This window comes from Streptomyces sp. NPDC048639 (genome assembly GCF_043199075.1).
Lineage (GTDB): Bacteria > Actinomycetota > Actinomycetes > Streptomycetales > Streptomycetaceae > Streptomyces.
Map to the genome: position 1 here is coordinate 247,652 of NZ_JBICVP010000003.1, position 57,671 is coordinate 305,322.

Annotated in this window: 43 protein-coding genes, 2 pseudogenes and 1 riboswitch (2 of these 46 running past the window's edge); of the genes and pseudogenes, 23 read left to right on the plus strand and 22 right to left on the minus strand. The window is 70.9% G+C overall.

The genetic code is table 11. The features are described 5' to 3' along the window. On the plus strand, nt 1–54 hold the end of the coding sequence (locus ACGFNH_RS09405; RefSeq protein ID WP_393652452.1) for an N-acetylmuramoyl-L-alanine amidase. It extends 648 nt beyond the left edge of the window; 54 of the gene's 702 nt are visible here — the last part of the coding sequence; its start codon lies beyond the left edge, outside the window; the stop codon is at nt 52–54. A 94-nt stretch (nt 55–148) separates the two neighbouring features. Here the strand turns inward: ACGFNH_RS09405 and ACGFNH_RS09410 are convergent, their stop codons facing one another. Both ACGFNH_RS09410 and ACGFNH_RS09415 read right to left on the minus strand, forming a co-directional pair. After that, the gene (locus ACGFNH_RS09410) at nt 149–1,318 is read right to left on the minus strand and encodes a cysteine desulfurase family protein (RefSeq protein WP_393652453.1); all 1,170 of its coding nucleotides are present in this window, start codon (nt 1,316–1,318) and stop codon (nt 149–151) included. Nucleotides 1,319–1,639: 321 nt separating this feature from the next. Next, nucleotides 1,640–2,509, minus strand: a complete 870-nt coding sequence (locus ACGFNH_RS09415; RefSeq protein WP_393652454.1) for a thioesterase family protein — start codon at nt 2,507–2,509, stop codon at nt 1,640–1,642. A gap of 107 nt (nt 2,510–2,616) precedes the next feature. Here ACGFNH_RS09415 and ACGFNH_RS09420 point away from each other — a divergent pair, with 107 nt between their 5' ends. After that, nucleotides 2,617–3,240 (plus strand): trimeric intracellular cation channel family protein, encoded by a 624-nt coding sequence (locus ACGFNH_RS09420; RefSeq protein ID WP_393652455.1) that lies wholly within the window; start codon nt 2,617–2,619, stop codon nt 3,238–3,240. Nucleotides 3,241–3,336: 96 nt separating this feature from the next. On the opposite strand, the gene ACGFNH_RS09425 is transcribed toward ACGFNH_RS09420, so the two are convergent. The 7 genes from ACGFNH_RS09425 to ACGFNH_RS09455 form a co-directional block, all read right to left on the minus strand. Beyond that, a complete protein-coding gene (locus ACGFNH_RS09425) occupies nt 3,337–4,464 on the minus strand; it encodes an ABC transporter ATP-binding protein (protein ID WP_393652910.1) in 1,128 nt (375 codons plus the stop codon). A gap of 226 nt (nt 4,465–4,690) precedes the next feature. Beyond that, the gene (locus ACGFNH_RS09430) at nt 4,691–5,824 is read right to left on the minus strand and encodes an ABC transporter ATP-binding protein (protein ID WP_393652456.1); all 1,134 of its coding nucleotides are present in this window, start codon (nt 5,822–5,824) and stop codon (nt 4,691–4,693) included. Then, entirely contained in the window at nt 5,821–6,819 is a 999-nt protein-coding gene (locus ACGFNH_RS09435; protein ID WP_393652457.1) for an ABC transporter permease, read from the minus strand. The genes ACGFNH_RS09430 and ACGFNH_RS09435 overlap by 4 nt, the downstream gene beginning before the upstream one ends. 119 nt (nt 6,820–6,938) lie before the next feature. Then, complete coding sequence (locus tag ACGFNH_RS09440) at nt 6,939–8,705, minus strand: ABC transporter substrate-binding protein (RefSeq protein WP_393652458.1); 1,767 nt, start codon at nt 8,703–8,705, stop codon at nt 6,939–6,941. Between the two features lie 75 nt (nt 8,706–8,780). Continuing rightward, on the minus strand, nt 8,781–9,779 hold the full coding sequence (locus ACGFNH_RS09445) for an ABC transporter permease (protein WP_393652459.1): 999 nt from the start codon (nt 9,777–9,779) through the stop codon (nt 8,781–8,783). Nucleotides 9,780–10,179: 400 nt separating this feature from the next. Beyond that, the gene (locus ACGFNH_RS09450) at nt 10,180–10,983 is read right to left on the minus strand and encodes an enhanced serine sensitivity protein SseB C-terminal domain-containing protein (protein ID WP_393652911.1); all 804 of its coding nucleotides are present in this window, start codon (nt 10,981–10,983) and stop codon (nt 10,180–10,182) included. 133 nt (nt 10,984–11,116) lie between these two features. Further along, nucleotides 11,117–11,947, minus strand: a complete 831-nt coding sequence (locus ACGFNH_RS09455; RefSeq protein ID WP_393652912.1) for an enhanced serine sensitivity protein SseB — start codon at nt 11,945–11,947, stop codon at nt 11,117–11,119. 237 nt (nt 11,948–12,184) lie between these two features. On the opposite strand from ACGFNH_RS09455, the gene ACGFNH_RS09460 reads away from it, so the two are divergent. After that, a complete protein-coding gene (locus ACGFNH_RS09460) occupies nt 12,185–12,961 on the plus strand; it encodes a hypothetical protein (protein ID WP_393652460.1) in 777 nt (258 codons plus the stop codon). 88 nt (nt 12,962–13,049) lie between these two features. On the opposite strand, the gene ACGFNH_RS09465 is transcribed toward ACGFNH_RS09460, so the two are convergent. Next, nucleotides 13,050–13,853, minus strand: a complete 804-nt coding sequence (locus ACGFNH_RS09465; protein WP_393652461.1) for an AAA family ATPase — start codon at nt 13,851–13,853, stop codon at nt 13,050–13,052. A 156-nt stretch (nt 13,854–14,009) separates the two neighbouring features. Beyond that, nucleotides 14,010–14,116: riboswitch (glycine riboswitch) on the plus strand. Nucleotides 14,117–14,281: 165 nt separating this feature from the next. Between ACGFNH_RS09465 and gcvT the strand changes: the two genes are divergently transcribed. The 5 genes and pseudogenes from gcvT to ACGFNH_RS09490 form a co-directional block, all read left to right on the plus strand. Next, complete coding sequence (gene gcvT, locus ACGFNH_RS09470; protein WP_393652462.1) at nt 14,282–15,403, plus strand: glycine cleavage system aminomethyltransferase GcvT; 1,122 nt, start codon at nt 14,282–14,284, stop codon at nt 15,401–15,403. Nucleotides 15,404–15,506: 103 nt separating this feature from the next. Beyond that, complete coding sequence (gcvH, locus tag ACGFNH_RS09475; RefSeq protein ID WP_393652463.1) at nt 15,507–15,887, plus strand: glycine cleavage system protein GcvH; 381 nt, start codon at nt 15,507–15,509, stop codon at nt 15,885–15,887. A 33-nt stretch (nt 15,888–15,920) separates the two neighbouring features. Further along, nucleotides 15,921–17,186: a serine hydroxymethyltransferase gene (gene glyA, locus ACGFNH_RS09480; protein ID WP_393652913.1), complete on the plus strand. Its 1,266-nt coding sequence runs from the start codon at nt 15,921–15,923 to the stop codon at nt 17,184–17,186. A 128-nt stretch (nt 17,187–17,314) separates the two neighbouring features. After that, on the plus strand, nt 17,315–18,712 hold the full coding sequence (locus ACGFNH_RS09485) for an L-serine ammonia-lyase (RefSeq protein ID WP_393652464.1): 1,398 nt from the start codon (nt 17,315–17,317) through the stop codon (nt 18,710–18,712). A 25-nt stretch (nt 18,713–18,737) separates the two neighbouring features. After that, nucleotides 18,738–18,966, plus strand: a pseudogene (locus tag ACGFNH_RS09490) (hypothetical protein); the annotation flags it as partial. 192 nt (nt 18,967–19,158) lie between these two features. Here the strand turns inward: ACGFNH_RS09490 and ACGFNH_RS09495 are convergent. Together ACGFNH_RS09495 and ACGFNH_RS09500 are read right to left on the minus strand one after the other, a co-directional pair. Continuing rightward, entirely contained in the window at nt 19,159–19,725 is a 567-nt protein-coding gene (locus ACGFNH_RS09495; protein ID WP_393652465.1) for a hypothetical protein, read from the minus strand. Nucleotides 19,726–20,229: 504 nt separating this feature from the next. Further along, nucleotides 20,230–21,006: a GNAT family N-acetyltransferase gene (locus tag ACGFNH_RS09500; protein ID WP_393652466.1), complete on the minus strand. Its 777-nt coding sequence runs from the start codon at nt 21,004–21,006 to the stop codon at nt 20,230–20,232. Nucleotides 21,007–21,184: 178 nt separating this feature from the next. Here ACGFNH_RS09500 and ACGFNH_RS09505 point away from each other — a divergent pair, with 178 nt between their 5' ends. Next, nucleotides 21,185–21,499: a TetR-like C-terminal domain-containing protein gene (locus ACGFNH_RS09505; protein WP_393652467.1), complete on the plus strand. Its 315-nt coding sequence runs from the start codon at nt 21,185–21,187 to the stop codon at nt 21,497–21,499. A 73-nt stretch (nt 21,500–21,572) separates the two neighbouring features. On the opposite strand, the gene ACGFNH_RS09510 is transcribed toward ACGFNH_RS09505, so the two are convergent. Together ACGFNH_RS09510 and ACGFNH_RS09515 are read right to left on the minus strand one after the other, a co-directional pair. Then, nucleotides 21,573–22,862, minus strand: a complete 1,290-nt coding sequence (locus ACGFNH_RS09510) for an RNA polymerase sigma factor (RefSeq protein WP_393652468.1) — start codon at nt 22,860–22,862, stop codon at nt 21,573–21,575. Nucleotides 22,863–22,962: 100 nt separating this feature from the next. Then, nucleotides 22,963–23,331 (minus strand): YciI family protein, encoded by a 369-nt coding sequence (locus ACGFNH_RS09515; protein ID WP_393652469.1) that lies wholly within the window; start codon nt 23,329–23,331, stop codon nt 22,963–22,965. 197 nt (nt 23,332–23,528) lie between these two features. On the opposite strand from ACGFNH_RS09515, the gene ACGFNH_RS09520 reads away from it, so the two are divergent. From ACGFNH_RS09520 to ACGFNH_RS09530, 3 genes are all read left to right on the plus strand, one after another. Then, complete coding sequence (locus ACGFNH_RS09520; protein WP_393652470.1) at nt 23,529–24,311, plus strand: class I SAM-dependent methyltransferase; 783 nt, start codon at nt 23,529–23,531, stop codon at nt 24,309–24,311. Between the two features lie 203 nt (nt 24,312–24,514). After that, on the plus strand, nt 24,515–25,012 hold the full coding sequence (locus ACGFNH_RS09525; protein ID WP_393652471.1) for an SRPBCC family protein: 498 nt from the start codon (nt 24,515–24,517) through the stop codon (nt 25,010–25,012). 157 nt (nt 25,013–25,169) lie between these two features. Then, nucleotides 25,170–25,478 carry a hypothetical protein gene (locus tag ACGFNH_RS09530; protein WP_393652472.1) on the plus strand — a complete coding sequence of 103 codons (309 nt, stop codon included), beginning with the start codon at nt 25,170–25,172 and terminating at the stop codon, nt 25,476–25,478. Between the two features lie 40 nt (nt 25,479–25,518). On the opposite strand, the gene ACGFNH_RS09535 is transcribed toward ACGFNH_RS09530, so the two are convergent. Beyond that, a complete protein-coding gene (locus ACGFNH_RS09535) occupies nt 25,519–25,731 on the minus strand; it encodes an EF-hand domain-containing protein (protein WP_393652473.1) in 213 nt (70 codons plus the stop codon). Between the two features lie 105 nt (nt 25,732–25,836). Between ACGFNH_RS09535 and ACGFNH_RS09540 the strand changes: the two genes are divergently transcribed. Beyond that, on the plus strand, nt 25,837–26,478 hold the full coding sequence (locus ACGFNH_RS09540) for a GNAT family N-acetyltransferase (protein ID WP_393652474.1): 642 nt from the start codon (nt 25,837–25,839) through the stop codon (nt 26,476–26,478). Between the two features lie 456 nt (nt 26,479–26,934). Here ACGFNH_RS09540 and ACGFNH_RS09545 read toward each other — a convergent pair whose 3' ends face one another. From ACGFNH_RS09545 to ACGFNH_RS09565, 5 genes are all read right to left on the minus strand, one after another. Further along, on the minus strand, nt 26,935–28,125 hold the full coding sequence (locus tag ACGFNH_RS09545) for a YncE family protein (protein ID WP_393652475.1): 1,191 nt from the start codon (nt 28,123–28,125) through the stop codon (nt 26,935–26,937). A gap of 90 nt (nt 28,126–28,215) precedes the next feature. Further along, the gene (locus ACGFNH_RS09550; protein WP_393652476.1) at nt 28,216–28,719 is read right to left on the minus strand and encodes an ATP-binding protein; all 504 of its coding nucleotides are present in this window, start codon (nt 28,717–28,719) and stop codon (nt 28,216–28,218) included. A 263-nt stretch (nt 28,720–28,982) separates the two neighbouring features. Continuing rightward, nucleotides 28,983–29,750, minus strand: coding sequence for an enoyl-CoA hydratase/isomerase family protein (locus ACGFNH_RS09555; RefSeq protein WP_393652477.1), 768 nt, complete (start codon nt 29,748–29,750; stop codon nt 28,983–28,985). Nucleotides 29,751–29,860: 110 nt separating this feature from the next. Then, nucleotides 29,861–31,096, minus strand: a complete 1,236-nt coding sequence (locus ACGFNH_RS09560; RefSeq protein ID WP_393652478.1) for an Ig-like domain-containing protein — start codon at nt 31,094–31,096, stop codon at nt 29,861–29,863. 342 nt (nt 31,097–31,438) lie between these two features. Then, a complete protein-coding gene (locus tag ACGFNH_RS09565; RefSeq protein WP_393652479.1) occupies nt 31,439–32,647 on the minus strand; it encodes an Ig-like domain-containing protein in 1,209 nt (402 codons plus the stop codon). A gap of 147 nt (nt 32,648–32,794) precedes the next feature. On the opposite strand from ACGFNH_RS09565, the gene glgX reads away from it, so the two are divergent. The 5 genes from glgX (at nt 32,795) to ACGFNH_RS09590 (ending at nt 43,700) form a co-directional block, all read left to right on the plus strand. Further along, nucleotides 32,795–35,119, plus strand: a complete 2,325-nt coding sequence (glgX, locus tag ACGFNH_RS09570) for a glycogen debranching protein GlgX (protein WP_393652480.1) — start codon at nt 32,795–32,797, stop codon at nt 35,117–35,119. Nucleotides 35,120–35,239: 120 nt separating this feature from the next. Further along, nucleotides 35,240–37,321: an ABC transporter ATP-binding protein gene (locus tag ACGFNH_RS09575; protein WP_393652481.1), complete on the plus strand. Its 2,082-nt coding sequence runs from the start codon at nt 35,240–35,242 to the stop codon at nt 37,319–37,321. After that, on the plus strand, nt 37,318–39,222 hold the full coding sequence (locus tag ACGFNH_RS09580; protein ID WP_393652482.1) for an ABC transporter ATP-binding protein: 1,905 nt from the start codon (nt 37,318–37,320) through the stop codon (nt 39,220–39,222). The genes ACGFNH_RS09575 and ACGFNH_RS09580 overlap by 4 nt, the downstream gene beginning before the upstream one ends. A gap of 400 nt (nt 39,223–39,622) precedes the next feature. After that, entirely contained in the window at nt 39,623–41,845 is a 2,223-nt protein-coding gene (locus ACGFNH_RS09585; RefSeq protein ID WP_393652914.1) for a M4 family metallopeptidase, read from the plus strand. 217 nt (nt 41,846–42,062) lie between these two features. Next, a complete protein-coding gene (locus ACGFNH_RS09590) occupies nt 42,063–43,700 on the plus strand; it encodes a M4 family metallopeptidase (protein ID WP_393652483.1) in 1,638 nt (545 codons plus the stop codon). Nucleotides 43,701–44,011: 311 nt separating this feature from the next. Here ACGFNH_RS09590 and glgP read toward each other — a convergent pair whose 3' ends face one another. Continuing rightward, nucleotides 44,012–46,657, minus strand: a complete 2,646-nt coding sequence (glgP, locus tag ACGFNH_RS09595) for an alpha-glucan family phosphorylase (RefSeq protein WP_393652484.1) — start codon at nt 46,655–46,657, stop codon at nt 44,012–44,014. A gap of 184 nt (nt 46,658–46,841) precedes the next feature. Between glgP and ACGFNH_RS09600 the strand changes: the two genes are divergently transcribed. The 5 genes and pseudogenes from ACGFNH_RS09600 (at nt 46,842) to glgB (ending at nt 56,629) form a co-directional block, all read left to right on the plus strand. Beyond that, a complete protein-coding gene (locus ACGFNH_RS09600; protein ID WP_393652485.1) occupies nt 46,842–48,053 on the plus strand; it encodes a S8 family peptidase in 1,212 nt (403 codons plus the stop codon). 309 nt (nt 48,054–48,362) lie between these two features. Beyond that, nucleotides 48,363–50,351: an alpha-1,4-glucan--maltose-1-phosphate maltosyltransferase gene (locus ACGFNH_RS09605; protein ID WP_393652486.1), complete on the plus strand. Its 1,989-nt coding sequence runs from the start codon at nt 48,363–48,365 to the stop codon at nt 50,349–50,351. Beyond that, nucleotides 50,348–52,045: pseudogene (gene treS, locus ACGFNH_RS09610) on the plus strand (maltose alpha-D-glucosyltransferase); the annotation flags it as partial. The gene ACGFNH_RS09605 and the pseudogene treS, both read left to right, overlap by 4 nt. A gap of 345 nt (nt 52,046–52,390) precedes the next feature. After that, a complete protein-coding gene (locus tag ACGFNH_RS09615) occupies nt 52,391–54,034 on the plus strand; it encodes a phosphotransferase (protein WP_393652487.1) in 1,644 nt (547 codons plus the stop codon). Nucleotides 54,035–54,295: 261 nt separating this feature from the next. Then, the gene (gene glgB / locus ACGFNH_RS09620) at nt 54,296–56,629 is read left to right on the plus strand and encodes a 1,4-alpha-glucan branching enzyme (RefSeq protein WP_393652488.1); all 2,334 of its coding nucleotides are present in this window, start codon (nt 54,296–54,298) and stop codon (nt 56,627–56,629) included. 134 nt (nt 56,630–56,763) lie between these two features. Here glgB and ACGFNH_RS09625 read toward each other — a convergent pair whose 3' ends face one another. Then, on the minus strand, nt 56,764–57,671 hold the 3' portion of the coding sequence (locus tag ACGFNH_RS09625) for a HelD family protein (protein WP_393652489.1). 1,495 nt of this gene lie beyond the right edge of the window; 908 of the gene's 2,403 nt are visible here — the last part of the coding sequence; the start codon falls outside the window, past its right edge; it ends in the stop codon at nt 56,764–56,766.

The following is a 57,671-nucleotide window of genomic DNA, read 5'->3' on the forward strand; positions in this document are numbered from 1 at the left end:
GACTGGGACCGCTACATCAAGCTCGTCCGGGAAGCGAGTCGCCGGGCGGCGTAGCCCCCGCGACACCTCGACATCTCGGCGCAGGCACCCCCCGACGCCGCTACGAGAGCCCCGCCGTGCGCCGCTACGAGAGCCCCGCCGTGCGCCGCTAAGAGAGCCCTGCGGTGCGCGCCCGCTCGACCGCAGGACCGATCGCCGCCGCCACCGCGTCCACGTCCTCGGCCGTGGAGGTGTGCCCGAAGGAGAAGCGGAGGGTTCCGCGGGCCAGCTCCGGGTCCGTCCCCGTGGCGAGCAGGACGTGGCTGGGCTGGGCTACACCGGCGGTGCAGGCCGAGCCAGTGGAGCACTCGATGCCCTGGGCGTCCAGAAGCAGCAGCAGCGAGTCGCCCTCGCAGCCGGGGAAGGAGAAGTGCGCGTTGGCGGGCAGCCTTCCCGCAGGGTCCGGGTCCCCTCCGAGGACGGCGTCCGGGACCGCCGTGCGCACCGCGGTGATCAGCTTGTCGCGCAGCGCGCCGATCTCCCGCGCGAAGGCGGCGTGATGTCCGGCGGCGTGCTCGGCGGCGGCCGCGAAGGCGGCGACGGCCGGTACGTCGAGCGTCCCGGACCGTACGTGCCGCTCCTGCCCTCCGCCGTGGAGCAGGGGTACGGGCGTCTCCTCGCGGCGCAGCAACAGCGCCCCGATGCCGTACGGGCCGCCGATCTTGTGGCCGCTGACCGTCATCGCGGCGAGGCCCGATCCGGCGAAGTCGACGTCGAGCTGTCCGAAGGCCTGGACGGCGTCCGCGTGCAGCGGGATCCCGAACTCGGCGGCCACAGCGGCGAGTTCGCGGACCGGCATGACGGTGCCGATCTCGTTGTTCGCCCACATCACGGTCGCGAGCGCGACGTCCGAGGGGTCGCGGGCGATGGCCTCGCGCAGGTCGCCGGGGTGGACGCGGCCGTAGGAGTCGACGGGCAGGTACTCCACGCGCGCGCCCTCGTGCTCGGAGAGCCAGTCGACGGCGTCGAGCACGGCATGGTGTTCGACCGGGCTCGCCAGGACGCGCGTACGCCGCGGATCGGTGGCTCTGCGGGCCCAGTAGAGCCCCTTGACCGCGAGGTTGTCGGACTCCGTGCCGCCCGCGGTGAACACCACCTCGCTGGGCCGGGCGCCGAGCGCGGCGGCGAGGGTTTCCCGCGACTCCTCGACCGTACGGCGTGCCCGCCGGCCGGCGGCGTGCAGCGAGGAGGCGTTCCCGGTGACGGCGAGCTGGGCGGTCATCGCCCGCACCGCCTCGGGGAGCATCGGGGTGGTGGCGGCGTGGTCGAGGTAGGCCATGATGCCCACGATTCTACGAGCGGGGCCGGGGCCCTTCCCCCGCGCGTCCTCGAAGGCGCGGGGACGGGCGTGCGGCTGCCCCCGAGGCGTCCGGCCGCGGAAGCGGCGGGACCTGCCCGGGCACGGGGCATGGAGGAGCCGGCCGCCGCCGGTCGCGACGGCCCGGCCGAAGATCCAGCGGACCGGGGTGCGGGGAGGCCGGAGACCTCAGGGCCTCCGTACCGGAGTGCGGAGCACCGGGGCTTTCAGGCCCCCGGTCGGCGCGAGACAGGCCGGAGAGCCCGGTGACCCCGGGAACCCGGGTCAGGGAGCTCCGCGGCCTCAGATGAGCAACGCCCGTGCGAGCTGGCGGGATTGGGCCACCAGCCGGTCCTCGCTGTCCCAGACCTCGGCGTCCTCCTCCAGGAACCCGCCTGCCATGTTCCGGGTGGTGATGGAGACCCGCAGCGGACCGGGCGCGGGCCGGTGGCGTACGTGGGTGGTCAGTTCGACGGTGGGCACCCAGCCGACATGGCCGAGTTCGAATGCCGTGGGCGGCAGGGCGTCGACGGCGAGCAGCAGGGACAGCGGGTCGGCGTCGCGGCCGTCGGCGAGACCGAACCAGGCACGCATCTCGCCCCGCCCCGACGGCTGCCCGACGGCCCAGCCCGCGGTGGCCGGGTCGAGCCGGATGTCGAGGCGGTCGGTGATGGCCGAACTGCCGGGGAAGGGGGAGGCTGCCGGAGCGGCCGCGTTCTGCCCGTTCCGCGGCCCGAGGCAGTGCTCGTACGGGGGGATGGCCGGGGGCTTGGCCGAGGTGCGGATGTCGTCGGGGAGGGCGGCGAGGTCGCCGTAGTGCGCGGTGACGCGGATGCGCTCGACCTCGGCGCCGGTCTCGTCCCGCTGGACCAGGGACGCCTGGCCGGTGGACATGGTCCGGCCCGTCCGCACGGTCTCGGTACGGATCTCGGCGGGTCCGGGCCGGGACGCGGTGAGGTAGTGCGCGGTGATCGTGAAGGGGTCGGGGTGCGGGAGGGTCTCACCCAGGGCACGGCCGAGCATCGCCAGCAGGTAGCCGCCGTTGACGGCCCGGATGATGGTCCAGCCTTCGGACAGCTCGGCGTCGTAGATGCCGGATGCGCGCCGCGTGACGGCGGTGTCGCGATCGAACTCGCTGTCGCCGATGGTTGCCTGTGTCGTGCACTGTGCCATGGGCTGCACGCTACACCGTTTTGTTACTGACGGGTAGCTCGGGCCTCGGCTGAGATGATGCGCCGGTGCTCCGGCGGCCGGCGCACGGATCCGACCTGGGAACGATCATGCTGCACATGCTGTACCTGGTGGGCGTCTCCGCCTTCGCGGCGAGCGGGGTGCTGGCCGCCCACCGCGCCAATATGGATCCCTTCGGCGGCCTGGCCCTGGCCTTCGCCGCCTCCATCTCCGGTGGCACGCTGCGGGATCTGATGCTCGACCGGCATCCGCTGTACTGGACGCACGACTGGGTCCTGCTCACCGTCATCGCCGCCGTCGGCGGCGCCACGATCGTCTACCTCCGCTTCTGGTCGCTGCCCGAGCGCTCACTGCTGCTCGTCGACGCGCTCGGCCTCTCCGTCGTCACGGTGATCGGCGCCCAGGCGGCCATCGACTCGGGCGTCACACCGCTCGCCGTGATCATCTTCGGGGTCATCACCGGGGTCACGGGCGAAGTGGTGCGCGACGTGCTGTGCGGGGAGTTCCCGCCGCTGCTGCTCCGCGAGGACGTGTACGCGACGGCCGCGGCCGCCGGAGCCGGCGCGTATCTCGCCCTCGACGCGGCCGGTGTGGACGCGACGACGGCCACCGCACTGTCGGCCGCCCTGGTCTTCGCGCTGCGCCTGGCGGCCGTGTACTTCGGGGTGCACCTGCCCCGGCCGCAGGACAACCGGCCCGGGGCGGACGCGTAATGCCGCAGGCCCACACACCCCAGGGGCGCATGGGCCTGTGAACTCCGGCCGACGGACGGCCGGTTGGCGAGCGGCCCTGGTGGCGGGCCGACCGCCCTAGCCGTTCTTCGTGATGACTTCGGCCACCTCGGCCGCACCCGGAAGCGGCGCGTCCCCGGGCGCCTGGTCCGGCGCGTTCTCCGGGTGGTGGCAGGCCACCTGATGCCCCGCCCGCATGGCCACGAGCGGCGGCTCCTTCTTCGTGCACACCTCTGTCGCCTTCCAGCAACGGGTGTGGAAACGACAGCCGGACGGCGGCTGTATCGGCGACGGGACGTCACCCTGCAGCAGGATCCGGTCGCGCTTGGCACGCCGCCTGGGGTCGGGCACCGGCACCGCGGAGAGCAGCGCGCGGGTGTACGGGTGCATCGGAGTCTCGTACAGCGACTTGCGGTCGGTGAGTTCCACGAGCTTGCCGAGGTACATGACCGCGATCCGGTCCGAGACGTGCCGGATCACCGAGAGGTCGTGGGCGATGATCACGTACGTCAGGCCCATCTCGTCCTGGAGGTCGTCCAGCAGGTTGACCACCTGCGCCTGGATCGACACGTCCAGCGCGGACACCGGCTCGTCCGCCACGACCAGCTTCGGCTTGAGCGCCAGCGCCCGCGCGATGCCGATGCGCTGCCGCTGGCCGCCGGAGAACTCGTGCGGATAGCGGTTGTAGTGCTCGGGGTTGAGGCCGACGACCTCCAGCAGACGCTGGACCTCGCGCTTGACGCCGCCCTCCGGCCGCACGCCCTGCAGCTTGAACGGGGCACTGACGATCGCGCCGACCGTGTGCCGCGGATTCAGCGACGAGTACGGGTCCTGGAAGATCATCTGGACGTCGCGGCGCAGCGGCCGCATCCGGCCCGTGCCCAGGTGGGTGATGTCCTGGCCCTCGAACTCGATCGTCCCGGCGCTCGGTTCGAGCAGGCGCGTGATGAGACGGCCCATGGTGGACTTGCCGCAGCCGGACTCGCCGACGACGCCGAGGGTCTCGCCCGCCCGCACGTCGAAGTCGATGCCGTCGACCGCCTTCACCGCGCCCACCTGGCGCTTGAGGATGCCCTTGGTGATCGGGAAGTGCTTCGTCAGCCCCGTCACCCTGAGCAGCGTCTCACCGGGCCGTGGGTCCGGTGAGGTCGCCGTCGTGGCCACGGCTTCCGAGTCGGCCGCGCCGGCCTGTCCGGGGATCGTCATCGGCTCGTCCTCGCTCACAGCACCCTCCTCATCGCTTCTCCGCCCACTCGGCGCAGAGGTGCTGCCATCGTCGTCTCCCCCACAGCCTTCGGCGTGGGCAGTACCCCCGGCCGGCCGGCGGCCTCGCGTGCGTCGCTCACAGCACCCTCCTGATCACTTCTCCGCCCACTCGGCGCAGAGGTGCTGCCATCGTCGATCTGCCGGCCGGCGGCCTCGCGTGCGTCGCTCACAATTTCGGCGCAATCTCTTCGGTCCAGATCCGCTCCCGGTCCTCCTGCGCCATATGACAGGCGGAGAAGTGCCCGACGGCCACCTCGCGCAGCTCGGGCCGTTCGGTGCGGGTGACGCCGCCCTTGGGCACGTCCGCGTACGGGCAGCGGGGGTTGAACGCGCAGCCACTCGGGACGTTGATCAGGCTGGGCGGGGAGCCCTTGACCGGGATCAGGCGCTCGGTACGGTCGCGGTCGATGCGCGGCATGGAGCCGAGCAGGCCCCAGGTGTACGGGTGCTGGGGCTCGTAGAAGACCTTCTCCGCCGTGCCGCGCTCGACGCAGCGGCCGCCGTACATCACCAGGATCTGGTCGGCCAGCTCGGCGACCACGCCCAGGTCGTGGGTGATGATGATGACCGCGGAGCCGAACTCCTTCTGGAGATCCCGGATGAGGTCGAGGATCTGCGCCTGGACGGTGACGTCCAGGGCCGTGGTCGGCTCGTCGGCGATGAGCAGCTCGGGGTTGTTGACCAGCGACATGGCGATCATCGCGCGCTGCCGCATACCGCCGGAGAACTCGTGCGGGTAGCTGTCCACCCGCTGGTCCGGCTGCGGGATGCCGACGCGGTCGAGCATCTCGACCGCGCGCTTGCGGGCCGTCTTCTTGTCGACGTCGTGGTGGATCCGGTAGGCCTCCACGATCTGCTTCCCGATGGTGAAGTACGGGTGCAGGGCGGACAGCGGGTCCTGGAAGATCATGGACATCTCGCGGCCGCGCAGCTTGCGCACCTCGTCCGCGGGCGCGGTCAGCAGTTCCTGCCCGTCGAGCCAGATCTCGCCGGATATCTGCGTCTTCCGGCGGCCGTACTGGCCGACCCGGTGCAGGCCCATGATGCCCAGTGAGGTGACGGACTTGCCGGACCCGGACTCCCCGACGATGCCGAGCGTCTTGCCCTTCTCCAGCGAGAAGGAGAGCCCGTCGACGGCCTTCACCAGGCCGTCCTCGGTCGGGAAGTGCACCTTGAGATCGCGGACTTCGAGGAAGGCCGAGGACGGCGGAGCCGCCCCCGCGGCCACCGGCTCGCCCACGGCACCCGGCTTCGTCACCTGGGTTCCGGGGGTGTCCTCCGGGACGGATGCAGCGGTCATGCGAGCCTCACTCGGGGGTCGATCACGCCGTAGAGCACGTCCACAACGAGGTTGGCGACGACGACGGCACTGGCGGTGATCAGCGTGACACCGAGGACCAGCGGCAGGTCGCGCTCGCCGATCGCCTTGAGCACGGCCTGGCCGAGGCCCGGCAGGCTGAAGGTCGTCTCGGTCAGGATCGCGCCACCGATCAGGGCACCCAGGTCGACGCCGAGCAGCGTGATGATGGGGGTCATGGCGGAGCGCATGGCGTGCCTGCGGATGACGACCGGTTCCCGCAGGCCCTTGGCTCGGGCGGTGCGGATGTAGTCCTCCCCCATCACTTCCAGCATGGTGGCCCGGGTGAGACGGGCGTACATCGCTCCGAAGAGGAACGCGAGCGTCACCCAGGGGAGGATCATGCCGCTGATCCAGTCGCCGAAGTTCTCCTCGATCGGGGTGTACTCGTTGCTGACCCAGCCGAGGCCGTAGGAGAAGACCGCCAGCGAGACCAGGCCGGTGAAGTAGATCGGCAGCGAGACGCCGCCGAGCGCGACGACCATGGCGCCCCGGTCCCAGATGGAACCGCGCTTGAGCGCCGAGACGATGCCCGCGCACAGGCCGATCAGCAGCCAGATGACGGCGGCACCGGCGGCCAGTTGCATGGTCACCGGGAGACGGTCGGCGAGGACCGGCCAGATGGCCTGCTCGGTCTTGAAGGAGTATCCGAAACAGGGCGCCGAGCAGTGGATGGTGTCGCCGCCACCGGCGTAGTCGCGGCCGACGAGGATGCCTTTGAAGAACTCGAAGAGCTGGACCAGGATCGGGTCGCCCAGGCCGAGCTTCTCCCGGATGCCCTCCAGGGCCGCCGCGTCGGACTGCTTGCCGACGTACATGGTGGCCGGGTCGACACCCGTCCACTTCGGAATCAGGAAGAAGATGCTGAAGACCGCCAGCATGATGACGATCAGCATCACGGCGGCGGCGAACAGCCGCCTGATGATGTAAGTGAGCACTGCTCTCGGGCCCCTGGCGGGCCCGGTGAACTCCCGGAGGTCGTCCGGGAGTTCACCGGGCCGCCATCGCGGCCTTCACCTGCCCTTCGTGCCTAGCGGCGGGTGCGCCGGCGATCGGTTTACTTGACGCCCAGCGACGTGAAGTCGTACTGACCGCTGAACGCGAAGGTCGAGTAGACGTTGGTCAGCCGCGGGGAGCGCCAGTTGATGATCTTCTCGAAGACGAACGGCAGGTAGTAGCCGCCCTCCATGACCTGCTTGTTGATGTCGGAGGCGAGCTGCTCCCGCTTGGTGTCGTCCAGCTCCGCGACGAACGAGTCGAACTTCTGGTCGATCGACTTGTCCTCGATCATGGCGAAGTTGTTGTTGCCGTTCGGCAGGATGTAGCTGCTGTCCCACAGCGGCATGCCGAAGCCCTGGACGGTCGGGAAGTCGGGACCCCAGCCCATGATGATGATGCCGTAGTTCTTCTTCTTCACGACCTCGGGGTTACCGATGATGCCGCTGGTCTGGGCGCCGTCGTACTGGTCGACCTCGACGTCCACGCCGATCTTCTTCAGCGACGCCTGGAGCGACTCGGCGGTGGCCACCTCGACGTCCTTGTTGTTGCGGACGGCGATGGTGGTCTTGAAGCCGTTCGGCTTGCCGCAGGCCTTCAGCTCTTCCTTGGCCTTGGCGATGTCGGCCTTGCCGCCGTTCTTCGCCGTGCCGTACGGGTCGTAGCTCGGGTCGGAACCGGGCACCACCGGCGGGAGCATGTTGGTGCCGATGTCACCACCGGCCAGCGGGCCACCGCGGGCGTTCTGCAGCGACTTGTGGTCGGCACCGTAGATCACGGCCTTGCGGCAGTGGATGTTGTCGAACGGCTTGACCGTCTGCGGGAACGCCGCGTAGCGGACGTAGCCCATGACCGGGTTGTCCAGGCTCTCCTTGTGCTGCTTGAGCGCCTTGGTGCGGCCGGCGGGCGACATACCCGTCTGGTTGAGGTCGAGGTCGTAGTCACCGGAGATCAGACGGTTGTCCATCTCGTCGGCGTTGGTGAGCAGCGTGACCGTGACCTTGTCCGGCAGTGCCTTGCGGACGTCGTCCGAGGACTGCTTCCACTCGGGGTTGCGGACCAGGGTGAGGTTCTTGTTCGGCGTGTACGACTCGAACTTGTACGGGCCGGACGAGAACGGCTTCAGGCCGTACTTGGACTTGGTGTCCTTGTCCTGGCGGACGGGCGAGGCGAAGGGCAGCGCCAGGATCTCCTCGAAGTCGCTGTTGGCCTTCGGGAGCTTGAAGACGACGGTCTTCGCGTCCGGCGTCTCGATGGCCTTCAGGCCCAGCTTGTCCTTGGACTTGTCCTTGTACGGGCCCTTGTACTTGCCGTCCGGGTCCAGGATGTCCTTGAGGTAGACCGGCCCGCCGGACAGCACGTCCTGCGCCCACTGGCGCTCGATGCCGTACTTGATGTCCTGGGCGGTGATCGGCTTGCCGTCCTCCCAGGTGACGTCGTCCTTGAGCTGGTACGTGTAGGTCTTGCCGCCGTCGGTGATCTTCGCCTTGCTCTTGGCGAGGTCCGGCTTCAGCTCCAGGCCCTTCTCGCCCGGAGCCGTGTCGGAGGTGACCAGCTGACGGCTGTAGTAGCGCATGAAGTTCCATGCGAAGCCGTAGTAGCCGCGGGTGGTGTCCCAGGAGTCGGCGTCCTGCACGCCGATGAACTTCAGCGTGCCGCCCTTCTTCTCGGACGCGCTGGCGACCTTCTCGACGCCCGCGTTGAAGCCGGCCCCCTTGCTGTCGCTGTCGCTGCCGCCACCGCCACAGGCCGTGGTGGAGACCAGGGCCGCGACCGCCACGGCCGACATGGCGGCCAGTCTGCGCCTCGATGTGCGTTGGGTTGTCACGATCTCGGATCCTCCGTGTGTGTCACGGCCCGCACGGCTGCGCAGGGCCCAGGGGGTCTGGCTAAGTGGGGGGAGTCAGCGGGTTCCCTTGGGATCGAGGGCGTCGCGCACGCCGTCGCCGAAGAGATTGAACGAAAGGACGGTGACGAAGATGGCCACGCCCGGGATCACCATGAACATCGGGTCGGAGTCGTAGTAGCGCACCGCGGTGGAGAGCATGTTTCCCCAGGACGCGGTCGGTGGCTTGACGCCCACACCGAGGAAGCCGAGCGCGGCCTCGGTGAGGATGTTGGTCGGGATCATCAGCGTCGTGTAGACGGTGATGGGCGCGATGAGGTTGGGGAGCAGTTCCTTGAAGAGGATGTAGCGCTGCCCGGCGCCGAGGCTGCGGGCCGCCTCCACGTACTCGCGTTCGCGCAGGGACAGGGTCTGGCCGCGGACGATGCGGCCGATGTACGGCCAGCCGAAGAACCCGATGACCAGGATCATCACCAGCAGGCGCACGCCGGTGCCCTCCAGGCCCAGCAGCTGGACGGGCATCACGGAGATGAGCGAGATGATGAACAGGAGCTGGGGGAAGGCCAGCAGCATGTCCATCACGCGGCTGATCACCGCGTCGACCCAGCCGCCGAAGTAGCCCGCCAGAATGCCGAGGACCGTGCCGAAGACCACCGCGACCATGGCCGAGAGGAAGCCGACCAGCAGCGAGATGCGGGCGCCGAAGACGACCCGGCTGAAGACGTCGCGGCCGTTGACCGGCTCGATGCCGAGCAGGTGCTCGGAGCTGATGCCGCCCCAGGACCCCGTGGGGGTGCCGAACAGCGGGTCGATCAGGTCCTCGTGATGCTCATTCGGATCATGGCCGAGAACGCTCGTGATAAGCGGTGCGAAGACCGCGACCAGGATCAGGAGAAGCACCATCGCACCACCGGCGAGCGCCAGTTTGTCCCGCTTCAGCCGGTTCCAGGCGATACGGCCCAGCGAACGGCCCTCGACGGCCTTCTTGGTGACGTCAGCGGCAACACCGGCCTCGTCGCCCTTGACCGGGACCGTGTCGTGCATAGGTGCCGTCATCGTGGTGGGGACCCCTCTCGACCGGCGGTGGCCGGCCAGCGCCTGCCGCTGTAGCGGCCTTGATCTTCACATCGCACAAAGGGCCGATGGCCCGGCGAACGTGAGTCTTCATCGCGTTTGCGATCAGGGGCCAGTCCTCCTTGGGAAAGGATGCGCAACTGTGATGTGGCCTGGAAGCCTCCGGATTCCGGACGATCAGGGCTGCTCAGCGGATCATCGAGCCGCACACAACAGGCGCGAAACGGGCGGGCAAAACGGCCCGGACGCCCATCATTTGGCAAAGGCGAACGCGCTTGGACCCTTCACGGGGCAAGACCGGGCGTCCAGTTGTCCGGATGACGGACAGCGATGTCGAGGACTGAGCAGCCGTTCAGTAGGCGCGCTCAAACTGAGTGGCGGTTCAGTAGGCGTGCGGAGCGGGTCCCCACCCCTGGGGCGCCGCGTTCCCGCGCGCCGGACCCGGCGGCGGGTAGCCGTAGCCGGAGGCAGGGGAAACGGGAGCAGCGGGACCCTGCGCACCGTGCGCGTCCCGGTCGTAGAACGGGCGGGCGAAGCTCCGGAGCCACATCGCCACCGGGTCGTACTCGTCCGTCATCGCCACCGTCGACACCGGCAGCCCCTCGGGGACCGCACCCACCGACTGCTGCATCATCGCCCGCGCGGACTCCACGGCCTGCGGGCTCGCGTCGTAAAGATCCAGGCCGATCGCCAGATACGGCGCACCGAGCGCGGGCTGCACCCAGGCACGGCGCAGGGAACGCACCGCGGGCGCGTGATGGGCGTTCTGCGTCAAAAGCGCATAGAACTGGGCAATTTCAATGGTCGGTTCCGACAGCCGCAGCGGTCCGGCCGGAAGCTGGTCGAGTCCGACCGAGATCCGGCGCAGATCGGCCCACGGGATCCCGACGCCGCCGCCCGGAGCGTGCGGGTTGAGCCAGAGACCCCAGTGCTCGGGGTAGAGGGACGCGGCGACGTCGTAGCCCGAGACCACCTCATGAGCGCGGTTCCAGCCGCTGACCGCCAGTTCGTGGGAGGAGGTGACGCAGGGCGCGTAGCCCAGTCCGTCCACCTCCATGTTTCCGTACTGGGCGTCCGGCGATCCCGGCGAGCCCTTCCAGAGGAGCATCCACACCTGGCCGTCGGCGAGGGCGCGCAGCAGCGCCTCGTAGGCGTCGTACCGCCCGGGCGTCACCTGCCCCAGCATCTGCTCCACGGCCCCCGCCGCAGCCGTGCCGCCTCCCGCACTCACCGACTATCCGCCCTTTCTCCTCGGCACAGCGCGGCCCGCACCGGCCTGTCGCGTGCACCCCTCGTTCATCCAACCAGCTTACGGAGGTCTACGCGGTGTGGAACGGGCGTACCCGCTCCAGCATCCAGTCGACGACCGGATCCTGGGCGACGTCCAGCAGCACGAGTTGCACGGGCCAGGGCACCGGAACGGATCCCAGCGCCCGGCCGAGGGCGCTGAGCACCACGTCCCGGTCCTGCGGTTCCCAGCGCAGGAGTTCGACGCCGATGAAGAGCGCGGGGGCGTCGCCCTCGACACTGGCCAGCGCCCGGCGGGCGGTACGGACGAGACCGGTGACGGCGAACTCCCCCGCGGCGGCGCCGAGGAAGTCGCCCGGCTCCTCCTGCCAGTCCGGCTCGAACAGCCGCACCCGGCCTCCGGACGGCCCCCCGGCCCCGTACTCGGTCACCGGCATGTCCAGCGCGGAACGGCCGGTGCGACAGAGCTCGGCCACGGCGGGAGGAGGCAGCGGGACACCCACCGCGCCGCCGGGGTTGACCGCGATGCCGAGCTGCGGCGGAAGGCCGCGCGCGAACTCGCGGGCCGGGGCGACGGTGAAGGACATATGGGCGCCGGCGACCTGGAGGAACTGCTGCTCCGAGCTGAACACCGGGACGTACGCGGCGCCCCCGATCTCGACGGTGGGCAGGTCGAGGTTCCGGCTCTCGCGGCTGCCGCCTTCCGGCAGCGGCACCCAGACGTGACTGCGGCCCAGCATCTCGACGATGCGCGCGCCCGCGCCCGGCACCCCGACGGAGGCGGCGAGCGTCTCCTCCAGCGCGTTGCACGGAAAGCCCGCGACATGCCCGGGCGCGGCGGGGTGCGTGCCGTCGGCCGGCACTCCGTCGGAAGGAAGGGAGTAGCCGTGCTGCTCCGTCATGTTCACCGGGCCCATCCACTGTCTCGTACGAATCGCCCACGCACCCTAACGGCTGCACTTGCGCTTCTTCCCGGGGGCTGCTCGAAACCATGGGATAAGCCCAGGTCATCGGTGACGACTGGCACGCGCAGGTGTTGCGCCGGTTGCGTCGCTCTGCGTAACAGCCGAGTTGCACACCGTGCCACGGCTCCTGACGGTGGGATCAAGGCCGACCAACACCCGAAGGGAGCACTCCCCATGCATATGTCCCGGAAGAGCGGCGTCCTCGTCGCGTCCGCTGTGTGCGGCGTACTAGTGATCGGAACCGGTGCCGCCGTCGCCGTCACCGACACCGACACGCGGGCCACGTCCCGCACCGCGCCCGAGCGGAAGGCATCCGACGCCCCTCTGCCCGGCGCCGACAACCTGCTCGGACAGGCGAAGCTGCTCGGCGACATGGGCAGCATCACCCGTCCCGTCAACGATCTCGTACAGGCGGTGCTTCAGGCCCCCGAAGGCAAGCTGCCGGTCGCCGAGGCCACCAGCCGCGTGGAGGAGATCAAGCAGGCGCTCGCCTCGGTGACGCAGACCCCCGCACAGCCCTCCACCCAGCCCGCCCCCGGCCAGGACCCGGCCGTCCTCCCGGCCTACGACCTGCCCGGTCCCGCCGCACGGGCAAAGCGCGCCGGGGACCCGGGCCAGGACCTCAAGGCCAAGGCCGTCGCCGATCTGCAGAGCCGCCTCGACACCCTGCTCCAGGCCCTGTCGGCCGGCGACCCCAACACCATCGCCCCCGCCGTGCAGAACCTCCTCACCGGAACGGTCAACGTGGTGACCAGCGTCATGGTCGGCGGCGGTCTGCCCGCGGCGAACCTCGACGGCCTGCCCCGGCTGCCCCAACTCCCGGGCGTCCCGCAGCTCCCGGCCTCCCCCGACGCCTCCGAGGTGCCGGCGTCACCCGAGGTGCCGGGCGCCTCGCAGCCCTCGTCCTCCTCGGACGGCATCAACCTTCCCGCCGTCTGGCCCGCGCGCTGACGCGGACGACGCGACGCACGACGGGAAGGTCCCCGCGGAAGCCGCGGAGGGCGGTCCCGGCAACCGGACTGCGCGCAAAGGCGCCCGGCTACTCGAAGCCGACGCGCCGCACCGCGCTCGCCGACCTACGGTCCAGCAGCACGGCCGAGGCGCAGCCGTCCGGCAGCCGCCCGCCCTCCGCGTCCGCGACCAGACGCCCCACGGCGCGGCGGTGGCGGGCGAAGGCGTAGTGCGAGACCCCGCGTCCGCGCGTGGCCTGCCCCTCCAGAGCGACCCCCGGCGGGACGTCCATCAACGCGATGTGGAGCGACCGGCCGCGGCGCCGCGCATCGTGCGCCAGCCAGCGGCGCACCCAGGCGAGCGTCCCGCAGTCGTGGACGACGACGCTGTCGCCCGAGCGGAGGGCGCTGTGCAGACCGGCGTAGTGGGCCATCCGCACCAGCGGGCGGTACAGCGCATACGGGAGGAGGCCGCGCACCACGCGCTGCCACCGGTCGCGTACGTCCTGGGAGTCCACCCGCCGCACCCTCCGGCCGCGCTGGTCCAGGCCCGCGGCGGTGCGCTTGATCAAGGTGCTCTTGCCGCTGCCCGGCAGCCCGGAGACGACGAGCACGTCACCTGCCGGGTAACGGAGTTCACCGGTGGGCTCGGGCACGGGCCGTGTTCCGGCCCCGACTCCGAGCAGCTCGGCCGCGCTCCCGCGCAGATCGGTCACTGCCCCCCTGCGGGCGGGGCGGACCGGCGCGGGGACCGCGCGAGGCGGGACCGTCTCCTCCCGGCCCGGCCGTGCCGCCCCGGGCACGACCCGGGTACGGGCCTCGCCGGATGCGCCGGGCGGGGCACTCCCCGGTGCCGCCCCGGCCGAAGTCGCGTACGCACTGTCCCTGTGCACCGTGATCGTCCTCCCCGTTCGGTCCGGTCACTGCGCCCCTCCGGAGCAGAGTGTCAAGAAACGGTAATGCGGTACAAGCTCGATACCTCGCCACCGGCCCGCCCGAACATCGGACAGTCGTGCAATGATGGCCGCGCCAATTCCATACCGGCCGTTCGATCCCGCGCGGGAGAGTCCCCGGACCGGCAGTCGTGCCGGGCGCCGGGGCGCCGAAGGAGCAAGTCCTCCCTTGAATCTCTCAGGCCCCGTACCGCGCGGATTAGGCACATCTGAAAAGCGGACCGCCGTCGGCGGTCCCACCCAAGGTGCAAGCCGTAGCCCTGATGCGTGACCGGGGTCGTGGCGAACCTCTCAGGTTCCGATGACAGATGGGGAGGCTGTGTTCCCTACGACGTCAGCCTCGCCACCCCTGCCCGGGAGCCTGAAACATGACCGATTCCTCACGCCGTACCGCCCTCGACGCGCTGCACCGCGCGCTCGGCGCCACGATGACCGACTTCGCCGGCTGGGACATGCCGCTGCGCTACGGCAGTGAGCGCGACGAGCACCTCGCCGTCCGCACCCGCGCCGGCCTCTTCGACCTCTCCCACATGGGCGAGATCACCCTGACCGGTCCGCAGGCCGCCGACGCGCTGGACCACGCGCTGGTCGGCAACATCGGCAAGCTGGCCGTCGGCCGCGCCCGCTACACCATGATCTGCAACGCCGAGGGCGGCATCCTGGACGACCTGATCGTCTACCGCCTTCAGGACGAGCGGTTCATGGTCGTCGCCAACGCCTCCAACGCCCAGGTCGTCCTGGACGCGCTGACCGAGCGCGCTTCAGGGTTCGACACCGAGGTGCGCGACGACCGCGAGGCGTACGCCCTCATCGCCGTCCAGGGCCCGGAGTCCCCCGGCATCCTGAAGTCGCTCACCGACGCCGACCTCGACGGGCTCAAGTACTACGCGGGCCTGCCCGGCACCGTCGCCGGCGTGCAGGCGCTGATCGCCCGCACCGGCTACACCGGCGAGGACGGCTTCGAGCTCTTCGTCGCACCCGAGGACGCCGAGACCGTCTGGCAGGCCCTGACGGAGGCGGGCGAGCCGGCCGGCCTGGTGCCGTGCGGCCTCTCCTGCCGGGACACCCTCCGCCTGGAGGCGGGCATGCCGCTGTACGGGCACGAGCTGACCACCTCCACCACGCCCTTCGACGCGGGTCTGGGCCGGGTCGTGAAGTTCGAGAAGGCCGGCGACTTCGTCGGGCGTACGGCGCTGGAGGCCGCGGCGAAGCGCGCCGAGTCCAGCCCGCCGCGCAAGCTCGTGGGCCTGATCGCCGAGGGCCGCCGCGTGCCGCGGGCGGGCTATGCCGTGGTGACGGCCGGCGACGGCACCGTGATCGGCGAGGTCACCTCGGGGGCGCCCTCCCCCACCCTCGGGAAGCCGGTCGCCATCGCGTACGTGGACGCCGGGCACGCCGAGCCGGGCACGGCGGGCGTCGCGGTGGACATCCGCGGCAGCCAGGAGGAGTACGAGGTCGTCGCCCTCCCCTTCTACAAGCGGCAGCGCTGACCCCGTAACGCCCCGTCCATTCGGGCGTCGGATTGCGTCACGCCCGTCCCACCTGTCAAGACCGCGAACCGAGCACGCCCCCCGATCCAGGAGAATTCAGATCATGAGCAACCCCCAGCAGCTTCGTTACAGCAAGGAGCACGAGTGGCTCACCGCGGCCGACGAGGACGGGGTGTCCACCGTGGGCATCACCTCGCACGCCGCCGACGCGCTCGGTGACGTGGTCTTCGTCCAGCTCCCGGAGGTCGGCGACACCGTCACCGCGGGCGAATCCTGCGGCGAGCTGGAGTCGACCAAGTCCGTGAGCGACCTCTACGCACCGGTCACCGGGGAGATCTCGGCGATCAACCAGGACGTCGTGGACGACCCGGCGCTGGTGAACTCCGCCCCCTTCGAGGGCGGCTGGCTGTTCAAGGTGAAGGTGAGCGACGAGCCCGCCGACCTGCTCTCCGCCGACGAATACACCGCCTTCACCGGCAACTGAACCCACGCCCGCACCATCCTGATGGGGATCACGATGTCGCTTCTCAACCAGTCCCTGCACGAGCTCGACCCGGACGTCGCCGCCGCCGTCGACGCGGAGCTCCACCGTCAGCAGTCCACCCTCGAGATGATCGCCTCGGAGAACTTCGCCCCGGTCGCCGTCCTCGAGGCCCAGGGCTCGGTTCTCACCAACAAGTACGCCGAGGGCTATCCCGGCCGCCGCTACTACGGCGGCTGCGAGCACGTCGATGTGATCGAGCGGCTCGCCATCGAGCGGATCAAGGCGCTGTTCGGCGCCGAGCACGCGAACGTCCAGCCGCACTCGGGTGCGCAGGCGAACGCGGCCGCGATGTTCGCGCTGCTCTCCCCCGGTGACACGATCCTGGGCCTGAACCTCGCCCACGGCGGGCATCTGACCCACGGAATGAAGATCAACTTCTCCGGCAAGCTCTACACCGTGGCGGCCTACCACGTCGACGAGCAGACCGGACAGGTCGACATGGACCAGGTCGAGCGCCTCGCCAAGGAGCACCGGCCGAAGCTGATCATCGCGGGCTGGTCCGCCTATCCGCGGCAGCTCGACTTCGCGGCCTTCCGGCGGATCGCGGACGAGGTCGGCGCCTACCTCATGGTGGACATGGCGCACTTCGCGGGCCTGGTCGCCGCGGGGCTGCACCCGAACCCCGTACCGCACGCCCACATCGTCACGACCACCACCCACAAGACACTGGGCGGTCCGCGCGGTGGTGTGATCCTCTCCACGGCCGAGCTGGCCAAGAAGATCAACTCGGCGGTCTTCCCCGGTCAGCAGGGCGGCCCGCTGGAGCATGTGATCGCGGCGAAGGCGGTGTCCTTCAAGGTCGCGGCGACCGAGGAGTTCAAGGAGCGCCAGGAGCGCACACTGGAGGGCGCGAGGCTCCTCGCGGAGCGGCTCTCGCACACGGACGTCGCGGAGGTGGGCGTATCGGTCCTGTCCGGCGGCACGGATGTGCACCTGGTCCTGGTGGATCTGCGTAATTCCGAGCTGGACGGGCAGCAGGCCGAAGACCGGCTCCACGAGGTCGGCATCACCGTCAACCGCAACGCCATCCCGAACGACCCGCGGCCGCCGATGGTGACCTCGGGCCTGCGGATCGGCACTCCGGCACTCGCCACGCGCGGGTTCCGGACCGAGGACTTCACCGAGGTCGCGGACATCATCGCCGAGGCGCTGAAGCCGTCGTACGACGCGGAGGGGCTCAAGGCGCGGGTGACCGCGCTGGCGGAGAAGCACCCGCTGTACCCGAACCTCGCGAAGTAACAGACAACAGCACAGACAGCACCACCGGCCGGTCCGCACGGTTGACCGGCCGGCAGACAGCGGGGGCGCCGGTCCCGGCGCCCCCGCCACCACCAGCACGCCCCACGAGCACGCAAGGGAGCCCGCCCGTGGCCATCTCGGTCTTCGACCTCTTCTCCATCGGAATAGGGCCTTCCAGTTCTCACACGGTGGGTCCGATGCGCGCGGCCCGCATGTTCGTGGGCCGCCTGAAGAAGGACGGCCTGCTGACGCAGACGGCCGCCGTACGGGCCGAGCTCTTCGGCTCGCTGGGCGCGACCGGCCATGGGCACGGCACGCCGAAGGCCGTCCTGCTCGGCCTGGAGGGACACTCCCCGCGCACGGTCGACGTGGCGAGCGCCGACGACGAGGTGGAACGCATCCGCACCACCAAGCGGCTCCGCCTGCTCGGTGACGAGATCGGCTCCGCCCACGAGATCGACTTCGACGAGGGATCGCAGCTCGTCCTGCACCGCCGCCGCTCCCTGCCGTACCACGCCAACGGCATGACCCTCTTCGCGTACGACTCCGAGGGCCTGCCGCTGCTGGAGAAGACCTACTACTCGGTGGGCGGCGGCTTCGTCGTCGACGAGGACGCGGTCGGCGAGGACCGGATCAAGCTCGACGACACCGTGCTCAAGTACCCCTTCCGCACGGGCGACGAGCTGATGCGCCTCTCCCAGGAGACCGGCCTGTCCATCTCCGCGCTGATGCTGGAGAACGAGAAGGCGTGGCGCACGGAGGAGGAGATCCGCGAGGGCCTGCTGGAGATCTGGTCCGTGATGCAGTCCTGCGTGGCGCGCGGCCTCTCGCAGGAGGGCATCCTCCCCGGCGGCCTGAAAGTCCGCCGCCGCGCGGCCAACTCGGCCCGCCAGCTCCGCGCCGAGGGCGACCCGGCGGCACGGGCCATGGAGTGGGTGACGCTCTACGCGATGGCGGTCAACGAGGAGAACGCGGCGGGCGGCCGCGTCGTGACCGCCCCGACGAACGGCGCGGCCGGCATCATCCCGGCGGTGCTGCACTACTACGTCAACTTCGTGCCGGGCGCCGGGACGGCGAAGGACGAGCAGGACGGCGTGATCCGCTTCCTCCTCGCCGCGGGAGCGATCGGCATGCTCTTCAAGGAGAACGCCTCCATTTCCGGCGCAGAGGTCGGCTGCCAGGGCGAGGTCGGCTCGGCCTGCTCGATGGCGGCCGGCGGCCTGGCGGAGGTCCTCGGCGGCTCGGTCGAACAGGTCGAGAACGCCGCCGAGATCGGCATGGAGCACAACCTGGGCCTGACCTGCGACCCGGTCGGCGGCCTGGTCCAGATCCCGTGCATCGAGCGCAACGGCATGGCCGCGGTCAAGGCGATCACCGCGGCCCGTATGGCCCTGCGCGGCGACGGCCGCCACCATGTGTCGCTCGACAAGGTCATCAAGACGATGAAGGAGACGGGCGCGGACATGAAGGTCAAGTACAAGGAAACCGCCCGCGGAGGGCTCGCGGTGAACGTCATCGAGTGCTGAGAAGCAGCACCTGATCAGGGGTGTTGCCGGTGACGCGCTCAACCGGTACTGGAGCGAGCACGGCGACGCCGATACCCCTGGCGGGGGCCGTCTACCGTGACCTGCAGGAGGCCGCCGGACCGTCTGCGGCGCCGCACGAGGCGTACGTCGCTCTCGCCGTCGACATGAAGGCCGCCCGACGGTTGGTCAACCAGGGCGGTGGCGGGCTCACCGGGGCGTTCTCCGTGCTGGCCCGGCTCACCTCCACCTTCGACCTACGTGTGGGGCCGGACCGGATTCTCCGGTCCGGCCCCACACATGCTTGCGCTCTTGCCCACAGACGAAACACCGGGAAACACGAGGGTCTACTGGGTTGTGAATCCGGGCAGCTCGTATCAGCAGGGCCAGGGTGGGGACGCCACGCAGGGGACCTGCGCCTGGAGCGCTATCCGCTCAGGCGGCCTGGTCTACCGGTACACCGAACCGAGGTTCGTGGAGCGGTCCGCGGCGGCACACTGGTTTGTGTTCCGTGACCCGGATCCGGTCAGTTCCAGGTTGTTGAGGTTGCCGCAGCTGTTGTTCTGCCGGCCGTCCTGCGCGGTGTTCTGTTCAAGAACGTTGACCATGCTGGTGGCGGACTGGCCACTTCCGGAACCGCCGCCTGCACGCGCTCCACGACCCTTCTCGACGGCCAGTTCGCTCAAGGAGACATCGCGATCCGTGCAGTGCCCCTCCACACGGCCACCGGTGAGGGTGAGATCCGACTCGTCGAGATTCATGCAGTTGTTGTTCTGCTGCCCGCGCTGCGCCGTGTTCTGCTGAATGAGAGAGGTGACTGCGCTACCTCCCGCAGCATCGGCCTCCCCGCGATACACGCGGGAGAACTTGCGCACGGACCCGTCGGCGGTCACATATCGGCCGCGGAGCCGCCCCCCGGTGACCGTTACCGCCTCATCGTCATTGTTCGCGTGCGAGCAGTTGTTGTTTTGCCGCCCCGACTGCGCTGTGTTCTGTTGGAATGCCTCGGCTCCCAAAGCGGAGCCCCCCCGTCGCGGTCGCCTGGGGGCCATCCGCGAACGCGGCGCCCGCGCCGAGCGTCGCGAACCCGCTGACCGCCAGAACCACCAACGTGGCTGTCGCGACTCTTTGCACCTTCACCAATTCCTCCCGGGGCGGACACCGACTCCTTGAGATCTGCCCAACGTCGCTCCATCTGGCCGGATACGGCGGGTCCCATGCCCCCCAAAATGGCCGCCCAGGGCCTTGATGGCGGGTGTGGGCAGCTCCTCGCGACTTCCCCCGCCTCCATTTCCTGCACCCTGCGCTGGCGCGACTCGGAGGCGCCGACGAGCGAACTCGAAACACGACAGCGGAAGCCGGTCACGGTGCAGCTGGTACTCCGAGCAGCGACCAACGGTCTACGGTCGCCCCTCGGCCCCCCTGGTTTGTCGACGGCGCCCCGTCCGATCGCAAGCGGGCGCCCACATCTCCCGAACGCGCGATGTGGACACCGCGGTGAAGGGCCGGGCTGTTGCCGCTCAGGCGCCGTGCACGTACGGCGTCGTGGTGGTCAGTGGGACGAAGCCGAGGCGCTGGAGGATGGGGCGGCTGTCGTCCGAGGCGTCGACCTGGAGGTAGCGGTATCCGCGCGCCGCGGCGATACGGACCCGGTGGGCGACGAGTGCGCGGTAGATGCCCCGGCCCCGCCAGGCGGGCAGCGTGCCGCCGCCCCAGAGGCCGGCGAAGTCCGTACCCGCGTACAGCTCCATGCGCGCCGAGCACACCGGCACCTCGCCCGCCATCGCGACCACGATGCTCACCGCGTCCGGGGCGTGGGCGAGTTGATCCAGGAGCTGCCGGCGGAGAAAGGCATGGCTCATGCCGAACACCGCCTCGTGCACCCCGACGACGAGGTCCACGCCCGCCGCGTCCGTCACCGTGGACAGCCGGATTCCCGGCGGCGGTTCGGCGTCGGTGCGCAGACCGGCGGTCTCGGCGACCATCAACGTCTCCTCGGGCTCGGGCACGAAGCCCGCCGCCCGCAGGCGGGCGCCGAGGTCGCGCGGGCCGTCGTGGCCGTACAGCTTCCACTCGAACTCGCGCCCCAGCGAGGTGAAGTACCGCACCTGCGCGGCGATTTCGGCGTCCGCCGTCGCCTCGTCCAGGCCGGACCAGAGGACCGCGCTCCAATCGCCGTCGGCGCCCACCCGCCGTACGACCGCCCCCGAGCGCTCCACGCGGGCGTCCGGCCCGTCGGGGCGTGCGTCCCGGCGCATCTGTCGGTCGAAGCGGGCCAGTACCTGATCGCGATCCATGCGGTCATTCCAGCGCCGGACGGAATGCCGCGGCAACCGAATTCCGTACCGGTCCGCCGCAGGTCACGACCGCACCGGTCGCCACCGGCTCACGACCGCACCGGTCGCCACCGGCTCACGGTCGGATCGGTCGCCACCGGCTCATCGGCCCACGGGCCCACGGGCCCACGCCCAGGGCGTGCGGTACGTATGGTTCGCCGAGCGGCACCCCGCGCACTTCCGGGTCATGTACCAACCCGAGCTGTGGCGCCGTGACGACCCCGAACTCGCCGCCGCCCGGGACCGGACCGCCGAACTCCTGCGCGCGGGCCTCCCGGACGACCTCGACGCCGACGAGGCGGTGCGCACCGGCCTGGGCGCGTGGTCGATCGCGCACGGGTTCGCCACCCTGTGGCTGAGCGGCAACCTGGAGCGGGCCGTGGGCGACCGCGATCCGGCGGAGGCGTTCCGCGACCTCGCGGGCCTCCTGCACCCCGGCCGCCACGTCGCCTGATCGTCGCCCGACCGTCGCCCGGCCGTCGCCCGACCCGTTCAACGTCCGTACCGCGAGGATCGGTTGACGGCGGTCACCACGGCCCGGAGTCCCCTCCCAGCGCTGCCGAACGGTCGAGCAGCAGGGCCCGTTCGGGGGCGTTACGGGTGAGGGCTGCCGCGCGCTCCAGCTCCGCCCTGGCCTCCTTCGCGCGGCCGAGCCGGGCGAGCAGATCGCCACGGACGCTCGGCAGCAGGTGGTAGTCGCGCAGGGAGCCGTCCGCGGCCAGGGCATCGACCAGTTCGAGCCCCTTGGCCGGGCCGTACGCCTTGGCGACCGCCACCGCCCGGTTCAGCTCGACCACGGGGGACGGCATGCGCTCGGCCAGTGCTTCGTAGAGCGCGGCGATCTGCGCCCAGTCCGTGTCGCCGGCGGTCAGGGCACGGGCGTGGCAGGCGGCGATGGCCGCCTGGAGCACATACGGACCGGCCGGGCCGCCGAGTTCGCCGGCTCGGGCGAGGGCGGCGAAGCCGCGGCGGATGAGCAGGTGGTCCCAGCGCGAGCGGTCCTGGTCGAGCAGCAGGACGGGCGCGCCCGACGGGCCGGTCCGTGCGGCCGAACGCGATGCCTGGATCTCCATCAGTGCGACGAGACCGTGCACTTCGGGCTCGCGCGGCATCAGGCCGGCGAGGATGCGGCCGAGTCGCAGCGCGTCCTCGCACAGGGCAGGTCGCATCCAGTCGTCACCGGCGGTGGCGGCGTACCCCTCGTTGAAGACGAGGTACACGACCTCGAGGACCGAGGAGAGCCGCTCGCCGAGTTCGGGCCCCTGCGGGACCTCGAAGGGGACGCGCTTGCGGGAGAGCGTCCGTTTGGCGCGCACGATGCGCTGGGCGACGGTCGCCTCCGAGGCGAGGAACGCGCGCGCGATCTCCTCCGTCGTCAGCCCGCCCAGCAGCCGCAGCGTGAGCGCGACGCGCGCGTCCCGGGACAGTACGGGGTGGCAGGCGGTGAAGACCAGACGCAGCAGGTCGTCCTCGATCTCCTCGCCGTCGAGGGCCGCCTCGGCGGTGGGTTCGGACAGCCGCTGCTCGATCTCCAGCTCGTGACCGAGGAGTTGGAGCTTGCGCGCGAACCGCTCGTTGCGACGCATCCGGTCGATGGCGCGGTGCTTGGCGGTGGCCATGAGCCAGGCGCCCGGATTGCGCGGGACACCGGCCTCCGGCCACTGTTCCAGCGCCGCCACCAGTGCGTCCTGCGCCAGCTCTTCCGCGATGCCGACATCGCGCACGATGCGGGTGAGCCCGGCGACAAGGCGCGCCGACTCGATCCTCCAGACGGCGTCGATCGCACGCCGGGCATCGTCCGCACCCGTCTCGGCCACGCCCCGAGCCTACGGCCGGTACTGCCCCGGCCGCAGGCTCACCCCACTCCGTACCGGCGGTCGTACGGGTCGTGGACGCCGGCAGCGGGCCCAGGGCCCGTCAGGCCGCCTCGCCCGGCGGCTCCTCGACCTGCCGGACCTCCAGGGTCAGCTCCCAGTCCTCCCCGTGGATCCGCGCGAAGCGCCGGGCCCACTCGACGGCCTCCTCATTCGACTTCACCTGAAGGAGCGCATAGCCCCCGATCACCTCTTTGGTCTCGGTGAACGGCCCGTCGGTCACGCTCTCCTTGCCGTGGGACCAGTGCACCCGGGAGCCCTCGGCGGTGGGGCGCAGTCCGGCGGTGTCGAGCAGCACACCGGCCTTGGTCATCTCGTCGAGGAGCCGGCCCATCTCCTCCATCAGCTCCGGACCCGGGCCGCCCTCGGGGCCCGCGTTCTCGTCGATCCTGATCATCGTCATGAAGCGCATGGCTGTCTCTCCTCGTCGCTGTGATCGCCGTGCAGCTCGGGGTCCGGGGGCCGGACCGAGCGCCGGTCCAGGGCGCCCGAACCCTCCACTAGCAACACATCGAACGGGCCCTTCGCCGATCGACACGACGAGGGCAGATATTTCGCCACTCGGTTACGCTCCCCAGGGGGCCAGCCACTCCGACCCACGGAGGCCGCATGCCCGAGATATCCGCGCCGAGGCGGAGCCGGAACCGCTCCCGCCTCGCCCACAAGGTGAGCTACGCGGTGCGCCATCCGCAGCGCATACCCGCGCATGTGCGCCGGGCCGCGCGCGATGCCTGGCTCCGGGCACGACACCGCGACCACATCGCGTACTACCGGGCCGTCATGGCCTCGGACACGGCGCGGAGCCCCGAGGGAGCGGTGGGCAGCGCGACGCAGGAACGCTGGCTGGCGCTCGGGCAGATGCAGTTCGACTACCTGACGGAGCACGGGCTGAAGCCGCAGGACCGGATGCTGGAGATCGGCTGCGGGAACCTGCGGGCCGGGTGGCGCTTCATCGACCACCTCGAACCGGGGAACTACTACGGCATCGACATCTCGCCCGACATCCTCCTCGAGGCCCAGAGGACCCTGGTCAGGCGGAATCTGCAGGACAAGCTGCCGCATCTGATGCTGGCCACCGATCTGACCCTGGACTTCCTTCCCAGTGGCCGGTTCTCGGTGGTGCACGCGCACAGCGTCTTCTCGCACTCGCCGCCCGAGGTCATCGACCAGTGCCTGGCCCATGTCGGCCGGGTCATGGCGCCGGACGGCTTCTTCGACTTCACCTTCGACCGCACCGCCGGCGCCGAGCACCACGTCCTCCGCGAGGACTTCTACTACCGCACCGAGACGCTGGTCGCCCTCGCCGAGCGGCACGGCTTGGCGGCGCGGCTCATGGAGGACTGGGAGCGGCGGCCGCACGGGCAGTCGAAGATCCGGGTCACGCACTCGTAATCGATCCGCTGTCCGCCGGCGGGCCACTCGCGCCGGGCGGTTCGCTCCCCCCGGCGGGTCACCCGTTCGGCGGGCCGCGGAGCTCTTCCCCGGTGCGCGGTTCCGGGGCCGCTCCCGCCGACTAGCGGGGTGTTGCGGTCGGTGCCAGGGTGATGGGAGGACTGGCCGGGTACCGTGATCACGGTCCGTCACCGGGAGAGATCATGACTGAGACGCAGGTAGTCGTCGAGCGGCGGATCGGGGCCCCGGTCGACAGGGTGTGGGACGCACTGACGGACCTGGAGTCGGCGCCGCGTGTGCTCAGCGGTGTGCAGAGCATCGAGGTGCTCACCCCCGGCCCGTTCACCGAAGGCACGCGGTGGCGGGAGACGCGGCGGATGCTGGGGCGCACGGCCACCGAGGAGATGTACGTGACGGCGTGCCAGGAGCCCTCGCGCTGCGTCGTCGAGTCCGAGTCCCGCGGTGCGCACTACGTCTCGGAGTTCGACCTGTCCCCCGAGGCCGAGGCCGAGGGCGGGACGACGGTGCGGATGACCTTCTCGGCCACACCGCCCGGAGGTGTCGCGGGGATGCTCATGAAGGTCTTCGGCGGGCTCGGCACCAAGGCGGTGACGAAGGCGATCGAACAGGACCTCGCCGATGTCGCCGCCCATGTGGAGCGCCCCGCCCCCGGAGCGGAGCAGGACCCGCAGGCACCGTGAGCCCCGCGCCCGGACCCGCAGGCACCGTGAGCCCCGCGCCCGGACCCGCAGGGGCGGATCCCCTCCCGGAGGGAACCGGTGGCGCGCCGCAGGAGGCCGGGTGGCACGCCCCGCCCCGTCGGGCCGGGATGTCAGTGCCGCCCCCTACGCTCCCGGCATGAGCCACGCCGATCTGCTGGAACTGCGCAACGCGCTGTCCACCGCCTCGGACATCGCGTTCGGCCTCGAGGCCGACCCGTCGAGCCGACAGGCCGACCTGCTGGTCGATGCCCTGCGGCGCGCGCTGGCCGCCGCCGGCACGCTCTCCTCCGCGGTCGGCGCCACAGGATGCCCCGAGCATCCGCGGGGCGCCGTCGATCCGCTGTACGGGGATGCGGAGGACCCGCTGCCGCCGGGCTACGGCAAGTGCCTGCTGTGCAACGACCGCAGGCGGCGCGCGGGCACCCAGCGGCACGGACTCCGCTGACGCCCCGCGCGCCTGCCCGCGCGGCCGGGGCGGGCGGGGTTCAGCCCTGCTGGGTTGCCCAGAACTCGTCGAAGGAGAGCAGGCCGTCGCCGTCGGAGTCGGCGCTGTTTATCACGGCCTGCGCCACGGTCTCGGTCACATACGGATCACCGAGCTGGGCCATGACGCTCTTGTACTCGCTCGCCGAGATCAGCCCGTCCCTGTTCAGGTCGTACCGCTCGAACGCCCGCCGCGCAGCCTCGATATCGGCCACTGGTCCACCCCTTCGATGTTGCCTGCCGGTCCTGGCAGATGCCTGTCAAACGGGGACACAGTACCGGCTCGGGCCATCGCACTGACGTACGGCTATCGTCCTGGCATGAGTGATGCACTTTCGGCCCTGCTCGCGGACGCGGCACGCGGCCTCTTCCCGCCGACCGACGGGTCGGCGACCGTGCTCCCCCAGCCCAACTCCCGTGACGCCGGCGTGATCTCCTTCACGGCGCACGCGGTGATCTTCACGGACGAGGATCCGGAGTGGGTGCTGACGAGGCTGCGGAACGCACCGGGCGACCCGCTGTCCGCCCCGCTCTGCCCGCCCTTCCTGACCGCACTCACCGCTCGCACGGGCCGGATGGTGAACAACATCGATCTGCTGACCGTCGCGGAGCCGCTCCCCGGCGAGCCGCCCCTGCCGCTGACTCCGATCGAGGACCCGGACCACCCGCGGGTCGCCCGGGCGCGCAAGTTCCGTGACGAGGTACGGGTCTGGGCCTGCGAGGCCGGCGTGGTCGTGCTGGGCCGGGGCGTCGCCGGGCGCTGGGAGGCAGCGATCGAGGTGGATCCGGCTGCCCGCGGCAAGGGGACCGGCCGGGCACTGGCCGTGTCGGCACGGCATCTGGTCCCGCAGGGCGGGGTGTTGTGGGCGCAGCAGGCGCCGGGCAACGCCGCGAGCGTACGGGCGTTCCAGGCCGCCGGGTACCGCCCGGTCGGAGCCGAGGCGCTGCTCGTCGCCTCCTAGAGACCTCGGCGGGCGCCCCCGTGCCGATGGGGCCGGGGCGATGATGCCGGGATGCGCCGAGGCCCGGGACCGAAGCCCCCGGGTCCGCCGCTGACCCCCGTACACCGGCGGACCCGGGGCGGCGCCACGCATGGCGCCGTCCGGTCCCGGGCACCGCTCCGGCGCGGGCGCGCTCTCCCGCCGCCGGCCCGCTCCCCGTTCCGCGGGCCGAACCGCCGCCGCGCGCGCATCCGGACGCCCCCTGACTGTAAGGACGGCCGCCGGGCTGCTCCACCGAGTTTCCGTCGCCGGGCCCGGCGGCCCGGGGCGAGGGAGCCGAGGCCACCGGACCGCAGGACGCCGGGACACCGGGACGCCGGGACACCGGGACGCCGGGACACCGGGACACCGGGACACCGGGACACCGGGACACCGGGACACCGGGACACCGGGACACCGGGACGCCGGGACGCCGGGTCAGCGGAAGACGCCGGTGTGGCCGAGCGAGTAGCGGCCGGGCTGCGGGTAGACGGCGAGCCCGTGCGGCCCGCCGCCGACCTCCATACGGGCCAGCTGCTTCCCGGTGCGGGTGTCGATCGCGTAGACCTCGTCGTCGTAGCGGCCGGAGAGCCACAGCACCTTGCCGTCGGCCGAGACGCCGCCCATGTCGGGGCTGCCGCCGTCGGGGAGCCGCCACTTCTTCTTCAGCTTGCGGCTCGGGAAGTCGAAGACCGAGATCGTGCCCTCGCCGCGGTTGGAGATGTACATCGACTTCGAGTCGCGGCTGACGTAGAGGCCGTGGGCTCCCCGGCCGGTGGGCATCAGCTTCGGCTTGGTGAACTTGTCGCCGTTCAGCACCCAGACACCGTGGGCCATCATGTCGGCGACGTACCACGTCCGGCCGTCCGGCGAGATCTTCACGTCCTGCGGCATGGCGCCCCGGAACGGCAGCCGCTGCTGGCCGACGACCTTCATCTTCTCGGTGTCGACCTTGAGGAGCTCGGCGGAGAACTCGCAGGAGACGATGAAGTACCGGCCGTCGGGCGAGAAGTCGGCGTGGTTGACGCCGTAGCAGGAGACGGGGACGGTCTTCTTCACCTCCATCGTGTGCGGGTCGCGGAAGACCAGTTCGCGGTCGAGGGAGGCCATGACCACGGCGTATTTGCCGTTGGGCGTGAAGTAGAGGTTGTACGGGTCGTGCACGTCGACCGGCTTGCCCGCCTTGCCCGTCCGGGGGTTGATGGGCGTGAGCGTGTGACCGCGGTTGTTGTTGACCCAGAGCGTCTTGAGGTCCCAGGACGGAACCACGTGCTGCGGCTGGATGCCGACCTTGATGGTCTTGAGGACCTCGTACTTCTTCGGGTCGATGACGGTGACCGTGTTGGACGTGGTGTTGGGGACGTAGACCCGGGAGGGGAAGTCCTTGACCACCGGCGACAGCCGGTTGGGGCGGTCGGCGGCGTAGATGTCCCGGCTGTCGAGGACCGGCGGCATTCCGGGCAGGCCCGCGGGGGCGGCGGTCGGGGAACTGCCGGGTGGCTTCGAGGGGGCGCCGTGGCTGTGGACGGCACGACCGCGGTCCTCGGAGGAGGATGCGCATCCGGGGACGACGGCGAGGAGGGCGGCGGCGGCAAAGGGGGCGGCGGCGCGGGCGGCGGTGGATCTCACGCGGCCATTGAAAGGCCCGAAGGGGCGATAAGCCCGTTATTGACCCGTTTGACGGCTCGACGTGTCTTCTTCGGATCGAGTCGTGACGTATCAGCGATCGGTAACGCGCATTTCGAACCAGGTGGTCTTGCCGCGGGGTAAGAGGTCGACGCCCCAGCGGTCGGAGAGCTTGTCCACCAGGAACAGGCCGCGACCGCTGGTGTCGAGCTCGTGCACGGGCATCAGGCAGGGGAGGCCGCGGGAGGGGTCCCGCACCTCGATGCGGATCCATCCGCGGCGGCGCAGCATCCGCAGGCCGAAGGTGCGGGCCCCGGTGTGGCGTACGGCGTTGCCGACGAGTTCGGAGACGAGGAGGATCGCGTGCTCGGCCATCTGGACGGAGAGGCCCCACTGGCGCAGCACGACCGTCTGCGCCAATCGGCGGGCCGTCGCCGCGGATTCCGGGCGTGAGGGCAGCCGCACCTCCTCGACCGCCGGGTTGCCGAACAGGTCGACCGCCTTGAGTGCCTGCTCGTCCTCGACGGACGGCACCCATCGCGCGGCGGCAACGCCGCTGCGCGGCCGCGGCTGCTCCATCTCCTCCAGGCCCGCCATGACCCCATCATGACGGGCCGTCGGACCGCCCGTAGCGGGAACCGTGCAATTGCATTTGACGGAATATCGGATTCCGTACCGGCCACTGTCATATGCCGACGGCAGCGCGCACCGCATTTGCCGGGCTGACCTGCGATGACGTTCCGCATGCGGATGGTCGCCGAGCGTTGACAGAGGCTGGATCCCGGGCGCTCGATTTTTTCCGGGATTCGCCCGCACGGGGCCGGCCGGGCTTCCCCGCCCGGCCCCCAACTCGGCGATGATCAGCGGAAGTTGGCCTTGCCCGGGCCGTCCTCGACGAAGCTGCGCATGCCCGTCTCCCGGTCCTCGGTGGCGAAAAGACCGGCGAACCAGTTCCGTTCGACGGCGAGCCCGGTGTCGATGTCGGTCTCCAGACCCGTGTCGATGGACTCCTTGGCGGCCCGGAGCGCGATCGCGGGCCCCTGCGCGAGGCGGGCGGCCCAGGCGTGCGCCTCCTCGTACACCTCGGCAGCGGGGACGACCTTGTCCACCAGGCCGATGGCGAGGGCCTCGTCGGCCTTCACCTGCCGCCCGGTGAAGATCAGGTCCTTGGCCTTCGACGGGCCGACCAGGCGCGGAAGGCGCTGCGTACCGCCGGCGCCCGGGATCAGGCCGAGCAGGATCTCGGGCTGGCCCAGCTTGGCGTTGTCGGCGGCGATACGGATGTCGGCGCACAGCGCCAGTTCGCAACCGCCGCCCAGGGCGTAGCCGGTGACCGCCGCGACGACCGGCTTGGGGATGCGGGCGACGGCGGTGAAGGAGTCCTGCAGGGCACGGGACCTGACCACCATCGCGGCGTGGTCCATGTCCTGCATCTCCTTGATGTCCGCACCCGCCGCGAACACCTTCTCGCCGCCCCACAGGATCACGGCGCGTACGTCGTCGCGGCGCGTCGCCTCCTCCGCGAGTTCGCGCAGGCGGTCCTGGGTGGCGATGTCGAGGGCGTTCATCGGCGGGCGGTCGAGCCGGATGATGCCGACTCCTTCGGAGACCTCAAGATGCGCAGTCATGAGGGGAAGGTTAGCTTTCGGGGGCCGGGGGGCCACCACCCCCCGGCCCGGCTGCCACGAGGCGCCGTACCCCGCCGCCACTGCGGCGTCCGGGCCCCTCGGCCACAGCTCTACTGCGGCGCCTTCCAGGCGTCCCAGTCCATGTTCCAGCCGTTGAGTCCGTTGTCCGGCTGGATCTGCTTGTCCTTCGAGTTCTTCACGATCACGACGTCACCGATGATGGAGTTGTCGTAGAACCAGGCGGCCGGGGTGGAGTTGTCACCGGCACCGCGTGCGTCCTGCAGACCGACACAGCCGTGGCTGACGTTGGCACTGCCGAACGTGGCCGCTCCGGCCCAGTAGTTGCCGTGGATGAAGGTGCCGGAGGTGCTCAGCCGCATCGCGTGCGGGACGTCCTTGATGTCGTACTCGCCGCCGAAGCCCACGGTGTCGCCGTTCATCCGGGTCACCTTGTGCTTCTCGCTGATCACCATCTGACCGTTGTATGTCGGGTTCGCGGGGGCGCCGGCCGTGATCGGGATCGTCTTGATCACCTTGCCGTCGCGCTCGACCGTCATCTTCTTCGACTTGGCGTCGACGGTGCTCACCTGGGAGCGGCCGACGGTGAACTCCACGGTCTTCGCCTGCTTGCCGTAGACGCCGGGCCGGCCCTCGACGCCGTCGAGGTTCAGCTTGAGGCTCACCTTGGTGCCCTTGGCCCAGTACTTCTCGGGGCGGAAGTCCAGCCGGTCGTTGCCGAACCAGTGGCCCTCGATCGGTACGGACGGCTCGGCCGTGACCTTGATGGCCCGCTCGATGGCCTCGGGGTCGGTGATGCCCCGGCTGAAGCGGATGGAGACCGGCATGCCCGCGCCGACCGTCTGGCCGTTCTCCGGAGTGAAGTATCCGAGGAAGGTGTTCTCGGGGACGAACGTGGTGAAGCTCGCGTGCTTGGCGGACTCCCGGCCCTCGGAGTCCTTCGCCACCGCGTCCACCGTGTACTGGGTGCCCGATCCCAGGTGCCCGGTCGGCTCCCAGCGGGACCCGTCACCGTTGATCTTCCCCGCGATCCTGTTGCCCTTGGAGTCCTTGACCTTGACCGAGGTCAACTTTCCCTTGTCCGCCGTGACTTTGAGGGCGCCGTTGGTCATCACGTCGTCGGCGCCGTCCTTCGGGGCGATCTTGACGACGGCCTGCGACGCCTTGGTGTCGACTCCGCCGCCCTCGTCGTCCCCCGCATCGGACCCGTCACCGCCGCACGCGGTGACCGCGAGCAGCATGGCTCCGGTCAACGCGGCGAGCATAGTGCCGGCCCTGCGCCGACTCCGCCGTCCCGACGGCGCCCCCGATATCGGCTGCACGTTCACTTTCCTTCTCCCCTCGCGCGGGCTGCTGGCACGGCCCGAGCCGTTATCCCCCAGCGCGCAACGACCAGCGCGCACGTCGTTAGATAACCACACAGCTTTCACAGAGAGATCCCCGCGAATGTCACGGATCAGTCCCAAGTACGGGGTATAAGCGGTGCCGAAGGGAGCCGGGGCGCGGGCAGCGGCGCGGGAGGGAAAAGGGAGCCGTCGCGGGAGCGGGAGCGGGAACGGGAACGGGAACGGGAACGGGAACGGGAACCGTCGGGGAGCGTGAACCGCTCGGGGAGCGGGCCGGGAGAGCGGAGCCGGCCGGAAGAGAGTGCGGGACCGGCGGGGAGCGGGTCAGCGCAGGGCCGAACCCGCCCGCCACTGCGCCCACGTGAGGTTCCAGCCACCGAGGCCGTTGTGCGGGTCGACCGTGCGGTCCGCGCTGTTCACCACTTGTACGACGTCTCCGACGAGGGAGTTGTCGAAGAACCAGCGCGCCGGTGAGGGCGCACCGCCCCCCTGGACGTCGTGCAGCCCGATGCAGCCGTGGCTGGTGTTGACCGAGCCGAACGTCGCCCGCGGCGCCCAGTAGTTGCCGTGCAGAAAGGTGCCGGAGGTGGTCAGCCGGAGTGCATGCGGCACGTCCGGGATGTCGTACTCGCCGCCGAAGCCGACCGTGGACCCGTCCATGCGGGTCACCTCGTGCCGCGCCATCACCACCATCTTCCCGTTGTAGGTCGGGGTGTGAGGTGCGCCGGCGGTGACCGGCAGCGTGGCCAGCACCCGGTGGTTGCGGTACACGGTCATCGTGTACCTGGCGGCGTCGACGATGCTCACCTGCCGCCGGGCGACGGTGAACCGGGCCGTCCGGTGCTGGATTCCGTACGCCCCCGGCGCCGCCTTCACGCCGCGCAGCCGGATCCGGACGAGGACTTCGCTGCCGGGCTTCCAGTACGTCTGCGGCCGGAAGTCCACCCGCCGGTCGCCGAACCAGTGGCCGACAACCTTCACCGGGGGGTGCGAGGTGACCCGGATGGCGCGTTCGACGGCCGCGCGGTCGGCGATCGGGCGGTCGAAGTCGAAGGACACGATCATGCCGGCGCCGACGACCGCGCCGTGCTCGGGACGGAAGAACCCGATGAAGCGGTGCTCGGGCACCACGGTGGTGAACGAGGTGTGGCGCGCGATGCGGCGGCCGTGGCGGTCGACGGCGACCGCGTCCACCCGGTATTTGCTGGCGACTTCGAGGACGGCGTCGTCCGCGGGACTCCAGCGCAGCCCGTCCTCGCTCATCCGTCCGGACAGCGGGCGCCGCCGTACGTCCCCCGCCCTGACGACCCGGACGCGCTCCAGACGCCCGTCGGCCACGGACACCACGACCGGGGCCGACGACCGCACGTCCTTGGAGCCGTGCACCGGGGCGACCTGGATGACCTGTTCGGGTGGCGGCGGCGGGCCGGGCAGCCCGATCTCCCCCACTCCGCACCCCGCTAGGGCCACCACCGTCACGGCGACCGCGTACCACGCCCGTGGGCGCCACGCGCGCCTCGCATCCAGCCTCACGCGGATCCCAACGATCTTCCCCCGGTGAGGGAAACGTGAGGGCCGGGTCTCGAACGGGCAGGAATGGGAACAACCAGGGGTCGGGGCCCGCGGAAGGGACGCCGCGGGCCACCGCTCGATCTGCCGCGAGCCGCAGGAGGCTGCCACGTGTCGAGCGCACCCGAGCAGGAGCACCTGAGGGAGCGGGCCACCACCGCCGCGGAGCCGAACGGGCATCGCACCGCGCCACCCGGCACCAGGACCACGACGGTTCCGGTGCCGGCGCCGGTCCCCGGGCCCGCGGCCGGCAGGGCGGCGCCCGCGCGGCCGGGCAGCCCGCAGCCCCTCGGGGCACGGTTCCGGGTCGGGGCGGACGGAGTGCCCGGCACCAACTTCGCGCTGTGGGCGGGCGGGGCCGAGGCCGTCGACGTCTGTCTCTTCGACGAGGACGGCACGGAGACCCGCCACCCGCTGGGCGAGCTGACGCACGAGGTCTGGCACGGCTTCGTGCCCGGTGTCCTCCCCGGCACGCGGTACGGCTTCCGGGTCCACGGCCGCTGGGACCCCTGGACCGGCGCCCGCTGGAACCCGGCCAAGCTGCTGCTCGACCCGTACGCCCGGGCCGTCGACGGGGAGTTCACCCTCCCGGCCGAGGTGTACGGGCACGTACGGGACTGGCCCGAGCAGCACGTCGCCGACACCGTGCGCGACGACCGCGACTCGGCGCCGTACGTGCCCAAGGGCGTCGTCGTGCACGACGACGTGCCCGGCGACGAGTGGGCGGACGACCGGCGGCCCAAGACGCCGTGGGCCGACTCGGTCATCTACGAACTGCACGTGCGCGGCTTCACCATGCGCCACCCCGGCATCCCGCCCGAACTGCGCGGCACGTACGCGGGTCTGGCTCACCCCGCCGCGATCGAGCACCTCACCCGGCTCGGCGTCACGGCCGTAGAACTGCTGCCGGTCCACCAGTTCGCTCACGAGGACCATCTGCTGCGCCGGGGCCTGAAGAACTACTGGGGCTACAACTCCGTCGGCTACTTCGCCCCGCACGCCGCGTACGCCGCCTCCGGCACGCGCGGCGAACAGGTCGGCGAGTTCCGGCGGATGGTGCGGGCCCTGCACGACGCGGGGATCGAGGTGATCCTCGACGTGGTCTACAACCACACGGCGGAGGCGGGCGAACTCGGCCCCATGCTCTCCCTGCGCGGCATCGACAACCGCGGCTACTACCGGCTCCAGGGCGACCCCCGCCGCTACACCGACTACACCGGCTGCGGCAACACCCTGCATGTCGTCCGGCCCGCCGTCCTCCGGCTGATCACCGACTCACTGCGCTACTGGGTGACGGAGATGGGCGTCGACGGCTTCCGCTTCGACCTGGCCGCCGCGCTGGCCCGCTCGCTCCACGACGTCGACATGCTCTCCCCCTTTCTGGCGGTCATCGCCCAGGACCCGGTGCTGCGCCGGGTGAAGCTGATCGCCGAGCCGTGGGACGTCGGCGCGGGCGGCTACCAGGTGGGCGCCTTCCCCCCGCTGTGGACGGAGTGGAACGACCGCTACCGGGACGCCGTACGGGACTTCTGGCGCGGTGCGCTGCCGGACATACGGGACCTGGGCTACCGGCTGTCCGGCTCCAGCGACCTGTACGCGTGGGGCGGCCGCCGCCCGTACGCCTCGGTCAACTTCGTCACCGCGCACGACGGCTTCACCCTGCGCGACCTCGTCAGCTACGACCGGAAGCACAACGAGGCCAACGGCGAGGGCAACCGCGACGGCACCGACGACAACCGGTCCTGGAACTGCGGCGCCGAGGGCGCGACCGACGACCCGTCCGTGCTCGCGCTGCGGCGCCGCCAGCTCCGCAACCTGCTCACCACGCTGCTGCTGTCGACCGGGGTGCCGATGCTGGTCGCGGGCGACGAGATGGGCCGCTCCCAGGGAGGCAACAACAACGCGTACTGCCAGGACAACGAGACCGGCTGGGTCGACTGGTCGCTGCGGGACGACCCCGCCTGGAGCCCGCTGACCGATCTCGTCTCCCGGCTGACCGAACTGCGCCACCGCCATCCGGTGCTGCGCCGCGGCACCTTCTTCTCGGGACGGCCGCAGCGGCCGGACGGGCTGCGGGACCTGGCGTGGTTCACGGCGCGGGGCGAGGAGATGACGGAGGCCGACTGGTACGCGCCGACTGCCACTGTGGGGATGTACCTCTCCGGCCGCGACATCCCTCAGCGCCAGGAGAGCGGGGAGCCCGTCGTGGACGAGAGCTTCCTCGTCCTGCTGCACGCGGACCCCGAGGCGGCCGGCTTCCGGCTCCCGGGACCGCCGTGGGCGGCGGAGTACGAACTGCTGGTGGACACCTCGCGGGAGGACCAGTCGGAACCACCGGGCACGCGGCATGCGGCGGGAAGCGAACTGGCGCTGCCGGCACGGTCGTTGCTGCTGCTGCGGGTCACCGGTGAGGTCCCGGTGCCGGGTTCGCCATGACGGGCCGCGGGGGCACCGGGACGGTGCCGCGCCCGGTGGCCCTGTGGGGTGGCCGGGACGGTGCCGTGCGCGAAAAATCCGGATGAGTACTGTCAGTGGTGAACCGTACTCTCGCTCCTGATGCCTGAGAGCCGAGAGTCCGCGACCCCCGACCCCTCCCGACCGTCCGGACCGTCCGACGCCCCCGTACGGTCCGACGCCTCCGTACGGTCCGAGCAGCCCGAACGGCCCGAGCCCGCCGCCCGGCGCTCCACCGTGCGCTCGCTGCTGCGGCTGTGGCCGTACGTGCGGCCGGTGCGGGCGCGGCTGTTCCCCGCGGCGTTCGTGGGGATCGTGGCCTCCTGCATCGGTCTGGTCATCCCGCTCGTGCTCAAGTGGATGGTGGACGGGCCGGTGGCCGAGGGGGACCCGGGCGGCGTATGGCTCGGCGGCGCCTTCCTGCTGCTGCTCGGGATCGCGGAGGCGGCGCTGTTCGGGCTGCGGCGGTGGCTCGTCGCCCGGCCGCTCGCCGGGGTCGAGGCCGCGATGCGCGCGGATCTCTACGGTCATCTGCAGCGGCTTCCGGTCTCGTTCCACGACCGATGGCCGTCGGGCCAGCTCCTCTCCCGGGCCACCACGGACCTCCAGCTCCTGCGGATGTTCCTGGCCTTCCCGATGACGTTTCTCCTTGTCAACGCGACCACGATCCTGGTCGGGTTCGCGGTCCTCCTCGGGCAGGAGTGGACCCTCGGGGTCGTGCTGCTGGCACCCGTGGTACCGCTGTTGATCCTTTGCTCGTGGTTCGAGGCGCGCTACTCGATCGCCGCGCGCCGGGCGCAGGACCAGCTCGGCGACCTGACGACGGTCGTGGAGGAGGCCGTCCTCGGCATCCGCATCATCAAGGGCTTCGGCCGCCACCGCAGCCAGGCCCGGGCCTACCGGGCCCTCTCGGACCGGGTGCGCGGGACGGAGCTGCACAAGGCCCGCCTGCTGGCGGCGATCTGGGCTTTCATCCTCACGCTCCCGGAGATCGCCATCGGCGCCGCTCTGGTGCTGGGCACGGTGCAGGTCGCCGACGGCGGGCTCTCGGCGGGGACGCTGGTGGCCTTTGTGTCGACGGCGCTGGCGCTGCGCTGGCCGGTGGAGTCGATCGGCTTCCTGCTGGCGATGAGCCAGGAGTCGGCCACGGCCACGGAGCGCTACTTCGAGGTCCTGGACGCCCCGCCGCAGTCGGACGCGCGGGAGGCCGACCGTACGGACGCCACGGAAGCAGGTGCGCAGAAGGCGGACACCAGCGCGCCGGAGGCGGACCGCACGGACACCACCGCCCCGGAGCCGGACCGTACGGATGCCGGGGTCGGCGGACTCCGGTTCGACCGGGTCGAGTTCCGCTATCCCGACGCGCCCGCCGACGCCCCGGCGACGCTGCGCGGCGTGGACCTGCACATCCGGCCGGGCGAGACCATGGCCCTCGTCGGCGCCACCGGCTCGGGCAAGACCACGCTGACCGCTCTCGTCCCCCGCCTCCATGAGCGGACGGGCGGGCGTATCACTCTCGACGGCGCGGACGTCGAGGCGATGCCGCGCGCCCGGCTGCGCGAACTCGTCGCCGTCGCCTTCGAGGAGCCGACGCTGTTCTCCGCGACCGCGGGCGAGAACGTCCTGATGGGCGCGGACGGCGCCGGCCGGCCCGAGTTGCTGCGCGCCCTGGAGGTGAGCCAGGCCGCGTTCGTCCACGATCTGCCGCAGGGCTCGGACACACAGGTGGGCGAGCAGGGCCTGAGTCTGTCCGGCGGTCAGCGGCAACGGCTCGCGCTGGCCCGCGCGGTGGTCGGCACTCCGCGCTTCCTCGTCCTCGACGACCCGCTCTCCGCACTGGACGTGCACACCGAGGCGCTGGTGGAGGCCGCGCTGCGCCAGGTGCTGGCGACGACCACGGCGCTCGTGGTCGCGCACCGGCCGTCCACGGTCCTGCTCGCCGACCGTGTGGCGCTGCTCTCGGAGGGCCGGATCACCGCCGTCGGCACCCACCACGAACTCCTGCACACCAGCGCGGAGTACCGCTCGCTGATGGCGGGCGATCACGATGCGGGGCCCGGGCAGGACCTCGTACCCGAGCCCGCCGCGTCACCTCCGTACGCGCCGGACCCGCCCCCCGCTCCCGGCCCCGCGACCACCCGCGTACCGGATCCGACCACCACCCACGGGGGTACTGCCCGATGACGACAGCCGTGTCCGGACAGCCGGCTCCCGACGGCGGGGACGAGAGGCTCGGCGCCTCCGTTCCCCCGCACGCGGAGGGCGCGCCTGCCCCGTCCCGGGCGCCGTCCTCCGGCGACGCGTTCGACCAGGACGTGCTGCCCGCGCCCAAGGGAGCCTCCCGCACCCTGCTGCTGTCCCTGCTGCGGCCGCACCGCGGCCGGGTCCGGATTGCGGCCGTGCTCCTGCTGCTCCAGCAGGCCGCCATGCAGGCGGGCCCGCTCCTGGTCGCGCTCGCGATCGACCGTGCGGTGCCGGCGTTCCGCGCCGACGACTACGGTCCGTTGGCCGTCGTCGGCGCCGCGTACGTCCTCTGCTCGCTGGCCTCCGGGGTGCTGCAGTACGCCTTCATCCGGGCATCGGCCCGGGTCAGCCAGGACGTGCTGCTGGATCTGCGGGGCAGGATCTTCCGCCATGCCCAGGCACTGAGCGTGGACTTCCACGAGCGCTACACCTCGGGGCGCCTGATCTCCCGTGCCACCACGGACGTCGAGTCGCTGCGCGAACTACTCAACGAGGGCCTGGAGGAGTTGCTCGGCGTCTGCCTCTCGGTCGTGTACATCTGCGCGCTGCTCGTGTATCTCGACTGGGGTCTGGGGGCGGCGGCCGTGCTGTCGTTCTGGCCGCTGTACCTCCTCGTCCGCTCCTTCCAGCGGCGGTCGATGCTCATCTACCGCAAGCGGTCCACGGCCATCGCCGCGGTGATCGTGAAGTTCGCGGAGACGATGAACGGCATCCGGCCGGTGCAGGCCTTCCGGCGGGAGCGCCCCAACGACACGGAGTTCCGCAGGCTCAATCACCACCACGAGCGGGTCAACGGCGACGCCATCCTGGAGATGGCCCGTTATGTGGTCTCCTCCCGCCTCGTCGCCAACGTCGCGCTCGCCGCCATCGTGGTGTGGGGCGCCTACCGGGTGGCGGGCGGCGGGCTGGCCCTCGGCGTACTCGCCGCGGCCGCGCTCTACCTGCGGCGGCTGTACGACCCGATCGACCGGCTCGGCATGTTCCTCAACTCCTATCAGTCCGCCGCCGCGTCCCTGGAGAAGATCGCGGGCCTGCTCGCCCAGACTCCCTCGGTCCCCGAACCGGCCGAGCCGAAGTCGCTGCCGACGCGGGATTCCCGCCGACCCGGGCGTGAGGTGGTCTTCGAAGGCGTGAACTTCGCGTACCGCACGGGCGGCGAGGTGCTGCCGCGCTTCGATCTCACGCTTCCCGCGGGGCGGACGACCGCGGTGGTCGGCTCGACCGGTGCGGGCAAGTCGACCCTGGCGAAGCTGCTGGCCCGTTTCTACGACCCCACCACCGGCCGCGTCCTGCTCGACGGGGTGGATCTGCGCGATCTGGCGGGTCCGGATCTGCGCCGCGGTGTCGTGATGGTGACGCAGGAGGCGTTCCTCTTCTCCGGCACGGTGGCCGACAACATCGCCATCGGCAGCCCCGATGCGACCCGTGAGGACATCGAGCGGGCGGCGAAGGCCATCGGCGCCCATGACTTCATCACCGCGCTGCCCGACGGCTACGACACGGATGTGCGCAAGCGCGGCGGAAGGATCTCCGCGGGCCAGCGCCAGTTGGTGGCCTTCGCCCGCGCGCTGCTCGCCGATCCCGGCGTGCTGATCCTGGACGAGGCCACGTCCTCGCTCGACATCCCTGGTGAGAGGGCGGTGCAGCGGGCGATGCACACGGTGCTGCGCGGCCGTACGGCGGTGGTCATCGCCCACCGGCTGTCGACCGTGGAGATCGCCGACCGGGTGCTCGTGATGGCCGGCGGGCGGGTCACCGAGGACGGCTCGCCCGACGAACTCATCGCGGGGCGGGGCGCCTTCGCCTCACTCCATCAAGCGTGGCGGGACAGCCTGGTGTGAAGCGCGGGGGTGCGCCGGGCGCGTTCGTATAGCGGGCACCGATCACTACCAGACGGACGTTTTCCGGCCAACTTGTTGACGCGCTCCTGACATCAGGGGGGATCCGGTGGGACTCTTCCCTCGACCGGAGTCTCAGCACCCCCCACAGGTGCCACGGCTGTACGCCGGCCACGCCTGCACGGCTGTACGTCTCCCCCCACAGGTACTGCCTGTTCTTCCAGGTTCCACCTGTTCTGCGAACTGCTTGTTCTGCCCCGGCGGCACAACCCATGCCGTCCGGTCCCCCTGGGCCGACGCCCGACCCGGCGCGGCCACAGCAGAAGGAGTCCGCGTGAGACGCACCCCCCGCAACCCTCGTCGACGAGCCGTCGCCACCGGCGCCGTGGTCGCCGTCACCGCGATGCTCGCCGTCGGCGTCCAGACCGGCACCGCCACCGCCGGTCCCGAGACGAAGGCACCGGGCGGCACCATCGCCGCGAAGCCCGACCCGGGCGCGCTGCCGGCCAAGCTCTCGCCCGCCCAGCGTGCCGAGCTGATCCGCGAGGCGAACGCCACCAAGGCCGAGACCGCCAAGTCCCTGGGCCTCGGCGCCAAGGAGAAGCTCGTCGTCCGGGACGTCCTCAAGAACGCCGACGGCACGGTCCACACCCGCTACGAGCGCACCTACGCCGGACTGCCCGTCCTCGGCGGCGACTTGATCGTCCACGAGGCGAAGTCCGGTGCGGTCGAAGGCGTGACCAAGGCCGTGAAGTCGAGGGTCGCCGTCCCGTCGACGACCCCCCGGGTCAGTGCTGGCGCCGCCGAGGCCAAGGCCCTGGGCGCGGCGAAGGCCGACGGCTCGAAGAGCACGGAGGCCGACAAGGCGCCGCGCAAGGTGGTCTGGGTGGCCGAGGGCAAGCCCGTTCTCGCCTGGGAGACCGTGGTCGGCGGTCTGCAGCACGACGGCACGCCGAACGAGCTGCACGTCATCAGTGACGCGCGGACCGGCAAGACGCTGCACGAGTACCAGGCCGTCATGGAGGGCACCGGCAAGAGCCAGTACAGCGGTGACGTCACCATCGGCACCGCCGGGTCCGCCGGCAGCTACTCGATGACCGACACCACCCGCGGCAGCCACAAGACGTACAACCTCAACCACGGCAGCTCCGGCACCGGCACGCTCTTCACGGACGCCGACGACACCTGGGGCAACGGCACCAACAGCGATGCCGCCACCGCCGGCGTGGACGCCCACTACGGTGCGGCGCTGACCTGGGACTACTACAAGACCGTGCACGGCCGCAGCGGCATCCGCGGCGACGGCGTCGGCGCGTACTCCCGCGTCCACTACGGCAACAACTACGTCAACGCGTTCTGGCAGGACTCCTGCTTCTGCATGACCTACGGCGACGGCTCCGGCAACGCCAAGCCGCTCACCTCCATCGACGTCGCGGCCCACGAGATGACGCACGGCGTGACCGCCGCGACCGCGAAGCTCGTCTACGCCGGTGAGTCCGGCGGCCTGAACGAGGCGACCTCGGACATCTTCGCCGCCACCGTGGAGTTCTACGCCAACAACTCCAAGGACGTCGGCGACTACTTCGTCGGCGAGAAGATCGACATCAACGGCGACGGCACCCCGCTGCGTTACATGGACAAACCCAGCAAGGACGGGGCGTCCAAGGACAACTGGTACTCCGGTATCGGGAATGTGGACGTCCACTACTCCTCGGGTGTCGCGAACCACTTCTTCTATCTGCTGTCCGAGGGCAGCGGCGAGAAGGTCATCAACGGTGTGACCTACAACTCACCGACGTACGACAACCAGCCGGTCACCGGGATCGGCCGGGCCAACGCCGAGAAGGTGTGGTTCAAGGCGCTGACCGAGCGCATGAGCTCCAACACCAACTACGCGGGCGCCCGTACGGCCACGCTCGAGGCCGCCGCAGGCCTCTTCGGCCAGGGCAGCGCCTCGTACAACGCGGTGGCCAACGCCTGGGCCGCGGTGAACGTGGGCACCCGCATCAACGACGGCGTCACCGTCACCGGCCCGGGCAACCAGTCCAGCACGGTGGGGCAGCCCGCCAGCCTGCAGATCAAGGCGACCAGCACCAACACCGGTGCGCTGAGCTACACGGCGACCGGTCTGCCCGCCGGGCTCTCGATCAACGCCTCGACCGGACTGATCTCGGGTACGCCGTCGACAGCCGGTTCCAGCAACGTCACGGTCACGGTCAAGGACTCCGCGAACAAGACCGGTACAACTTCGTTCACGTGGACAGTGAACCCGACGGGCGGCGGAAGCGTCTTCGAGAACACCGATGACGTGTCCATCCCGGACGCAGGTGCGGCGGTCACGTCACCGATCAATGTCAGCCGAAGCGGAAACGCTCCGAGCAGCCTCAAGGTGGACGTGGACATCATCCACACCTACCGAGGTGACCTGGTCATCGACCTGGTCGCTCCGGACGGGACCGCCTACCGGCTGAAGAACTCGAGCGCTGTCGACTCGGCCGACAACGTCAAGGCCACGTACACGGTCAACGCCTCGTCCGAGGCTGCGGGCGGCACCTGGAAGCTCCGTGTCCAGGACGTCTACAGCATCGACACGGGCCGCATCAACGGCTGGAAGCTGACCTTCTGACCTCGTGTCGAAGCCGGCTCCAGCTGAACGCGGCGGCGCCCCGGGCCTCTTGGTCCGGGGCGCCTCTCGTTCGTAATCCGAACATTGAGCATTGCGCATCGAACGAAAATCGGCCAACATCGTGCACGCATCCTGACATGTTCGTGCAAGGAGTGGCAGGCTTCCGAGTCAAGCTCCAACAAGCACCTCCTAACCCCCCACCTTCATAGGAGTTCGTGTGAGTTCAGCAACCCCCCACATAGCCCGTCGTTCGAAGCTGGCCATCGCCGCCGCCGTCGTCGCCTCCGGCGCGATGCTCGCGGCCGGTGTCGCCGGTGGAGCCGACGCGACCCCCGCGGGCGACAAGTCGGCAGCCCCCACGCTGCTCTCCGGCTCGCAGCGCGTCGAGATGCTGAAGGCCGCCGAGGCCGAGGCCGGCGCCACCGCCAAGTCCCTGGCTCTGGGCGCCAAGGAGAAGCTCGTGGTCCGCGACGTCGTCAAGGACGCCGACGGCACGGTCCACACCCGCTACGAGCGCACCTACGACGGCATGCCCGTCCTCGGTGGCGACCTCATCGTGCACAAGGCCAAGGGCGGCGCCACCGAGGGCGTGACCAAGGCCACGAAGGCGAAGATCACCGTCGCCTCCACCCAGGCCAAGGTCACCCCGGCCGCCGCCGAGAAGAGCGCCGTTTCCTTCGCCAAGTCGGAGGAGGGCGCCAAGGCCAAGGGCGGCGCCGAGCCCCGCAAGGTGATCTGGGCGGCCGACGGCAAGCCGGTCCTCGCCTGGGAGACCATCACCGGTGGGGTCCAGAAGGACGGCACGCCGAGCAAGCTGCACGTCATCAGCGACGCCAACACCGGCAAGAAGCTGCACGAGTTCCAGGCCATCCACACCGGTTCCGGTGAGAGCCAGTACAGCGGCAAGGTCGAGCTGAGCACCAGCAAGGAAGGCTCGGGCTTCGCGCTCAAGGACGCCGACCGCGGTGGTCACACCACGAGCGACCTCGGTGGCAAGGAAGAGGGCGAAGGCAAGCTCTTCACCGACGACGACGACAAGTGGGGCACCGGCAAGGCCGACGACCCGCAGACCGCCGCCGTCGACGCCCACTACGGCGCTCAGCTGACCTGGGACTACTACAAGAAGGTCCACAAGCGGGACGGCATCAAGGGTGACGGCAAGGGTGCCACCACCCGCGTCCACTACGGCAAGGCGTACGTCAACGCCTTCTGGGACGACTCCTGCTTCTGCATGACGTACGGCGACGGTGAGGGCGACAAGCACCCGCTCACCTCGATCGACGTCGCCGCGCACGAGATGACGCACGGTGTCACCGCTGCGACTGCCGGCCTGGAGTACGCGGACGAGTCCGGCGGTCTCAACGAGGCCACCTCCGACATCTTCGCCGCGGCCGTGGAGTTCAACGCGGAGAACAAGGAGGACGTGGGCGACTACCTCGTCGGCGAGAAGATCGACATCAACGGCGACGGCACTCCCCTGCGTTACATGGACAAGCCGAGCAAGGACGGCGGGTCCAAGGACAACTGGGAAGAGGGCATCGGCAACGAGGACGTCCACTACTCCTCGGGCGTCGGCAACCACTTCTTCTACCTGCTGTCCGAGGGCAGCGGCGCGAAGGAGATCAACGGTGTGAAGTACGACTCGCCGACCGCCGACGGCAAGGAGGTCAAGGGCATCGGCCGTGACAAGGCCGAGCAGATCTGGTTCAAGGCCCTGACCACCTACATGACCACGAACACCGACTACAAGGGTGCTCGTGAGGCCACCGTGAAGGCCGCGGACGACCTTTACGGCAAGGACAGCGCCGAGACCAAGGGTGTCGAGGCCGCCTGGACCGGCGTCAACGTGAAGTAAGCGCCGGGACACCGGACCGGGCGATGCCCGGGGACGCCCTTCCTCGCCCCCGGGCATCGCCCTCACCGAGCAAGTGCTGTGTGCTGTGAACACTTCGGCCTTCTCCCTGATCACGGGAGAAGGCCGAAGTGCTGTCTCCGGGAGCCGGCCCGTCACAGACCCCGGCGGTTCACCGAGTCCGGGCCGTCACCGAGTCCGGCCCGTCACATGACCCGGACCCCGGCACCGAGTCCGGCCCGTCACATGACCCGGACCCCGGCACCGAGTCCGGCCCGTCACATGGCCCGGACCGGTCACGGACACCCGCCGGCTCAGCGCATCAGCACACCCGCCGCCTCACCCATGGCCGGTGAGGGAACGGCGATCAGCCCCATCTCCGCTCCGCCCGCCAGCAGCCGGTGCGCCGGCAGAATCCGTACGGTGTAGCCGAAGGGGCCCGTACGGTTCAGCGCGAGCGGCCCCTCGTACAGCAGCCGGCCCTCGCTGTCCGGTCCCCCGGCCTGTTTGAGCGGCACCGCCACCCCGTCCGTGATCCGGTCCTCCGCGTCCACCCGCCCCGCTACGAGCTGGACTTCCACGTCGTCGGCGCTCAGCGAGGACAGGGCCACCCGGACCCGCAGCGAGAGCGTCGCCCCCAGTTCGGCGCTGCCGCCCACCGCCGCGGCGGTCCCCGTCTCCACATGGTCGACGGTCACGCCCGGCCAGGCCGCGCGCACCCGCCGCTTCCACTCCGCCAGTTCACCCGCCGACGCTGCGTCGAGGGCCCGGTCGGCGCGGGCGGCCGGAGCGTACAGCCGCTCCACGTACTCGCGGACCATCCGCCCGGCCAGGACCTTGGGGCCGAGGCGGACGAGGGTCTGCCGGACCATCTCGATCCAGCGGTCGGGCAGTCCGCCGGGCCCGCAGTCGTAGAAGCGCGGGGCGATCCGCTCCTCCAGCAGCTTGTAGAGGGCCGAGGCCTCCAGGTCGTCGCGTCGCTCCTCATCGGTGGCGGCGCCGTCGGCGGTGGGGATGGCCCAGCCGAAGTCCGGCTCGCACCATTCGTCCCACCAGCCGTCCAGCACCGAGAGATTGAGGGCCCCGTTGAGAGCGGCCTTCATGCCGGAGGTGCCACACGCCTCCAGCGGGCGCAGCGGATTGTTCAGCCACACATCGCACCCGGGGTAGAGCTTCCGGGCCATCCCCATGCCGTAGTCGGGAAGGAAGACGATGCGGTGCCGCACCCGCGGATCGTCGGTGAACCTCACCAGTTCCTGGACGAGCCGCTTGCCGCCGTCGTCCGCCGGATGCGCCTTGCCCGCGACGACGATCTGCACCGGCCGCTCGGGGTCGAGCAGCAGCCGGGTCAGCCGGGCGGGGTCGCGCAGCATCAGGGTGAGCCGCTTGTACGAGGGGACCCGGCGGGCGAAGCCGATGGTGAGCACGTCCGGGTCGAGAACCCCGTCGATCCAGCCGAGTTCGGCGGTGCCGGCACCGCGCTGCCGCCACGACGCGTGCAGCCGGGCCCGCACCTCCTCGACCAGGCGCTCGCGCAGCGATCTGCGCAACTCCCAGATCTGCTCGGCCGGGACACCGGCCACGAGGTCCCGGCGCGGCGCGCCACCATCGGCGAGCGCGTCCTCGGCGCCGAGCGCGTCCTCGGCGCGGACCGCGCCGACCCGGCCGGCGCCGAGCCGCAGGACTTCGGGCGCGACCCAGGTGGGCGCGTGCACGCCGTTGGTCACGGAGGTGATCGGCACCTCCTCGGGGTCGAACCCCGGCCACAGCCCGGCGAACATCTCCCGGCTGACCCTGCCGTGCAGGGTGCTCACCCCGTTGGCGCGCTGGGCGAGGCGCAGCCCCATCACGGCCATGTTGAACAGGCCCGGCTCGCCGCCCTCGTAGCTCTCCAGACCGAGCTCCAGGATGCGGCCGGGGTCGAGGCCGGGCAGCTCGCCGCCGTCGCCGAAGTGCCGGGCGACGAGATCCTTCTCGAAGCGGTCGATGCCCGCCGGGACGGGGGTGTGAGTGGTGAACACGGTGCCCGCGCGGACGGCTTCGAGGGCCGCGTCGAAGTCCATTCCGGTCCCGCGGAGTTCGCGGATCCGCTCCAGGCCGAGGAAACCGGCGTGGCCCTCGTTGGTGTGGAAGACCTCGGGCCCGGGGTGGCCGGTGATGCGGCAGTAGGCGCGGACCGCGCGGACGCCGCCGATGCCGAGCAGTATCTCCTGCTGGAGCCGGTGCTCGCTGCCGCCGCCGTAGAGCCGGTCGGTGACGTCGCGGGCGCGCGGGTCGTTCTCCTCCACGTCCGAGTCGAGGAGCAGCAGCGGTACACGCCCGACCCTGGCCTCCCAGACGTACGCGCCGAGGGAGCGGCCGCCGGGCAGGGCGAGCGCGATCTCGGTCGGCCGGCCATCGGGTTCGCGGAGCAGGGACAGCGGCAGCTCGTTGGGGTCGAGGACGGGGTACTGCTCCTGCTGCCAGCCGTCGCGGGAGAGGGACTGCCGGAAGTAGCCGTGCCGGTAGAGCAGTCCGACGCCGATCAGCGGGACGCCGAGGTCGCTGGCGGCCTTGAGGTGGTCGCCGGCGAGGATGCCGAGACCGCCGGAGTACTGCGGGAGGGCCGCGGTGATGCCGAACTCGGGCGAGAAGTAGGCGATGGCGGTGGGCAGATCGGGGTCCGCGGTCTGGTACCAGCGGGGGTTTTGGAGATAGTCGTCGAGGTCGTCGGCCACTGCCGCAAGGCGCCGCAGAAACCTGCGGTCCCCGGCGAGGACGGCCAGACGCGAGGCGGACACGGAGCCGAGCAACCGTACGGGGTCGCCCCCGGCGGCATCCCAGCCCTCCGGGTCGACGGCCTGGAACAGCTCACGGGTCTCGGGATGCCAGGACCAGCGCAGATTGCGCGCCAGTTCGCTGAGCGGTCGTAGGGGTTCCGGAAGGACGGGACGCACGCTGAATCGACGAATGGCCTTCACGCTTCGACGGTAGCCGTGCAGAACCGGGAGAAACCACGGCACAACCCCCGTTGTGCTTCCATGCGCCCGATGGGTGCACCCGCGTGGGGAGTTTGTTGAGAAGCGTACAAGTCGGTTTGTCGAGAGTGACGCATGACGAAACTGTGAACAACGGGTTGACCCGAGGTCCGAGGAAGGGGATCCCATGTCATTGACCCGACGTCAGCATGTGCGTCTGTCCGCGGCCGTGACCGCGGCGGCCACCGCGGCCGTCCTCTCCGCCGTCACACTGCCCGCGCAGGCCGCTCCCTCCGAGGGCCGCATAGTGGGCGCCGGTTCGCCCGGCGCGATCGGCAGCAGCTACATCGTCACGCTCAAGTCCGGCTCGGGGGGCATGGCCGCCGGCTCCGACGCAGGCAAGAACCTCGCCCGCAAGTACGGCGCGTCGATACGCCACACCTACGGCGCCGCCCTCAATGGCTACGCGGTACGGCTTCCCCCGGGGCAGGCCAGACGGCTCGCGGCCGACCCCGGCGTGGCCTCCGTCGTCCAGGACACCGAGGTCTCGCTCGCCGGAACGCAAGTGAACCCGCCCTCCTGGGGCCTGGACCGCCTCGATCAGGCCAACCTCCCGCTCGGCAAGTCCTACACCTGGCCCGGCGGCGGTGGGTCGGGAGTGACGGCGTACGTCATCGACACCGGCATACGCACCGCGCACCGGGACTTCGGCGGCCGGGCCTCCAGCGGCTGGGACTTCGTGGACGACGACGCGGTCGCGAACGACGGAAACGGCCACGGCACGCACGTCGCAGGAACCATCGCCGGCAGCGCGTACGGCGTGGCCAAGAAGGCCCGCGTCGTGGGCGTACGCGTGCTCGACAGCGACGGTTCGGGCTCCACGGCCCAGGTCATAGCGGGAATCGACTGGGTCGCCGCGCATGCACGGAAACCCGCTGTGGCGAACATGAGTCTGGGCGGGCTGCTCAACTCCCAGCTCGACGCGGCCGTGCGCAACGCGATCGCCGCCGGGGTGACGTTCACCGTCGCCGCCGGCAACGACAACCTCCCGGCCGACCTCTTCTCACCCGCGCGGGTGAGCGAGGCCATCACCGTCGGCGCGACCGACCGGACCGACAGCCGGGCCTCCTTCTCCAACTGGGGAGGAACGGTGGACCTGTTCGCGCCCGGCGTCGACATCACGTCGGCCTGGAACTCCTCGAACTCCGGTTCCGAGACGATCTCCGGCACGTCCATGGCGGCGCCTCACGCCGCGGGCGCCGCGGCGGTGTATCTGGGCGACCATCCGTCCGCGCGTCCGGCCGGTGTGGCCAAGGCGCTGGTGGACCGGGCCGCGCAGGACAAGGTGGGCGGTGCGGGCCTCGGCTCGCCGAACCGCCTCCTGCAAGTGAAGAACTGACGCACCGGCACCGGCAGGGCGATTCCGGTGCCGTTACGGCCCCGCGGCACACGCCGCGGGGCCGTTGCGCGTTTTTGCCCTTACGCGGCAGTAGCCACCGCGTCGCCGGGTTGGGGGCGCGCTCCCCCGGGGCAGGCTCATCCGGTAACGGAACGAGCACGCCGCGCTACAGCCGCAGGACACAGTCGCCCACCTGAGTGAACGCGGACAGGAGCGTCCATGCCCGCAGCCCGTCCCTCATCCATGAAGCCGATAGAAAGTACAAAAGCCCGTAAAAAGGCTGAAACAGCGACGCTTCCAGGTGATTCCGTGATCGGACGTATTCCCGTCCTCGACATCCACCCGCTCGTCGACTGCGGGCGGCGCCCGGCGAAGGCGGTGGTCGGCGAGAGTTTCCTCGTCGCCGCCACCGTCTTCCGCGAAGGCCACGACGCGGTCGCCGCCAATGTGGTGCTGCGCGATCCGGGCGGACGCGCCGGGCCGTGGACCCCGATGCGCGAACTGGCGCCCGGCACCGACCGCTGGGGCGCCGAGGTGACGCCCGACGCCGAGGGCCGCTGGACGTACACGGTGGAGGCCTGGGGCGACCCGGTCGCCACCTGGCGGCACCACGCCGGGATCAAGATTCCGGCGGGCATCGACACCGAGCTCGTCCTCGCGGAGGGCGCGGAGCTCCACGAACAGGCCGCCGCAGGAGTCCCCAAGAGCGAGGGCCGCGAGGGCGTCCTGCAGGCGGCCGACGCGCTGCGCGACGAACTCCGGCCCCCGGCCGCCCGGCTGGCCGCGGCCCTGACCCCGGAGGTCGTCGAGACCCTCGGCCGTCACCCGCTGCGCGAACTGGTCAGCTCCTCCCGCCCCCTCCCGCTCCAGGTCGAACGGCGCCGCGCGCTGTACGGGTCGTGGTACGAGTTCTTCCCGCGCTCGGAGGGAGCCCTCGTCAGGGACGGGCGCGCCCCGGTCAGCGGCACCTTCCGCACCGCCGGCGAACGCCTGCCCGCCATCGCCGCCATGGGCTTCGACGTCCTCTACCTCCCGCCGGTCCACCCGATCGGCACCGCCCACCGCAAGGGCCCGAACAACTCCCTCTCCGCGGGCACGTACGACGTGGGCTCGCCCTGGGCGATCGGCTCTCCCGACGGCGGCCATGACGCGATCCACCCCGCCCTCGGCACGATCGAGGACTTCGACCGCTTCGTGGAGAAGGCGCGCGACCTGCGTATGGAGGTCGCGCTCGACTTCGCGCTCCAGTGCTCGCCGGACCACCCGTGGGTGGAGAAGCACCCCGAGTGGTTCCACCACCGCGCCGACGGCACCATCGCGTACGCCGAGAACCCGCCGAAGAAGTACCAGGACATCTACCCGATCGCGTTCGACGCCGATCTGCGCGGCATCGTGCGGGAGACGCTGCGGGTGCTGCGCTTCTGGATGGACCACGGGGTGCGGATCTTCCGGGTGGACAACCCGCACACCAAGCCCATCGCCTTCTGGGAGAAGGTCATCGGGGACATCAACCGGACCGATCCCGATGTCATCTTCCTGGCCGAGGCGTTCACCCGGCCCGCGATGATGCACGCGCTCGCGGCGATCGGCTTCCAGCAGTCCTACACCTACTTCACCTGGCGCAACGGGAAGCAGGAGCTGACCGAGTACCTCACCGAACTCTCCGGGGACGCCGCGTCCTACATGCGGCCGAACTTCTTTGTGAACACCCCCGACATCCTGCACGCCTACCTCCAGGACGGCGGCCGCCCCGCCTTCGAGGTCCGCGCCGTGCTCGCCGCAACCCTCTCCCCTGCCTGGGGCGTCTACGCGGGCTTCGAGCTGTGCGAGAACGCCCCGGCGCGCAGCGGGAGCGAGGAGTACCTGAACTCCGAGAAGTACGAGCTGCGCCCGCGTGACTGGGAGGCGGCCGAACGCGAGAACCGCACCATCGCGCCGCTCATCACCACCCTCAACCGGATCCGGCGGCGCCACCCGGCCCTGCAGCAACTGCGGAGCCTGCACTTCCACCGGGCCGACAACGACGCGGTGATCGCCTACTCCAAGCGATCCGGGAGCGATTGCGTCCTCACCGTGGTCAACCTCGACCCCCACCACACCCAGGAGGCGACGGTCTCGTTGGACATGCCGGAACTCGGCCTGGACCGGCACGAGTCCGTCCCGGTGCGCGATGAGCTCACCGGCGAGACCTATCACTGGGGCAGGGACACCTACGTGCGCCTCGAGCCGGGCATCGCGCCCGCGCACGTATGCACCCTGCGACCGTCCTCACCGATCGGAGGGTCACCCACCACATGATCGTCAACGAGCCCGTCCAGGACACCTTCGAAGACACCCCGACCAAGGACCGGGACCCCGACTGGTTCAAACGCGCGGTGTTCTACGAAGTGCTCGTACGGTCCTTCCAGGACAGCAACGGCGACGGCGTCGGAGACCTCAAGGGCCTCACCGCCAAGCTCGACTACCTCCAGTGGCTGGGGGTGGACTGCCTCTGGCTGCCGCCGTTCTTCAAGTCCCCGCTGCGCGACGGGGGCTACGACGTCTCGGACTACACGGCCGTCCTCCCCGAGTTCGGCGACCTCGCCGACTTCGTGGAGTTCGTCGACGCCGCGCACCAGCGCGGCATGCGCGTGATCATCGACTTCGTCATGAACCACACCAGCGACCAGCACGAGTGGTTCCAGCAGTCGCGCACCGACCCCGACGGGCCGTACGGCGATTACTACGTCTGGGCCGACGACGACAAGCAGTACCAGGACGCGCGCATCATCTTCGTCGACACCGAGGCGTCCAACTGGACCTTCGACCCGGTGCGCAAGCAGTACTACTGGCACCGCTTCTTCTCCCACCAGCCGGACCTCAACTTCGAGAACCCGGCCGTGCAGGAGGAGATCGTCTCCGCGCTGCGCTTCTGGCTCGACCTCGGCATCGACGGCTTCCGCCTGGACGCCGTGCCCTACCTCTACGCCGAGGAGGGCACCGACTGCGAGAACCTGCCGCGGACGCACGAGATGCTGCGCAGGGTCCGCGCCGAGATCGACGCGCACTACCCCGACACCGTGCTGCTCGCCGAGGCCAACCAGTGGCCGGAGGACGTCGTCGACTACTTCGGCGACTACGCCAAGGGCGGCGACGAGTGCCACATGGCGTTCCACTTCCCCGTCATGCCGCGCATCTTCATGGCGGTGCGGCGCGAGTCCCGCTACCCGGTCTCGGAGATCCTCGCCAAGACCCCCGCCATCCCGTCCGGCTGCCAGTGGGGCGTCTTCCTGCGCAACCACGACGAGCTGACGCTCGAGATGGTCACCGACGAAGAGCGCGACTACATGTACGCGGAGTACGCCAAGGACCCGCGGATGCGCGCCAACATCGGGATCCGCCGACGGCTCGCGCCCCTGCTCGACAACGACCGCAACCAGATCGAGCTGTTCACCGCCCTGCTCCTCTCCCTCCCCGGCTCGCCGATCCTCTACTACGGCGACGAGATCGGCATGGGCGACAACATCTGGCTCGGCGACCGGGACGCGGTACGCACCCCGATGCAGTGGACGCCCGACCGCAACGCGGGCTTCTCCTCCTGCGATCCGGGGCGGCTCTATCTGCCGACCATCATGGACCCGGTCTACGGCTACCAGGTCACCAATGTCGAGGCGTCCATGTCGTCGCCGTCGTCGATGCTGCACTGGACCCGGCGGATGATCGAGATCCGCAAGCAGAACCCGGCGTTCGGCCTGGGCTCGTACACCGAACTGCCGTCCAGCAACCCGGCGGTACTCGCCTTCCTCCGCGAGTACAAGGACGACCTCGTCCTCTGCGTGAACAACTTCTCGCGGTTCGCCCAGCCCACCGAGCTGGATCTGCAGACGTTCAACGGGTGCCACCCCGTCGAACTGATCGGCGGGGTGCGCTTCCCGGCCATCGGCGAGCTGCCGTATCTGCTCACGCTCGCGGGGCACGGCTTCTACTGGTTCAGGCTGCGCGCGCCCGGAGCGCAGTCCGCCGGAGCGCCGGGGGCAGGCGCGGCGGTCGCCGCCGACCCCGGCCGTACCCTCCCGAACCCGTTCCGTACCGGCCCGGATCCGGCGCCGCCCCTGGACATCGCGCTCTGATGTCCCGCGACATGGCGGGATGGCGCCCCTTCGGTTTCCGTCGTCCCGCCATGGGCACGCTCTTCCTCATGCACCACGCTGCGAAGGCAGCGCTGTACAGCGAGTAGTCCAATCGCTCTACCTGTACGGACGATCCTCTCCCGACACGTCCCGCACCGCCGGACAGCTTTGCCGCAATCCGGGACACTCTGCCCATCTGTGGTGTGCCCGGGGAAAGGACGCGACGCCATGTCGGAAGGCTCGACCCGCGCCAACCCGACCCGTGCGGCCACCCCTGCCCCTGTGTCCCGTGCACCCGACGCCGGGACGGGAACCGACCGGGGGCTGATGCCCTCTCTCGTACCGCTTCTGCGCGAATGGCTGCCCCGCCAGCGGTGGTTCGCGGGCAAAGGCACGCCGATCACGGGCTTCACCCTGGTCTCGGCGACCGAGTTGCTGCCCTGCGGGGCGGGCGGCGCGTCGCCGGGACTGCTCCATCTCCTCGTCACCGCCCAGCAGCCGTCCTCCCGGCCGCAGACCGGCGGCGGCAACTGCTACCAGTTGCTGCTCGGCATCCGGTCCGTGCTGCCGCCGCAGCTCGCCCATGCCCTGATCGGCCGGCCCACCGGCGGCCCGCTGCACGGCCGCACGGTCTACGAGGCGCTCTACGATCCGCGGCTCGCCGGGCTGCTGCTGGAACGGCTCCGGGTTCCGGGGCGGCTCGGGGCGCTGCGCTTCATCCGCGCTCCGTCCACCTCCATCCCCTCCGGGCTGATCCCCCGTCCCGTCACCGCCGAGCAGTCCAACTCCTCGGTGGTGTACGGCGATGCGTTCATCCTCAAGGTCTTCCGGAGGGTCGGCGCGGGCGTCAACCCGGACCTCGAACTGCCGCTGGCGCTCGCCCGCGCGGGGTGCGACCGGGTGCCCCATCCCACCGCGTGGTTCGAGAGCCCCACGGCCGAACCGATGACGCTGGGCATCCTCCAGCCGTATCTGCGCGGCTCCGCCGACGGCTGGCAGCTCGCCCTCAACTCCCTGGCCGTCAGAGCCGACTTCACCGGATCGGCGCGTGCGCTCGGCCGGGCCACCGCCGAGGTGCACACCGCACTGGCGGACGCCCTGCCCACCGCGGTCATGCGCCGGCGGCAGATCGAGCTGCTGGCGGCGGGCATGACGGCGCGTCTGGACGCGGCGGCCGCCTCCGTCCCCGCGCTGCGCCCCTACCGCGATCCGCTCCGCGCCGCGTTCGACAACCTGGCCGAACTGGGCCGGAGCGGCCGCACCTGGCCCGCTCAGCGCATACACGGTGATCTGCATCTGGGCCAGACGCTGCGCGGTGCGCGCGACGGCCGCTGGGCCCTCATCGACTTCGAGGGCGAACCGGCCCGCCCCATGGCCGAGCGCCGCCGCGTCCAGCCCGTGGCACGCGACATCGCCGGCATGCTGCGCTCCTTCGACTACGCGGCCCGCGCCTGCCGCCCCGGACCCGACTCGTCCGCCTGGGCGCTGGAGTGGGCGAAGCGCAACCGGGTGGCGTACTGCGACGGTTACGCGGAGGCGGCGGGCACGGACCCGCGCCGGGAGCCGGAACTGATGCGCGCCTACGAGACGGACAAGGCGGTGTACGAGGTGCTCTACGAGGCCCGGCACCGGCCGGACTGGCTACCGGTGCCGATGGCCGCCATCGAGCGGCTCGCCCGCCCCCACCACGCGGCGGCCGCTGCCGCGCCTGCGCCCAAGGGCCATGCCCCGAAGGCGCGTCCGGCGCCCGGGAGCGGACCGGGACCGGGGGGACCGCCCGCGGTACCGGGCGCAGGGGGCGACGGGCCCGGCCGGTCCGATGCCGGTGCCCGGCCCGCGCCGGACGCCTCGCCCCGACCGCCGTCCGCATGACCCCGTACGAACTCCCCCGTATGACCTCATACGGACGTCGCCGTGCGACATCCGTATGATCCGCCGGCTCCGGGTCACTCGTTCCCTCGGCGGGGCGGGTGTCCCGGGGCCGGTGCAGCCCGCTCCGACTCCCGTTCCCGGGAGGCCGCCCCGCCGCCGTACGGCGGACGCCCGACGCCCGCCCGTCCGAGGAGGACCCACCCCGTGACCCGCCGTCCCTCGCCCGAGACCCGCTCGTCCGACGCAACTCCCGTGCCTCCGGTGAGGGAATCCGGATCCGCCCCGGCGCCGGACGCGGCGCCGGTACCGTCCGCCGCCACCGGTACTGACGTCACGTCAGGCACCGCCACCGGGACCGCTCGTGGGCGGGGCACCGTACGGCCCGGCTCGGGCCGTACGGGAGTCCGGCCCGCGCCGCCGCTCGATCCCGGGGAGCGGCGGCGGCTGCTCGCCGGGGAGCATCACGATCCGCACGCGCTGCTGGGCGCGCACCCCTCCCCCGGCGGCGTCGCCTTCCGCGCGCTGCGCCCCTTCGCCCGCTCGGTCACGGTCGTCGCGGGCGGGCTGCGCGCGGAGCTGATGCACGAGGAGAGCGGGGTCTTCGCGGGTGTGCTGCCGCTCCGAGAGATCCCCGAGTACCGGCTGGAGGTGGCGTACGACGAGATCACGCTCACCGTCGACGACGCGTACCACTTCCTGCCCTCCATCGGTGAACTCGACCTGTATCTGATCTCCGAGGGCCGCCACGAGGAGCTGTGGCGCGCGCTCGGCGCGCATCCGATGACCCATCGGGGGGTCGAGGGAACCCGGTTCACGCTCTGGGCGCCGAACGCCCGAGGCGTCCGGGTCGCCGGGGACTTCAACTTCTGGGACGGCAGCGGTTCTCCGATGCGCTCGCTGGGGTCGTGCGGGGTGTGGGAGCTGTTCCTCCCCGGCGTCGGCGAGGGCACGCTCTACAAGTTCGACGTCGCGGGCGCCGACGGATCCCACTCGCTGCGGGCCGACCCGATGGCCCGGCGCACCCAGTGCCCGCCCGAGACCGCTTCGGTCGTCGCCGCCTCCCGGTACGTCTGGGACGACGAGGAGTGGATGGCGCACCGCGCCGACCGCCGTGTGCACGAGGCGCCCTTCTCGGTGTACGAGGTGCACCTGGGCTCCTGGCGGCCGGGACTGACGTACCGGCAGCTCGCCGATCAACTGCCCGCCTACGTCAAGGACTTGGGCTTCACCCATGTCGAGCTGATGCCGGTCGCCGAGCATCCCTTCGGCGGCTCATGGGGCTACCAGGTCACCTCGTACTACGCCCCGACCGCCCGCCTCGGCACGCCCGACGACTTCAAGTTCCTGGTGGACGCGCTGCACAAGGCCGGGATCGGCGTCATCGTCGACTGGGTGCCCGCTCACTTCCCGAAGGACGACTGGGCACTGGCCCGGTTCGACGGGACACCGCTGTACGAACCGTCCGACCCGAATCGGGCCGAGCACCCGGACTGGGGCACGCTGGAGTTCGACTACGGACGCACCGAGGTGCGCAACTTCCTGGTCGCCAACGCCGTGTACTGGTGCGAGGAGTTCCACATCGACGGCCTGCGGGTCGACGCCGTCGCCTCGATGCTCTACCTCGACTACTCGCGCGAGGGCGGACAGTGGTCCCCCAACGAGCACGGCGGACGGGAGAACCTGGACGCCGTCCGCTTCCTCCAGGAGATGAACGCCACCGTCTACCGGCGCTGCCCCGGCGTCGTCACCATCGCCGAGGAGTCCACGGCCTGGGACGGCGTCACCCGCGCCACCCACCACGCCGGGCCGGGCGGATTCGGCGGGCTGGGCTTCGGCCTGAAGTGGAACATGGGCTGGATGCACGACTCCCTCGGCTACATGTCCAAGGAGCCGGTCCACCGCAAGCACCACCACAACGAGATGACCTTCTCGATGGTGTACGCGTACAGCGAGAACTACGTCCTGCCCATCTCGCACGACGAGGTGGTGCACGGCAAGCAGGCCCTGGTGACGAAGATGCCGGGCGACTGGTGGCAGCGGCGCGCCGACCACCGGGCGTACCTGGGCTTCATGTGGGCACACCCCGGCAAGCAACTCCTCTTCATGGGACAGGAGTTCGCGCAGGGCGCGGAGTGGTCGGAGGCGCACGGCCCGGAGTGGTGGCTGCTGGACGACACCTACCACTCGGCGGGCGACCACCGGGGCGTACGCGATCTGGTGCGGGACCTGAACCGGACCTATCTCGACCAGCCCGCCCTGTGGGAGCGCGACACCGAACCCGCGGGCTTCGGCTGGGTCGAGGGCGGAGCGGCGGACGACAACGTCTTCGCCTTCACGCGGTACGACGCGTTCGGCAATCCGCTGCTGTGCGTGAGCAACTTCTCGCCGGTGATCCGGCACGACTACCGCCTCGGCGTTCCGGGCCGGCACTCGGGCTGGCTGGAGATCCTGAACACGGATGCTGCGCGGTACGGAGGCGGGGACGTCACCAACCCCGATCTGCTCAAGGCCGAGCCGACGCCGTGGCACGGACACGGCAACAGCATCACGCCCGTGCTGCCGCCGCTGGCGACGATCTGGCTGCGGCCGGCCTGACGACCGCGACAACGACGGCCAGGCGCCGGCGGGGTACGGAGAAGGGCCCGCGGACGACCAAGTCCGCGGGCCCGTACGGCTTTCCGGCCGGGCTTTCCGCCGGTTTCCCGCCGGGCCCGGCCGGGCCGGTCAGGTCAGACGACCGCCTCCAGCGCCTTCGGAAGCTCCCCGGTGTGCACGATGCCGAGCGCCTGCGTGGCCCGGGTCAGGGCGACGTACAGATCACTGGTGGTGTAGCGGGACGGCTCGACGACGATGACCGTGTCGAACTCCAGCCCCTTCGCCTGACGGGGGTGGAGAAGCACCACGGGCCGCGTCAGGTCGGGCTCGTCCCCGGCTGTCGCGTCCGGCAGGTGCGCGGCGAGTTCGTCGTGCAGGCCGGGCGGGGCGATCACGGCGAGCCGCCCCTCGTCCTCGGCGGCCTCCGCGACCCGCTCGGCCACGGTGCGGGCGAGGCCCTCGGCATCGGTCGCGCGCGACCAGGGGCGCGTACCGGTGGACCGCACCGAGCTGGGCGGTTCGAAGTCCGGGTACTCGGTGCGCAGCACGGCCGCCGCGACGTCCATGATCTCCGACGGTGTGCGGTAGTTGACGGCCAGCCGGGTGTGCTCCCAGCGGTCCTCCACGTACGGGTCGAGGATCCGGCTCCACGACCCGGCGCCCGCTTCCTCCGCCGTCTGCGCCGGGTCGCCGACGAGGGTCATCGAGCGGGTGGGGCAGCGCCGCATCAGCAACCGCCATGCCATCGGCGAGAGTTCCTGCGCCTCGTCGACGATGATGTGGCCGAACGCCCAGGTCCGGTCGGCGGCTGCCCGCTCGGCGGCGCTACGGTGGTCGGCCTCCTCGTGCCGCTCGGCCATGCGCTCGGCGTCGATGAGGTCGTGCGCGCCGAGGACCTCGGAGTCCTCGTCGTCCCGGTCCTCGAACTCATACGTCCGGGAGGCGTACGAGACGTCCAGCACGCCCTGTGCGTACGCGATCTGCTCCTGCCGCTCCAGCTCGGCCGCGGCACGTGCGGCCCGGTCGTCCTGGCCGAGGAGTT

Excerpts from the sequence above, each read along its gene's own strand:
- ACGFNH_RS09580 (WP_393652482.1), top strand. The coding sequence starts at position 37,318 with ATGACGACAGCCGTGTCCGGACAGCCGGCTCCCGACGGCGGGGACGAG.
- ACGFNH_RS09425 (WP_393652910.1), bottom strand. The coding sequence starts at position 4,464 with ATGACGATCCCCGGACAGGCCGGCGCGGCCGACTCGGAAGCCGTGGCC.
- ACGFNH_RS09530 (WP_393652472.1), top strand. The coding sequence starts at position 25,170 with ATGAGCCACGCCGATCTGCTGGAACTGCGCAACGCGCTGTCCACCGCC.
- ACGFNH_RS09410 (WP_393652453.1), bottom strand. The coding sequence starts at position 1,318 with ATGGCCTACCTCGACCACGCCGCCACCACCCCGATGCTCCCCGAGGCG.
- ACGFNH_RS09525 (WP_393652471.1), top strand. The coding sequence starts at position 24,515 with ATGACTGAGACGCAGGTAGTCGTCGAGCGGCGGATCGGGGCCCCGGTC.
- ACGFNH_RS09515 (WP_393652469.1), bottom strand. The coding sequence starts at position 23,331 with ATGCGCTTCATGACGATGATCAGGATCGACGAGAACGCGGGCCCCGAG.
- ACGFNH_RS09540 (WP_393652474.1), top strand. The coding sequence starts at position 25,837 with ATGAGTGATGCACTTTCGGCCCTGCTCGCGGACGCGGCACGCGGCCTC.
- ACGFNH_RS09615 (WP_393652487.1), top strand. The coding sequence starts at position 52,391 with ATGTCGGAAGGCTCGACCCGCGCCAACCCGACCCGTGCGGCCACCCCT.
- ACGFNH_RS09430 (WP_393652456.1), bottom strand. The coding sequence starts at position 5,824 with ATGACCGCTGCATCCGTCCCGGAGGACACCCCCGGAACCCAGGTGACG.
- ACGFNH_RS09415 (WP_393652454.1), bottom strand. The coding sequence starts at position 2,509 with ATGGCACAGTGCACGACACAGGCAACCATCGGCGACAGCGAGTTCGAT.
- ACGFNH_RS09445 (WP_393652459.1), bottom strand. The coding sequence starts at position 9,779 with ATGACGGCACCTATGCACGACACGGTCCCGGTCAAGGGCGACGAGGCC.
- ACGFNH_RS09520 (WP_393652470.1), top strand. The coding sequence starts at position 23,529 with ATGCCCGAGATATCCGCGCCGAGGCGGAGCCGGAACCGCTCCCGCCTC.
- gcvT (WP_393652462.1), top strand. The coding sequence starts at position 14,282 with ATGACCGATTCCTCACGCCGTACCGCCCTCGACGCGCTGCACCGCGCG.
- glyA (WP_393652913.1), top strand. The coding sequence starts at position 15,921 with ATGTCGCTTCTCAACCAGTCCCTGCACGAGCTCGACCCGGACGTCGCC.
- ACGFNH_RS09555 (WP_393652477.1), bottom strand. The coding sequence starts at position 29,750 with ATGACTGCGCATCTTGAGGTCTCCGAAGGAGTCGGCATCATCCGGCTC.
- ACGFNH_RS09585 (WP_393652914.1), top strand. The coding sequence starts at position 39,623 with ATGCTCGCCGTCGGCGTCCAGACCGGCACCGCCACCGCCGGTCCCGAG.
- ACGFNH_RS09460 (WP_393652460.1), top strand. The coding sequence starts at position 12,185 with ATGCATATGTCCCGGAAGAGCGGCGTCCTCGTCGCGTCCGCTGTGTGC.
- ACGFNH_RS09550 (WP_393652476.1), bottom strand. The coding sequence starts at position 28,719 with ATGGCGGGCCTGGAGGAGATGGAGCAGCCGCGGCCGCGCAGCGGCGTT.
- ACGFNH_RS09500 (WP_393652466.1), bottom strand. The coding sequence starts at position 21,006 with ATGGATCGCGATCAGGTACTGGCCCGCTTCGACCGACAGATGCGCCGG.
- ACGFNH_RS09455 (WP_393652912.1), bottom strand. The coding sequence starts at position 11,947 with ATGACGGAGCAGCACGGCTACTCCCTTCCTTCCGACGGAGTGCCGGCC.
- ACGFNH_RS09600 (WP_393652485.1), top strand. The coding sequence starts at position 46,842 with ATGTCATTGACCCGACGTCAGCATGTGCGTCTGTCCGCGGCCGTGACC.
- ACGFNH_RS09420 (WP_393652455.1), top strand. The coding sequence starts at position 2,617 with ATGCTGCACATGCTGTACCTGGTGGGCGTCTCCGCCTTCGCGGCGAGC.
- ACGFNH_RS09575 (WP_393652481.1), top strand. The coding sequence starts at position 35,240 with ATGCCTGAGAGCCGAGAGTCCGCGACCCCCGACCCCTCCCGACCGTCC.
- gcvH (WP_393652463.1), top strand. The coding sequence starts at position 15,507 with ATGAGCAACCCCCAGCAGCTTCGTTACAGCAAGGAGCACGAGTGGCTC.
- ACGFNH_RS09450 (WP_393652911.1), bottom strand. The coding sequence starts at position 10,983 with ATGCTGGGGCAGGTGACGCCCGGGCGGTACGACGCCTACGAGGCGCTG.